General features: G+C 61.0%; 40 protein-coding genes and 1 tRNA gene (1 of these 41 only partly in view). 24 read left to right on the top strand and 17 right to left on the bottom strand.

Annotation, left to right across the window (positions count from 1 at the left end; genetic code table 11):
• Positions 1-143: 143 nt before the first annotated feature.
• Together folK and folB are read right to left on the bottom strand one after the other, a co-directional pair.
• Positions 144-653: a 2-amino-4-hydroxy-6-hydroxymethyldihydropteridine diphosphokinase gene (gene folK / locus C6382_RS16105; protein ID WP_107025391.1), complete on the bottom strand. Its 510-nt coding sequence runs from the start codon at positions 651-653 to the stop codon at positions 144-146.
• Positions 644-997, bottom strand: a complete 354-nt coding sequence (folB, locus tag C6382_RS16100) for a dihydroneopterin aldolase (RefSeq protein ID WP_038606019.1) — start codon at positions 995-997, stop codon at positions 644-646. The genes folK and folB overlap by 10 nt, the downstream gene beginning before the upstream one ends.
• A 74-nt stretch (positions 998-1,071) precedes the next feature.
• Here folB and plsY point away from each other — a divergent pair, with 74 nt between their 5' ends.
• Positions 1,072-1,641 (top strand): glycerol-3-phosphate 1-O-acyltransferase PlsY, encoded by a 570-nt coding sequence (gene plsY / locus C6382_RS16095; protein ID WP_107025390.1) that lies wholly within the window; start codon positions 1,072-1,074, stop codon positions 1,639-1,641.
• 23 nt (positions 1,642-1,664) lie between these two features.
• Here plsY and tsaD read toward each other — a convergent pair whose 3' ends face one another.
• Positions 1,665-2,690, bottom strand: coding sequence for a tRNA (adenosine(37)-N6)-threonylcarbamoyltransferase complex transferase subunit TsaD (gene tsaD, locus C6382_RS16090; protein WP_107025389.1), 1,026 nt, complete (start codon positions 2,688-2,690; stop codon positions 1,665-1,667).
• Positions 2,691-2,892: 202 nt separating this feature from the next.
• Here tsaD and rpsU point away from each other — a divergent pair, with 202 nt between their 5' ends.
• The 5 genes from rpsU (at position 2,893) to C6382_RS16065 (ending at position 11,263) form a co-directional block, all read left to right on the top strand.
• A complete protein-coding gene (gene rpsU / locus C6382_RS16085) occupies positions 2,893-3,108 on the top strand; it encodes a 30S ribosomal protein S21 (RefSeq protein WP_002551877.1) in 216 nt (71 codons plus the stop codon).
• A 304-nt stretch (positions 3,109-3,412) separates the two neighbouring features.
• The gene (dnaG, locus tag C6382_RS16080) at positions 3,413-5,383 is read left to right on the top strand and encodes a DNA primase (RefSeq protein WP_107025388.1); all 1,971 of its coding nucleotides are present in this window, start codon (positions 3,413-3,415) and stop codon (positions 5,381-5,383) included.
• 68 nt (positions 5,384-5,451) lie between these two features.
• Complete coding sequence (gene rpoD / locus C6382_RS16075) at positions 5,452-7,302, top strand: RNA polymerase sigma factor RpoD (protein ID WP_107025387.1); 1,851 nt, start codon at positions 5,452-5,454, stop codon at positions 7,300-7,302.
• A gap of 127 nt (positions 7,303-7,429) precedes the next feature.
• Positions 7,430-11,173, top strand: coding sequence for a bifunctional diguanylate cyclase/phosphodiesterase (locus C6382_RS16070; protein ID WP_107025386.1), 3,744 nt, complete (start codon positions 7,430-7,432; stop codon positions 11,171-11,173).
• A gap of 13 nt (positions 11,174-11,186) precedes the next feature.
• Positions 11,187-11,263, top strand: a tRNA-Ile gene (locus C6382_RS16065).
• 89 nt (positions 11,264-11,352) lie between these two features.
• Here the strand turns inward: C6382_RS16065 and C6382_RS16060 are convergent.
• A complete protein-coding gene (locus tag C6382_RS16060; RefSeq protein ID WP_107025385.1) occupies positions 11,353-12,006 on the bottom strand; it encodes a hypothetical protein in 654 nt (217 codons plus the stop codon).
• A gap of 252 nt (positions 12,007-12,258) precedes the next feature.
• Between C6382_RS16060 and C6382_RS16055 the strand changes: the two genes are divergently transcribed.
• From C6382_RS16055 to C6382_RS16010, 10 genes are all read left to right on the top strand, one after another.
• The gene (locus C6382_RS16055) at positions 12,259-12,711 is read left to right on the top strand and encodes an Lrp/AsnC family transcriptional regulator (RefSeq protein WP_107025384.1); all 453 of its coding nucleotides are present in this window, start codon (positions 12,259-12,261) and stop codon (positions 12,709-12,711) included.
• A gap of 163 nt (positions 12,712-12,874) precedes the next feature.
• Positions 12,875-14,557 carry an NAD(P)/FAD-dependent oxidoreductase gene (locus C6382_RS16050; protein ID WP_107025383.1) on the top strand — a complete coding sequence of 561 codons (1,683 nt, stop codon included), beginning with the start codon at positions 12,875-12,877 and terminating at the stop codon, positions 14,555-14,557.
• A 13-nt stretch (positions 14,558-14,570) separates the two neighbouring features.
• Entirely contained in the window at positions 14,571-15,374 is an 804-nt protein-coding gene (locus C6382_RS16045) for a carbon-nitrogen hydrolase family protein (protein ID WP_107025382.1), read from the top strand.
• A gap of 38 nt (positions 15,375-15,412) precedes the next feature.
• Complete coding sequence (pqqF, locus tag C6382_RS16040) at positions 15,413-17,779, top strand: pyrroloquinoline quinone biosynthesis protein PqqF (RefSeq protein WP_107025381.1); 2,367 nt, start codon at positions 15,413-15,415, stop codon at positions 17,777-17,779.
• Between the two features lie 141 nt (positions 17,780-17,920).
• Complete coding sequence (gene pqqA, locus C6382_RS16035; protein WP_008365141.1) at positions 17,921-17,992, top strand: pyrroloquinoline quinone precursor peptide PqqA; 72 nt, start codon at positions 17,921-17,923, stop codon at positions 17,990-17,992.
• Positions 17,993-18,059: 67 nt separating this feature from the next.
• Positions 18,060-18,971 (top strand): pyrroloquinoline quinone biosynthesis protein PqqB, encoded by a 912-nt coding sequence (gene pqqB / locus C6382_RS16030; protein ID WP_107025380.1) that lies wholly within the window; start codon positions 18,060-18,062, stop codon positions 18,969-18,971.
• An 11-nt stretch (positions 18,972-18,982) separates the two neighbouring features.
• A complete protein-coding gene (gene pqqC, locus C6382_RS16025) occupies positions 18,983-19,738 on the top strand; it encodes a pyrroloquinoline-quinone synthase PqqC (protein WP_107025379.1) in 756 nt (251 codons plus the stop codon).
• Entirely contained in the window at positions 19,735-20,010 is a 276-nt protein-coding gene (pqqD, locus tag C6382_RS16020) for a pyrroloquinoline quinone biosynthesis peptide chaperone PqqD (protein ID WP_107025378.1), read from the top strand. The genes pqqC and pqqD overlap by 4 nt, the downstream gene beginning before the upstream one ends.
• Positions 19,982-21,142 (top strand): pyrroloquinoline quinone biosynthesis protein PqqE, encoded by a 1,161-nt coding sequence (pqqE, locus tag C6382_RS16015; RefSeq protein ID WP_107025377.1) that lies wholly within the window; start codon positions 19,982-19,984, stop codon positions 21,140-21,142. The genes pqqD and pqqE overlap by 29 nt, the downstream gene beginning before the upstream one ends.
• A complete protein-coding gene (locus tag C6382_RS16010) occupies positions 21,108-22,946 on the top strand; it encodes a S9 family peptidase (RefSeq protein WP_107025376.1) in 1,839 nt (612 codons plus the stop codon). Before pqqE ends, C6382_RS16010 begins: the two co-directional genes overlap by 35 nt.
• A 64-nt stretch (positions 22,947-23,010) precedes the next feature.
• Here the strand turns inward: C6382_RS16010 and C6382_RS16005 are convergent, their stop codons facing one another.
• Together C6382_RS16005 and C6382_RS16000 are read right to left on the bottom strand one after the other, a co-directional pair.
• Entirely contained in the window at positions 23,011-23,169 is a 159-nt protein-coding gene (locus C6382_RS16005) for a YqaE/Pmp3 family membrane protein (protein ID WP_003177654.1), read from the bottom strand.
• Between the two features lie 162 nt (positions 23,170-23,331).
• Complete coding sequence (locus C6382_RS16000; protein WP_107025375.1) at positions 23,332-24,612, bottom strand: aspartate aminotransferase family protein; 1,281 nt, start codon at positions 24,610-24,612, stop codon at positions 23,332-23,334.
• 158 nt (positions 24,613-24,770) lie between these two features.
• Here C6382_RS16000 and C6382_RS15995 point away from each other — a divergent pair, with 158 nt between their 5' ends.
• Positions 24,771-25,694, top strand: coding sequence for a LysR family transcriptional regulator (locus tag C6382_RS15995; RefSeq protein WP_107025374.1), 924 nt, complete (start codon positions 24,771-24,773; stop codon positions 25,692-25,694).
• A 228-nt stretch (positions 25,695-25,922) separates the two neighbouring features.
• Here C6382_RS15995 and C6382_RS15990 read toward each other — a convergent pair whose 3' ends face one another.
• The 9 genes from C6382_RS15990 to bioB all read right to left on the bottom strand — a co-directional run bounded on the left by C6382_RS15990 (position 25,923) and on the right by bioB (position 36,207).
• Positions 25,923-27,701 (bottom strand): acyl-CoA dehydrogenase C-terminal domain-containing protein, encoded by a 1,779-nt coding sequence (locus tag C6382_RS15990; protein WP_107025373.1) that lies wholly within the window; start codon positions 27,699-27,701, stop codon positions 25,923-25,925.
• Between the two features lie 123 nt (positions 27,702-27,824).
• A complete protein-coding gene (locus C6382_RS15985) occupies positions 27,825-29,108 on the bottom strand; it encodes a diguanylate cyclase (RefSeq protein WP_107025372.1) in 1,284 nt (427 codons plus the stop codon).
• A 162-nt stretch (positions 29,109-29,270) separates the two neighbouring features.
• Positions 29,271-31,076: a phenylacyl-CoA dehydrogenase gene (locus C6382_RS15980; protein WP_107025371.1), complete on the bottom strand. Its 1,806-nt coding sequence runs from the start codon at positions 31,074-31,076 to the stop codon at positions 29,271-29,273.
• A gap of 264 nt (positions 31,077-31,340) precedes the next feature.
• Positions 31,341-31,637 (bottom strand): hypothetical protein, encoded by a 297-nt coding sequence (locus C6382_RS15975; protein ID WP_038605964.1) that lies wholly within the window; start codon positions 31,635-31,637, stop codon positions 31,341-31,343.
• Positions 31,638-31,745: 108 nt separating this feature from the next.
• On the bottom strand, positions 31,746-32,426 hold the full coding sequence (gene bioD / locus C6382_RS15970; protein ID WP_107025370.1) for a dethiobiotin synthase: 681 nt from the start codon (positions 32,424-32,426) through the stop codon (positions 31,746-31,748).
• 1 nt (position 32,427) lies between these two features.
• The gene (gene bioC, locus C6382_RS15965; protein WP_107025369.1) at positions 32,428-33,252 is read right to left on the bottom strand and encodes a malonyl-ACP O-methyltransferase BioC; all 825 of its coding nucleotides are present in this window, start codon (positions 33,250-33,252) and stop codon (positions 32,428-32,430) included.
• Complete coding sequence (locus C6382_RS15960) at positions 33,245-33,976, bottom strand: alpha/beta fold hydrolase (RefSeq protein WP_107025368.1); 732 nt, start codon at positions 33,974-33,976, stop codon at positions 33,245-33,247. Before C6382_RS15960 ends, bioC begins: the two co-directional genes overlap by 8 nt.
• Entirely contained in the window at positions 33,969-35,141 is a 1,173-nt protein-coding gene (gene bioF / locus C6382_RS15955; RefSeq protein WP_107025367.1) for an 8-amino-7-oxononanoate synthase, read from the bottom strand. Before bioF ends, C6382_RS15960 begins: the two co-directional genes overlap by 8 nt.
• 7 nt (positions 35,142-35,148) lie before the next feature.
• The gene (bioB, locus tag C6382_RS15950) at positions 35,149-36,207 is read right to left on the bottom strand and encodes a biotin synthase BioB (protein ID WP_107025366.1); all 1,059 of its coding nucleotides are present in this window, start codon (positions 36,205-36,207) and stop codon (positions 35,149-35,151) included.
• Positions 36,208-36,296: 89 nt separating this feature from the next.
• Here bioB and C6382_RS15945 point away from each other — a divergent pair, with 89 nt between their 5' ends.
• From C6382_RS15945 to rarD, 5 genes are all read left to right on the top strand, one after another.
• Positions 36,297-37,034 (top strand): ComF family protein, encoded by a 738-nt coding sequence (locus C6382_RS15945; RefSeq protein WP_107025365.1) that lies wholly within the window; start codon positions 36,297-36,299, stop codon positions 37,032-37,034.
• 60 nt (positions 37,035-37,094) lie between these two features.
• Positions 37,095-37,859: a TOBE domain-containing protein gene (locus C6382_RS15940; RefSeq protein WP_107025364.1), complete on the top strand. Its 765-nt coding sequence runs from the start codon at positions 37,095-37,097 to the stop codon at positions 37,857-37,859.
• A 63-nt stretch (positions 37,860-37,922) separates the two neighbouring features.
• Complete coding sequence (locus C6382_RS15935) at positions 37,923-39,824, top strand: PhoX family phosphatase (RefSeq protein ID WP_107025363.1); 1,902 nt, start codon at positions 37,923-37,925, stop codon at positions 39,822-39,824.
• A gap of 134 nt (positions 39,825-39,958) precedes the next feature.
• The gene (locus C6382_RS15930; protein ID WP_107025362.1) at positions 39,959-40,933 is read left to right on the top strand and encodes a serine/threonine protein kinase; all 975 of its coding nucleotides are present in this window, start codon (positions 39,959-39,961) and stop codon (positions 40,931-40,933) included.
• 63 nt (positions 40,934-40,996) lie between these two features.
• Positions 40,997-41,884, top strand: coding sequence for an EamA family transporter RarD (gene rarD / locus C6382_RS15925; protein WP_107025361.1), 888 nt, complete (start codon positions 40,997-40,999; stop codon positions 41,882-41,884).
• 211 nt (positions 41,885-42,095) lie between these two features.
• On the opposite strand, the gene C6382_RS15920 is transcribed toward rarD, so the two are convergent.
• Positions 42,096-42,614 (bottom strand): glycine cleavage system protein R, encoded by a 519-nt coding sequence (locus C6382_RS15920; protein ID WP_107025360.1) that lies wholly within the window; start codon positions 42,612-42,614, stop codon positions 42,096-42,098.
• A 433-nt stretch (positions 42,615-43,047) separates the two neighbouring features.
• Here C6382_RS15920 and C6382_RS15915 point away from each other — a divergent pair, with 433 nt between their 5' ends.
• Complete coding sequence (locus C6382_RS15915) at positions 43,048-45,225, top strand: malate synthase G (protein WP_107025359.1); 2,178 nt, start codon at positions 43,048-43,050, stop codon at positions 45,223-45,225.
• 77 nt (positions 45,226-45,302) lie between these two features.
• On the opposite strand, the gene C6382_RS15910 is transcribed toward C6382_RS15915, so the two are convergent.
• Complete coding sequence (locus C6382_RS15910) at positions 45,303-45,746, bottom strand: response regulator (protein WP_107025358.1); 444 nt, start codon at positions 45,744-45,746, stop codon at positions 45,303-45,305.
• A 236-nt stretch (positions 45,747-45,982) separates the two neighbouring features.
• Here C6382_RS15910 and C6382_RS15905 point away from each other — a divergent pair, with 236 nt between their 5' ends.
• On the top strand, positions 45,983-46,721 hold the start of the coding sequence (locus C6382_RS15905) for a DUF294 nucleotidyltransferase-like domain-containing protein (protein ID WP_107025396.1). Its footprint extends 1,199 nt past the window's final position; 739 of the gene's 1,938 nt are visible here — the first part of the coding sequence; its start codon is at positions 45,983-45,985; its stop codon lies beyond the right edge, outside the window.

The raw sequence follows: 46,721 nt of genomic DNA, 5'->3' as shown, positions 1-46,721 counted from the left end.
TGGAAAGGTGGATGGCAGCTTTGCTCCCACTCGTGCTTTAAGCACCGCGGACTCACAGCTTGCCATCCACCTCTCTCACCCTAGAGTTTACTTCCGGCCATAGACACAAGCGGGCTTGCCCCGCGATAGGGATCAAAACAATCTCAGAGACAGGTCAACTGCTGCCCACGCCACTCAAAGGGTACTGGCGCAAGCACTTGCTCGATCTGCGCCTCTTCCCACAACTGGCTCATGGTTTTTCCGACCCCCGGATGCACCAACCCAGGGGCAATCAACGAAAGCGGCCACAGCACGAAGGCATTCTTGAGAATCTCGGCGCGGGGCAGCACCAACCCGTCAAAACTGCCGTGCAGATCGCTGTACATCAGCACATCGATATCCAGCGGCAGGCCTTTGCGCTCTGGCGCATAGCGGCCGTTATCAGCCTCGATGAACTTGAGCCGACGGTCCAGCTCCATCAACGGCATATCGGTCAGCCCGGTCACCACCAGATTGAAGAACGGGCCGCTTTTGATTCCCACAGCCTGGCTCTCGAACACTGCCGAACACTGCATGCCCTGAAGAAAAACAGCCAGCGCCTCCAGGCCCGCAGTCAAATGCCGCTCACGCTCGACATTGCTGCCAAGGCCAAGGTAAACCCGGTTCAGAGACATCCGCGCTCAATCTCCACGCCCACTCCAGTGGCGGCCGATACGGCACCGGGCTTGGTCAGTTTGAGCTGCAGCCAGGGAATCTGAAACTCACTCATCAGCACCGCAGCCAGGCGCTCGGCGAAGGTCTCGACCAACTGGAACTCGGATTGTTCGGCGAACGCCTGGATACGCGCAGTCACACTGGCGTAGTCCAGGGCCAGGGTCAGGTCATCGCCCGCCGCTGCCGGCCGGTTGTCCCAGGCAAAACGCAGGTCCAGGCGCAGGCACTGGCGAATCCCGCGCTCCCAGTCATAGGCACCGATGACGGTATCGACTTCCAGACCTTCGATGAACACTCTGTCCAAGCACTTCTCTCCACTGCACGACAAGGGCGACTGGCGCCGTTAGAATCAGGGCGTCCTCGCCCGGAATAGTTAGCATGTTTTGGTTACTGGCGCTGCTCGCCTACCTGCTTGGCTCGCTGTCCTTTGCCATTCTCCTCAGCCGCCTCAATGGCAGCCCGGACCCGCGCATGAGCGGTTCTGGCAATGCCGGTGCAACCAACATGCTGCGCCTGGCCGGCCGCAAACTGGCGGTCCTGACCCTGCTTGGCGACCTGTGCAAGGGCTTGTTGCCGGTGCTGATCGCCAGTCTTGCCGGCCTTGATCTGCAGCAACAGGCCTGGATCGGCGTGTGTGCGGTCATCGGCCACCTGTTCCCGGTGTACTTCTGCTTTCGCGGCGGCAAAGGTGTCGCCACCGCCGCCGGCCTGTTACTGGGGCTCTACCCGCCAGCAGCACTCCTGGCCATCTGCGCCTGGCTGCTGACTTTCTACCTGACCCGTACCAGCTCCCTCGCGGCACTGATCGCCACACCCCTGACCCTGCCGCTGCTGGCCTGGCGCGAGCCGCAAGCGCTGCTGCCAATCAGCGTGCTGACCGTGCTGATCGTCTGGCGTCACCGCGGCAATCTACGCGACCTTTTGGCCGGCCGCGAACGGCATTTCTGAATCATCTGCATGAGCGCCGCTAATCACAGCGGGGCCAACTGCTCCATCGGCCAGCGCGCCTGCACGCTGATCGCCAGGCTTTCCTGCTGCCCCGCAGCCAGTCGCTGGCAACCGGCATAGGCGATCATGGCGCCGTTATCGGTGCAAAACTGTGGCCGGGCGTAGTAGACATTGCCCTTGATGCCCGAGAGCATCTCTTCCAACGAAGTCCGCAACGCCTTGTTGGCACTGACGCCTCCAGCAATCACTAAGCGCTTCAGGCCGGTCTGCTTCAAGGCACGCTTGCACTTGATGGTCAAAGTCTCCACCACCGCCTGCTGGAAGGCCAGCGACACGTCGCAACGAGTTTGCTCGCCGTCGTCTCCAGCTTTCTGGCACTGCTGCCAGGTGTTCAGGGCGAAGGTCTTGAGGCCGCTGAAGCTGAAATCCAGGCCTGGGCGATCGGTCATCGGCCGCGGGAAAACGAAACGACCGGGGACGCCCTGGGTCGCTAGACGGGCGATTTCCGGGCCACCTGGATAATTCAGCCCCATCAGCTTGGCAGTCTTGTCGAACGCCTCGCCCGCTGCATCATCAAGGGTTTCACCCAGCAGCTCATAACGACCGATGCCATCCACGCGCACCAACTGGGTATGTCCACCGGACACCAGCAAGGCGACGAACGGGAACTCAGGCGGCTGTTCCTCGAGCATCGGCGCGAGCAAATGACCTTCCATGTGATGCACGCCCAACGCCGGAATACCCCAGGCAAACGCCAGGGCCTGGGCGCAGGACGCCCCCACCAACAGTGCGCCGACCAGCCCGGGGCCGGCGGTATAGGCAATGGCATCGATTTCGGTAGCGACACAGTCGGCCTCGTCCAGCACCTGGCGGATCAACGGCAGCATGCGCTTGACGTGATCACGTGAGGCCAGCTCCGGCACCACGCCGCCATAGGCACGGTGCAGGTCGATCTGACTGAACAATGCATCGGCCAAAAGACCGCGTTCACTGTCGTATAATGCGACGCCGGTTTCGTCGCAGGATGTTTCTAATCCCAGTACTAGCATGGGTCTGCGCCTTGTGGAGGCTGAATTCGAAGGCGCGCATGATAGTCCCCACTCCCGGTGCCGACCAGCGGTTTTCGATCAGAGGCTTTGCATTCCGGCTGGCTAAGGGTTAACATCCGCAACCCTTAAAAACCGACGTTCTCCAGTGCACAGTTTTGCCACGAGTTCGTTGACCCCCGGTAATGAATGAAGGTAGCTCTGGATGCCAGCCGTCAAAGTTAAAGAGAATGAACCCTTCGACGTAGCTCTGCGTCGTTTCAAGCGCTCCTGCGAAAAAGCCGGTGTTCTGGCTGAAGTTCGTAGCCGCGAATTTTACGAGAAGCCGACTTCTGAGCGTAAGCGCAAAGCAGCAGCCGCTGTTAAACGTCACGCCAAGAAAGTTCAGCGCGAACAGCGCCGCGCCGTTCGTCTGTACTAATACAGGCGCTCGTCGCAAGCTTCTGCCTCGCCCGGCCCAAAGCCGGGCTGCCGGCAGTAGCTGCTCCACCCTCAGGCCTTTGTGCCCGAGGCGTCCCATTGCCCTGCAGTGCGGACAACCTGCCTGAAACGTCAGAACTGGCCTCAACGCCAGCTGTGCACGTCATTACTGACGAGCCTTCACCGGCTACAGACGAGCACGTCTTTCCGAATTTTGTGTTACGCCATTCGACATCGCTCGAACGCGCAGCCGTTCCCGCAGCATTAGCGATTACACTTGCTTATCGCCTGATGATGAGAGTGCCATGGCCGGGCTGATTCCCCAAAGCTTCATCGACGACCTCCTCAACCGTACCGACATCGTCGATGTGGTGAGTTCGCGCGTGCAGCTGAAAAAGGCCGGCAAGAACCTCACCGCCTGCTGCCCGTTCCACAAGGAAAAAACCCCGTCTTTCAGCGTCAGTCCCGACAAGCAGTTCTACTACTGCTTCGGCTGCGGCGCGGGCGGTAACGCCCTTGGCTTCATCATGGACCACGACAACCTGGACTTTCCCCAGGCCGTCGAGGAACTGGCCAAGGCTGCCGGCATGGAGATCCCCCGCGAGGAAGGCGGACGCGGGCAAAAGCCCCGGCAACCCACCGACTCGCCGCTGTACCCCCTGCTGGAAGCGGCTGCCGAGTTTTATCGTCAAGCCCTGAAGAGCCACCCGACCCGCCGGTCAGCCGTGGAATACCTCAAGGGCCGTGGCCTGTCCGGAGAAATCGCTCGCGACTTCGGCCTCGGCTACGCCCCGCCCGGCTGGGACAACCTGTTCAAACACTTGAGCAGCGATACCCTGCAACAAAAGGCCATGATCGATGCCGGCCTGCTGATCGAGAACGCCGAGTCCGGCAAGCGCTACGATCGCTTCCGTGACCGGGTCATGTTTCCGATCCGCGACAGCCGCGGCCGGGTTATCGCCTTTGGCGGCCGGGTACTGGGCGACGACAAGCCCAAGTACCTGAACTCCCCGGAAACCCCGGTGTTCCACAAGGGCCAGGAGCTGTACGGCCTCTACGAAGCGCGCAAGTTCAACCGCAATCTCGATGAAATCATCGTCGTTGAAGGCTACATGGATGTCATCGCCCTGGCCCAGCAAGGCCTGCGCAATGCGGTGGCGACCCTGGGCACCGCCACCAGCGAAGAACACCTCAAGCGCCTGTTTCGCGTAGTACCCAGCGTACTGTTCTGCTTCGACGGCGACCAGGCCGGCCGCAATGCCGCCTGGCGCGCCTTGGAGGCCACCCTTTCGAGCCTGCAGGACGGCCGTAAAGCGCGCTTCCTGTTCCTGCCCGAAGGCGAAGACCCGGACACCCTGATCCGCGCCGAAGGCACTGACGCGTTTCGCGCCCGCGTCAACCAGCATGCCCAGCCTCTGGCCGACTACTTTTTCCAGCAGTTGACCGAAGAAGCCGACCCGCGCTCGCTTGAGGGCAAGGCGCACATGGCCACCCTGGCAGCACCGTTGATCGAAAAAGTACCCGGTGCCAACCTGCGCGCCCTGATGCGCAATCGCCTCAAGGAAATCACCGGGCTCGACAACCAGCAGGTCGAGCAACTGAGCCATAGCGCACCCACCGAAGCGCCGCCCAGCTACGACCCAGGCATCGATTACGACGCCATTCCCGACTACACCCCGGATTACGGCGACTTCCACCAACCCGAGTACGCGCCGCCGCAACAGCAGTGGACGCCGAACAAGGGCGGCAAGAAGAAATGGGAAGGCAAGCCGTGGGACAAGAAGGGCAAACCCTGGGAACGCAATGGTCAACGCCAGGATGCACCACCACGAGTGCCAACCTCGGTGGAACCCCCGACTTTGAGCGCCCTGCGCACCCTGCTGCACCATCCGCAGCTGGCCAAGAAGGTCGAAGACGCCGGCCATTTCGCGGCCGAAGAACACGTCTACGCCCAGCTGCTGGTGGCGCTGCTCGAGGCATTGCAAAAGAATCCTGAGCTACGCTCACTACAGCTGATCGCCCGCTGGCATGGCACCGAACAAGGTCGTTTATTGCGGGCATTAGCGGAAAAGGAATGGCTGATCGATGCCGACAACCTTGAACAACAGTTTTTCGACACTATAACTAGCTTGTCCGCTCGCCAACGCGAGCGAAGCCTGGAACATCTGCTCAGGAAAGCACGTCAAAGTGAACTGAGCGCAGAGGAAAAAAATCAGCTGCGCGACCTGTTAAGCCGGAATGTTCCCGCACAAACCCCGACCTCAACTGGCGCGTGAGGTCCTAGCTCGGGTATAATCCTCGGCTTGTTTTTTTGCCCGCCAAGACCTTCAGTGGATAGGGTGTTATGTCCGGAAAAGCGCAACAGCAGTCTCGCATCAAAGAGTTGATCACCCGCGGTCGTGAGCAGGGCTACCTGACTTACGCGGAGGTCAACGACCACCTGCCAGAGGATATTTCAGATCCGGAGCAGGTGGAAGACATCATCCGCATGATTAACGACATGGGGATCAACGTATTCGAGAGTGCTCCGGATGCGGATGCCCTTTTGTTGGCCGAAGCCGATACCGACGAAGCTGCAGCTGAAGAAGCCGCCGCTGCGTTGGCGGCTGTCGAAACCGATATCGGTCGCACGACTGACCCAGTGCGCATGTACATGCGTGAAATGGGTACCGTCGAGCTGCTGACCCGCGAAGGCGAGATCGAAATCGCCAAGCGTATCGAAGAAGGTATTCGCGAAGTCATGGGCGCTATTGCCCACTTCCCGGGTACTGTCGACTACATTCTCAGCGAATACGACCGGGTAACCGCCGAAGGCGGCCGCCTGTCGGATGTTCTCAGCGGCTACATCGACCCGGACGACGGCATCGCCCCGCCGGCCGAAGTACCACCGCCAGTCGATCCGAAAGCACCGGCCAAGGCCGAAGCCGACGACGATGAAGACGAAGAGAAAGAAGGCAGTGACGATGAGGAAGAGACCGAAAGCGGTCCCGACCCAGTCGTCGCTCAGCAGCGCTTTGGTGCCGTCCAGGAACAACTGAACGCCACCCTCAAAGTGCTGAAAAAGAACGGCCGCCAGCACAAGGACAGCCTCAAGGCGATGCTTGAACTGGCAGAACTGTTCATGCCGATCAAGCTGGTGCCAAAGCAGTTCGAAGTACTGGTCGAACGCGTTCGCAGTGCCCTGGATCGTCTGCGTCAGCAAGAACGCGCCATCATGCAACTGTGTGTCCGTGACGCACGCATGCCACGCGCCGACTTCCTGCGCCTGTTCCCGAGCAACGAGACCGACCAGACCTGGAGCGGTGATCTTTCCAAGCGCAGCACCAAGTGGGCCGCCGCGCTGGGCGAGAAGAACGACGCCATCGTCGCCTGCCAGCAGAAGCTGATCGACCTGGAAAGCGAAACCGGTCTGACCATCGCCGAGATCAAGGACATCAACCGTCGCATGTCGATCGGTGAAGCCAAGGCTCGCCGGGCGAAGAAAGAGATGGTTGAGGCCAACCTGCGTCTGGTTATCTCGATCGCCAAAAAGTACACCAACCGCGGCCTGCAGTTCCTCGACCTGATCCAGGAAGGCAACATCGGCCTGATGAAGGCGGTGGACAAGTTCGAATACCGTCGCGGTTACAAGTTCTCGACCTATGCCACCTGGTGGATTCGCCAGGCGATCACCCGCTCGATCGCCGACCAGGCCCGCACCATCCGTATTCCGGTGCACATGATCGAGACGATCAACAAGCTCAACCGAATTTCCCGGCAGATGCTGCAGGAAATGGGTCGTGAACCGACCCCGGAAGAGCTGGGTGAGCGCATGGAAATGCCTGAGGACAAAATCCGTAAGGTATTGAAGATCGCCAAAGAGCCGATCTCCATGGAAACCCCGATCGGCGATGACGAAGATTCGCACCTGGGTGATTTCATCGAAGACTCGACCATGCAGTCGCCAATCGATGTCGCCACGGTCGAAAGCCTCAAGGAAGCGACCCGTGATGTGCTCTCCGGTCTGACTGCACGTGAAGCCAAAGTGCTGCGCATGCGTTTCGGTATCGACATGAACACCGATCACACCCTCGAAGAGGTCGGCAAGCAGTTCGACGTGACCCGTGAACGGATCCGTCAGATTGAAGCCAAGGCGCTGCGCAAGCTGCGCCACCCGACGCGAAGCGAGCATTTGCGCTCCTTCCTCGACGAGTGATGACGAACCCCGGCCCAGGCCGGGGTTTTTCTTTTCTGCGATCACACACTTTAAGACTTTCGCCACTACCCTGGCACAGAAATGCCCGTCTACACTCGAATCAGTCCACCTGTGTGACGAGGCCGTTATGCCCAAAATGCCGGCCCTCCTGTTGTTCCTCCAGATGCTCTGGAGCGCAACGGCCGGCGCCTTGACCCTGACCGACGAAGAACAAGCCTGGCTCAGCGCTCACCCGCAGCTGCGCCTCGGCGTCGACGCATCCTGGCCACCGTTTGAATACCGTGACCAGGACGGTCGCTACCAGGGATTGGCTGCCGACTACATTGCCCTTATCCAGGAACGACTGGGCGTGGTGTTCAAACCGGTCGAGCCGTCCAGCTGGACAGCCGTGCTTGAACAGGCACGACAAAACAAGCTGGATTTGCTTCCAGGCATCATGTCGATACCGGAGCGCCAGGGGTTCCTGGCCTTCACCCGCCCCTACCTGGATTTCCCGATCGTCATCCTGGCCCATGAAGGCGGGGCACAGCCGCGCAACCTGAAGGAGCTCTACGGGCTAAAGATTGCCGTGGTAGAGAACTATGCTCCCCATGAACTACTGCGCACCCATCACCCCGACCTGAACCTGGTCGCCCTGCCCAATGTCAGCTCGACCCTGCAGGCACTGGCCACCGATGAAGTCGACGCAGTGGTCGGCGATCTCGCATCCAGTATCTGGAGCCTGCGCCAGCTCAAGCTCGACGGCCTGTATGTAAGCGGCGAAACCACCTACCGCTATCAACTGGCCATGGCCGTACCGCAGGAGCAAAAGATCCTGGCCGGCATCCTCGACAAGGTCATGGCCGACATGAGCGCCAGTGAAGTCAGCAAGATTCAGGAGCGCTGGGTCGGCAATGTCCTGGATCATCGAGCCTTGTGGAACGATCTGTTGATCTACGGACTGCCCGGCATCCTGCTGTTGGTGGCGATACTGGCGGCAATGATGCGGGTCAACAGGCGGCTGAGCTCGGAGATCTCCCGGCGCATCGCCCTGGAACAGGAACTGCGCAGCAGCGAATACCACTACCGTGGCCTGATCGAAAGCCTCTCGGCAATCGCCTGGGAAGCCGATGCCAATGACTTCACCTACAGCTACGTCTCGCCGCATGCCGAAGACCTGCTCGGCTACCCGCTAGGTCATTGGCTGCGCCCGGGCTTCTGGCGCAGCATCATTCACCCCGACGACGCCCTTTGGGCCCAAGCCTACTGCGACAGCGAGACCGCTGCCGGGCGCGACCACAGCCTCGATTACCGGGTAATTCGCGCCGATGGCCGCAGCCTTTGGGTACGCGATATCGTCAGCCTGATCGAACACGGACATAAACCCGTGATGCGCGGCCTGATGATCGATATCAGCGAAACCAAGAATGCCGAGGATGCCCTGCGTCTGTCGGAGCAGAAATTCGCCTCGGTATTCCAGCAATGCCCGGACATCCTGCTGATCGCCCGCCTCAGCGACGGCTGCCTGCTGGAGGTCAACGAGGCCTTCGAAGAGCAGATCGGCCTGAGCTCGGCACAGGTCATTGGCCGCACCGCTACAGAGTTGAGCATCTGGGGAGTCGACGGGATCGGCCCAGGATTACTCCTGCGCCTGCAATCAGGCAACATACGCAACCTGGAAACGCTGTTCCGACGCAGCAACGGCCAGTTGTTCACCGGTTTGATCTCGGCGCAAACCTTTGAGCTCGACAACACGCCAGCGCTGGTTGTGGCCGTGCGCGATATCAGCCAGCTCAAGGAAACCCAGGAGCAACTGCAAACCTCTGAAGAGAAATTCGCCAAAGCCTTCCACGCCTCCCCTGACGGCCTGCTGCTGTCACGCCAGAGCGATGGCTTGCTGCTTGAGGTCAATGAAGGCTTCTGCCGCCTGACAGGCTTCGACAGTCAAGTATCGCTGGATCATACCTCCCTGGACCTGGGCATCTGGGTGGACCTCAACGAACGTCGACGCCTGCTGGAAATGCTGAAAAAAGACGGCTTCGTCCGTGACTTCAGCTGCCACATCCGTCGCAGCGACGGCCAGATACGCCTGTGCGAACTCTCTGCCCGGCCATTACCGATAGCCGGTGTCGACTGCATGCTGACCATCGCCCGCGACATCACCGAACGCCACCTGATGCAGGAAAAACTGCAACTGGCCGCCACTGTGTTTGAAAATACCGCCGAAGGCGTGTTGATCACTGACACCGAGCAGCGCATCAGTGCCGTCAACCGGGCGTTCAGCGAAATCACCGGCTACAGCGAATTCGAAGCCTTGGGGCAGACACCGCGCCTGCTCGCCTCGGGCCAGCACGACAGCGCTTTTTATGCCGCCATGTGGCACCAGTTGACCGCCGAAGGGCATTGGCAGGGCGAAATCCACAACCGGCGCAAAAATGGCGAGCTGTATCCCAGCTGGCTGACCATCAGTGCCGTGCGCAACAGCGAGCGGGCCATCACCCACTTTGTCGCGGTGTTCGCCGATATTTCCAGCCTCAAGCATGCCCAGGCGAAACTCGACTACCAGGCCCACCACGACCCACTCACAGGCTTGCCCAACCGCACGCTGTTCGAAAACCGCCTGCAAGCGGCCCTCACCTGTGCCCACAGCTCCAAGCGCCAGGGGGCCGTGCTGTTTCTGGACCTCGACCGCTTCAAGCACATCAACGACAGCCTTGGCCATCCGGTCGGCGACCTGCTGCTCAAGGGCATCGCCCAACGCCTGAAAGAACAGGTGCGCGATATCGACACCGTGGCGCGCCTGGGTGGCGATGAGTTCATCATCCTGCTGCCCGGTCTGCACCAGCCCAGCGACGCCAGCCTTATCGCCAACAAACTGCTGGCCTGCTTCAGCGCACCTTTCCAGGCCGGTGAACACGAGTTCTTCACCAGCGCCAGCATTGGCACCAGCCTGTACCCACAGGATGGCACCGATGTCGCTTCACTGATCCGCAATGCCGACGCGGCGATGTACCGCTCCAAGGCCAAAGGCCGCAACCGAATCGAATGCTACACCCGCGACCTCACGGCCCAGGCCAGCGAGCGCATTGCCCTGGAGCACGAATTGCGCCGGGCCATAGAGCGCAATGAGCTGAGCTTGAGCTACCAGCCCAAACTCAGCCTGAAAACCCACAGCCTGGTGGGCGCCGAGGCCCTGATTCGCTGGACCCACCCGCTGCTTGGCGACGTTCCTCCAGAACATTTCATCGGCCTGGCTGAAGAGAACGGCATGATTCTGCAATTGGGTGACTGGGTCCTGGAGCAGGCTTGCCGGCAAATGCAGGCCTGGAAGAAAAGCTACCAGGCCTTTGGCCCGCTGTCGGTCAACCTGGCCGGCGCCCAGCTGCGTCAAACCAGCCTGATCAAACGCATTGAGCAGTTGCTCAAGACCCACCAGCTCAAAGCCGGTGACCTGCAACTGGAAATCACCGAGAACTTCATCATGAGCCAGGCCGAAGAAGCCCTGGCCATTCTCCACCAGCTCAAGCGTCTGGGAGTGCAACTGGCAATCGACGACTTTGGCACCGGCTACTCGTCACTGAGTTACCTCAAGCGCCTGCCGCTGGACATCCTCAAGATCGACCAATCGTTCATTCGCGGCCTGCCGGATGACCCCCACGATGCGGCCATCGCCCGGGCAATCATTGCCCTGGGGCGCAGCATGCAATTGACCATCATTGCCGAAGGCGTCGAGAACCAGGCCCAACAGCAATTTCTTGCCGCCGAAGGCTGCGAACAGATCCAGGGTTACATCGTCAGCCTGCCGCTACCTGCGGAGGAATTCGCCGCATCATTCCTTCGTATAGCAGTTTCGGATCTTTCGGATGGCACAGCCTGGAAACCCTCGTTATAATCCGCGACCACTGGGGCCTATAGCTCAGTTGGTTAGAGCAGAGGACTCATAATCCTTTGGTCCACGGTTCGAGTCCGTGTGGGCCCACCAGTTTGAAAGCCGCGCATTGCGCGGTTTTTACTTATCTGAGGTAAACCTACAGTCTCATTGCCTCCAGCCCCTCCCCTGATGCTCCAGCCTCAGAAACGCACTCGGAACAGGGTGCGCCAGAAGTTTTTCAGGGGAGAAAGCCGGTGTTTGTGCCAGTTACGCTCCCAGAACTCATCCTCGTTCTTGATCACTGATTCAATATCGCTGCCTGTTGCTGACGCCGCATATTGACGAAACAACATCGGGAATACGCAGTGCTGTTTGATCCGCTGCTTGAACATCACATCGACCGGCGTACCGTCATAAGGCGTTTCTGCCAGAATCCGGCAACCCTCAGGCGAAAGGATATAGGCATGGAGGGCCACCACCCTTCCGCGGGCGATGTAAGGAAACCAAGTCAGCCAAATTCTGCCCATACTGTAGCCCAAGTGCAGCACTTCAAATTTGCGCGTACGGATAAAGCGGTTTACCCAACGGATCGGCGTCGCCTTCAGCGGATAGGCCTGGACGTCATCCTCGAAGATCAATACTCGCTGCAAACCTTCAGTCAGCGCCAGCTGTGCCAATGCCTGGTGTGATTCGTAGCAACCTCTGACAGGGTCGTCGCTACGCTCGACCAAGTGGAAATGCACCGGGTTTTGAATCAAACTACCAACCGTCTGATTAAACAACTCGCGTCGGTCGCTACGCTCTTTGATCGAAATGCAATAAACAGCATCTACGTCGAAATTGATCTTGCTCACCACGCGGTTCCTTCGTGCATCAAATTACTCACGTATAGCGCCTCTGATAATCTGGCGAGTCTACTGTCTACAGGGCGCTGGCACAAAGGCCCCATACTTAACCCTCTGCGTCCAGCCATATGGGAACCGGGCACTCTCTTGAGTCGAACAATGCCACTGTAATCAAGCGCCTTGCCGGAAGGCTCAAGGGCTAGATAGGCTATCGTGTTTATGCCATGAACCGCGCTGCTCAGCGTACACCCGAGAGCCCCCATGCCCGACAACCGTCCCGTCGCCCTCGACGAAATCGACCGCCAGCTGATTTCGCTACTGCAGATCAATGCCCGCGAAAGCGTTGCCATGCTTGCCCGGCAGCTGGGCATCGCGCGCACCACGGTGACCTCGCGTCTGGCGCGCCTGGAAAAGACCAAGGTCATCAGCGGCTATGGCGTGCGCCTGGGCCAGCGCCTGATCGACGGCGGCCTTCAGGCCTATGTCGGGATCAAAGTGCAACCACGCTCGGGCAAGGATGTGGTGCGCCGCCTCAGTGCCATGGGACAAGTCCAGCAACTGTGCACGGTAAGTGGCGAGTTCGACTACGTGGCATGGCTGCGCAGTGATTCGCCGGAGCAGCTGGACCAGCTACTCGACCAGATCGGCAGTGTCGAGGGTGTGGAAAAGACCACTACCTCGATCATCCTCAGCAGCAAGGTTGATCGTGGGTAAGCTGACCTGACGATATGACGAAACAACCATGCATACTGACAACAAACGCCACAAATAGACGACACTCTGCATCTTAATTACGTAACTCCCACCCTCTAAACTGACCGCCAGCGTTTCCCTATACTCAAGCTCCGCATCCTGCGCAGCCCTGGCAAGGTCATCTATGAACAAGAACAATCGCCACCCCGCCGACGGCAAGAAACCTGTCACCATCTTCGGCCCGGATTTTCCGTTCGCCTTCGACGACTGGATCGAGCACCCCGCAGGCCTGGGCAGTATCCCGACCGAACGCCACGGTGAAGAAGTGGCGATTGTCGGTGCCGGTATCGCCGGCCTGGTGGCGGCGTACGAGCTGATGAAGCTGGGACTCAAACCGGTCGTCTACGAAGCGTCGAAGATGGGCGGGCGCTTGCGCTCGCAAACCTTCGAAGGCACCGACGGGATCATCGCCGAATTGGGCGGCATGCGTTTCCCGGTATCGTCCACGGCGTTCTATCACTATGTGGACAAGCTGGGCCTTGAGACCAAACCCTTTCCCAACCCGCTGACTCCGGCATCCGGCAGTACGGTCATCGACCTGGAAGGCCAGACCCACTACGCCGAAAAGCTCTCCGACCTGCCAAAGCTGTTCCAGGAGGTCGCCGATGCCTGGGCCGATGCCCTGGAAGATGGCGCCCGCTTCGGCGATATCCAGCAGGCGATCCGCGATCGTGATGTGCCGCGCCTGAAAGCGCTGTGGAACACCCTGGTGCCGCAGTGGGACGACCGCACCTTCTACGACTTCGTCGCCACCTCCAAAGCCTTCGCCAAGCTCAGCTTCCTGCACCGGGAAGTGTTCGGCCAGGTCGGCTTCGGCACCGGCGGCTGGGACTCGGACTTCCCCAACTCGATGCTGGAAATCTTCCGTGTGGTGATGACCAATTGCGACGATCACCAACACCTGGTGGTCGGTGGTGTCGAGCAGGTGCCGCTGGGCATCTGGCGCCATGTCCCCGAGCGTTGCGCGCACTGGCCGGAGGGCACCAGCCTCAGCTCGCTGCACCGTGGCGCACCGCGCCCGGGGGTCAAGAGCATTGCTCGCGACGCCGACGGGCGCCTGGCGGTGACCGACAACTGGGGCGACACCCGCCACTATGCCGCCGTGCTCACCACCTGCCAGAGCTGGCTGCTGACCACCCAGATCGAATGCGAAGAATCGCTGTTCTCGCAGAAGATGTGGATGGCCCTGGACCGCACCCGCTACATGCAGTCGTCGAAAACCTTCGTCATGGTCGACCGGCCATTCTGGAAAGACAAGGACCCAGAGACCGGCCGCGACCTGATGAGCATGACCCTGACCGACCGCCTGACCCGTGGCACGTACCTGTTCGACAACGGTGACGACAAGCCGGGGGTCATCTGCCTGTCCTACTCGTGGATGAGCGATGCCCTGAAGATGCTCCCGCACCCGGTGGAAAAACGCGTGAAACTGGCGCTCGACGCGCTGAAGAAGATCTACCCGAAAGTCGACATCGCCGGCCACATCATTGGCGATCCGATCACCGTGTCCTGGGAAGCCGACCCGCATTTCCTCGGGGCCTTCAAAGGCGCCCTGCCTGGGCACTACCGCTACAACCAGCGTATGTACGCGCACTTCATGCAGCAGGACATGCCCGCCGAACAGCGCGGTATTTTCATCGCCGGTGACGACGTGTCGTGGACCCCAGCCTGGGTCGAAGGCGCGGTGCAGACCTCGCTCAACGCGGTGTGGGGTATCATGAATCACTTCGGTGGGCATACCCATCCGGATAACCCAGGCCCGGGCGATGTATTCCACGAAATCGGACCGATCGCCCTGGCCGACTAACGGGAGTAACGCCATGCGCATCGCGCTGTATCAAGGTGCTCCGCAGCCACTGGACGTACCCGGCAACCTCGAGCGCCTGCACCAGCAAGCGCAACTGGCTGCCGCCCGTGGTGTCGAGTTGCTGGTGTGCCCGGAGATGTTCCTGACCGGCTACAACATTGGTAGCGAAGCGGTGGCACGCCTGGCCGAAGCCGAAGACGGGCCTTCGGCCATGGCCGTGGTGGAGATCGCCCAGAGCAATCGTATCGCCATTGCCTACGGCTATCCGGAGCTGTCCGAGGACGGCCGGGTGTACAACGCTGTGCAGTTGATCGACGCCCATGGCAGCAGCCTGTGCAACTACCGCAAGACCCACCTGTTCGGCGGTCTGGACCGGGCGATGTTCAGCCCGGGCCCCGATCATTTCCCGGTGGTGGAATTGAACGGATGGCGCCTGGGTTTGTTGATCTGCTACGACATCGAGTTTCCGGAAAACGCCCGACGCCTGGCCCTGGCCGGTGCCGAGCTGATTCTGGTGCCAACCGCCAACATGGTGCCCTACGACTTCATTGCCCAGGTCACCGTGCGCGCCCGTGCCTACGAAAACCAGTGCTACCTGGTCTACGCCAACTACTGCGGTAGCGAAGACGAGATCCACTACTGCGGGCAAAGCAGCATTGTCGGCCCGGACGGCAGTATTCTGGCCATGGCCGGTCGCGACAGCACCCTGCTGCAAGCAGACCTGGAACTGCAACGGGTCCACGAAGGACGTGCCAGCACGCCCTACCTGCACGACCTGCGCCCTGAGCTGTATGGCGATCCGCGCGATCGTGGATAATCCGCTAGCATGACGGTTCGCGCTGCAACGGAACCGTCATGCCCAGCACTGTGCAACACCTCACCCTCGACAATGGCCTGCAGGTCATCCTGCGCCATGCCCCGCAGCTGAAACGCTGTGCCGCTGCCGTACGGGTCATGGCCGGCAGTCATGACGCCCCGCATACTTATGCGGGACTCGCGCACTTTCTCGAGCACCTGTTGTTTCTCGGCACTGAGCGTTTTCCCCTCGGCGACGGCCTGATGCGCTATGTGCAGCGCCATGGCGGCCAGGTCAACGCCAGCACCCGCGAGCGCAGCACCGACTACTTTTTCGAAGTCCCGCAAGCGGCGTTTGCCGGCGGCCTCGAGCGCTTGTGCGACATGCTCGCCCGCCCGGATTTTGACCAACAACGCCAACTGCGCGAACGCGACGTGATCCATGCCGAATTCATCGCCTGGTCACGCAACCCTCAGGCCCAGGCGCAGTTCGCCCTGTTGCAGAAGGTTTCCAAACAACATCCGCTGAGTGGCTTTCAGGCGGGCAATCGCTACAGCCTGCCGGTGCACAGCCGTGACTTTCAGGTCACCTTGCAGGGTTATCACCAACGTTACTACCAGGCCGGGCAAATGCTCCTGAGCCTGAGCGGACCGCAAAGCTTCGAGGTACTTCAAGCGCTGGCACGCAGCGCCGCAAGCTGTATCGCCACAGGTGCAAAAATCGAGCAGGCGGTGCCGGTAAGACTCGCCGACGCCAGTCTCGCTGCGCAACTGAGTGGCCAGCATCTGGACGTGCTGCAGGCCGTCGAGCAGCAGCCTGCAGGAATGGAACAGGCCATCGACTTTCTCCGCACCTGGTTGACCGACGCGCGGCCAGGCGGGCCGCTGGCGACGCTGCGGCAGCGCGGCTGGTTGCGATCCCTCGAATTCTCGCCGCTGTACAGCTTTGCCGGTCAGGCATTGCTGCACACTCGCCTGCAGCTCAATGATACTGCCGTCGCCGACCAGGCACAGGGGCTGCTGCAGGGCTGGTTGAGGTTTTTCCGCGATGTGGACCGCTCGGCGCTGTACCAGGAATACGCTCGCTTGCAACAGTGCCGCGCTCAGGCGGCGACAGCGTTGGACCTGGCATGCCGTGACAGTGCCGGTCGACCGTATGAAGCGCTGAGCAACGAAGCCCGGCACGCGCTGAACAGCCTGCTCGACAGTCTGCTGCAGGACACCTCGCTGTCGTGCGCACAACCGTGGCACCTGCCGGCCCCGGAATCCTTGCTCAATGTGACTGTCGCCGATGACACCTCCGTCCCGGCTCCCACGGGCTTGATTTGCAACCCGATACTGCCGCCAGTACGCCAGCAGGGTGTGGTCTACCTGCGCTGGCAGCTGAACGCAGCCGCACACGATCGACTCTGGCAGGTCCTCGACCGGGCATTGCAGCCACTGCGTGAACGCGCCACCAGGGTTGGCGTTGCGCTGCAATTCGAGTGCTGTAACGAGTTCTGGCAAATGCGCTGCGCCGGTGTACCTGAAACAGTGGTCTCGGTAACCCGTGAGGCGCTGGAAATACTGCAACACCCGGGTGCATCCAGCTGGGCCGAGAAACCTGCGGATGAAGCCGACAACATGCCGATTCGCGCCTTGCTCCGGCAACTGCCCGAACAACTTGTCGGCCGCACAGACACGCCCTTATCCGACCACGCCCCAAACCAGGCTGACCTGCAGGCTTTGTGGGAACAGGCCCGCTGGCAAGCCATGGCCACGGGATTCGGCGAGTGTTCGCAATCCGCGCTCAATCGCACCTTGCAACAAGTTCCCGGGCTTGCAGGCAAGCATCGCCCGGTGGCTGCGCAGGCTGTTTGTCGCTGGCAGACGCTGCCGCCAGTGGCCAGCGAACAGGCGCTGCTGCTGTTCTGTCCGGTCGCCAACACGGACGAGGCTAGCGCCCGCTTGCTGGCACAGCAGATTCAGGGACCGTTCTACCAGCGCCTGCGCGTCGAGCTGCAACTGGGTTATGCCGTCTTTAGTGCCTTCCGTCAGCTACAGGGCTGTAGCGGTCTGCTGTTCGGCATACAGTCACCAAACGCCAGCCATGAGCAGATCCTCAGCCATATCCATGAGTTTCTCGCGCACTTGCCGTCTACCCTGAGCTGTAGCCTCGAGGTTCGCCAGGCCCTTGCCGAACAGCTCAGCGAAGCTAGCATGAGCAATAGCGACGTCGCCGAGTGGGCCTGGCAGGCGCAGCTGGCGGAGCGCAGCCAGGCACGTCTGGACGACCTGCAAGCCGCGATTCTACGCGTAGATGACGCAATGCTGCGTCAGTGCGCCGCCGATCTGCTGCACGCCAGACAAGGCTGGCTGTGCCTGGCCAATGGCCCTGCGCCGCAAGGCGGCAGTTGGACAACAGGACGATCTTTACCAGATATGTAACGACGTTTATCGTAGATTTAACCATTCAGCACAGCATTTTTTAGTAAGATAGCGCAATCTCGGCTATTGAAAGCCTTCGTCTCGAGGGTGGATTAAACAAGTAGCTGTGCAACCCCAGACCTATCCGGAAGGAGCAATCCCATGTGGACCAAACCTGCTTACACTGATCTGCGTATCGGCTTTGAAGTGACCATGTATTTCGCAAGCCGCTGAGTTTGCTTGCGTTACAACGCCTCGGTCAGCCGGGGCGTTTTTATTTCAAGACGCGGCAGGAGTGGCCATGTACATCCAGATTCTAGGTTCCGCCGCCGGTGGCGGATTCCCGCAGTGGAACTGCAACTGCGAGAATTGCAAAGGCTTTCGCGACGGTACCTTGCGCGCTTCGGCGCGTACCCAGTCGTCGATTGCCCTGTCTGACGACGGTGTCCACTGGGTGCTGTGCAATGCTTCGCCGGATATCCGCACGCAGCTGCAAGCCTTCGCGCCCATGCAGCCTGCGCGCGCGCTGCGCGACAGCGGTATCAGCGCAATCGTGCTGCTCGACAGCCAGATCGATCACACCACCGGCCTGCTGAGTCTGCGTGAAGGCTGCCCGCATCAGGTCTGGTGCACTGACATGGTCCACCAGGACCTGAGCAGCGGCTTCCCGCTGTTCACCATGCTCAGCCACTGGAACGGCGGCTTGCAGTGGAACCGCATTGCGCTGGAAGGCAGCTTCGTCATCGACGCCTGCCCGAACCTGCGCTTCACCCCTTTCCCGCTGCGCAGTGCGGCCCCGCCCTACTCGCCACACCGTTTCGACCCACACCCGGGCGACAACCTTGGGCTGATGGTCGAAGACCTGCGCAGCGGCGGCAAACTGTTCTATGCCCCGGGTCTGGGCCAGGTGGATGAGCAGCTGCTGCAAATGATGCGTGAAGCCGATTGCCTGCTGGTCGACGGCACCCTGTGGGAGGATGATGAAATGCAGCGCCGTGGTGTCGGCACGCGCACCGGCCGGGAAATGGGGCACCTGGCGCAGAATGGCCCCGGTGGAATGCTTGAGGTACTGGACGGCGTCCCTGCGCAACGCAAGGTGCTTATCCACATAAACAACACCAACCCAATTCTCGATGAAGACTCGGCCGAACGCGCCGAACTGAATCGCCGTGGCGTCGAAGTTGCCTTCGACGGCATGAGTATCAGCCTCTAGCAGGAGCCGAGATGAGCGACGCCAAAGCACTGTCCCCCGCCGAATTCGAGCAGGCCCTGCGCGCCAAGGGTGCCTACTACCACATCCATCACCCCTACCATGTAGCGATGTATGAAGGCCGCGCCAGCCGCGCACAGATCCAGGGCTGGGTTGCCAACCGTTTCTATTACCAGGTCAACATCCCGCTCAAGGATGCCGCGATCCTCGCCAATTGCCCGGACCGCGATATCCGTCGCGAGTGGATTCAGCGCCTGCTTGACCATGACGGTGCGCCCGGTGAAGACGGCGGTATCGAAGCCTGGTTGCGCCTGGGCCAGGCGGTCGGTCTCGACCCCGACCAGCTGCGCTCCCAGGAGCTGGTGCTGCCCGGTGTGCGCTTTGCCGTGGATGCCTATGTCAACTTCGCCCGCCGCGCCAGCTGGCAAGAAGCGGCCAGCAGCTCGCTGACCGAACTGTTCGCCCCGCAGATCCACCAATCGCGCCTGGACAGCTGGCCGCAGCACTACCCCTGGATCGACGCGGCCGGCTACGAATACTTCCGCACCCGCCTGGGCCAAGCCCGCCGCGATGTCGAGCATGGGCTGGCAATCACCCTGCAGCACTACACTACAGTAGAGGGCCAGCAGCGCATGCTGGAGATCTTGCAGTTCAAGCTTGACATTCTCTGGAGCATGCTCGATGCCATGAGCATGGCCTATGAGTTGAATCGTCCGCCCTATCACAGTGTCACCAGCGAAAGGGTCTGGCACAAAGGAATCGCCTTATGAGTTTCAATCGCGAACTCACCCCGAAATGGCGTCCGGGTTATCGTTTCCAGTACGAGCCGGCGCAAAAGGGGCATGTCCTGCTGTACCCGGAGGGCATGATCAAGCTCAACGAGAGCGCGGCACTGATCGGCGGGCTGATCGATGGCCAACGCGATGTAGCCGCGATCATTACCGAGCTGGAGCAGCAATTCCCTGGTGTGCCCGAGCTTGCTGACGACATTGAGCAATTCATGGAGGTCGCCCGTGCCGAACACTGGCTCATCCTTGAGTGAGGTGCCGGCAAAGCCTGACATTGGCCTGCCGCTGTGGCTGCTCGCCGAGCTGACCTACCGCTGCCCGCTGCAATGCCCGTATTGCTCCAACCCGCTGGACTTCGCCGCCCAGGGCCAGGAGCTGACGACCGAGCAGTGGTACAAGGTCATGGCCGAGGCCCGCGAAATGGGCGCGGCGCAACTGGGCTTTTCCGGTGGCGAACCCTTGGTGCGTCAGGATCTGGCCGAACTGATCGGTGAAGGCCGGCGCCTGGGTTACTACACCAACCTGATCACCTCCGGTATCGGCCTGAGCGAGCAGAAAATCGCGGCCTTCAAAGAGGCCGGACTTGACCATATCCAGATCAGTTTTCAGGCCAGCGACGAGCAGGTCAACAACCTGCTGGCCGGCTCGAAAAAAGCCTTTGCGCAAAAGCTCGAAATGGCCCGGGCGGTCAAAGCCCACGGCTATCCGATGGTGCTGAACTTCGTCACCCACCGGCACAACATCGACAAGATCGACCGCATCATCGAGCTGTGTATCGCCCTTGAGGCCGACTTCGTTGAATTGGCCACCTGTCAGTTCTACGGCTGGGCTTACCTGAACCGCGTAGGTTTGTTGCCGACCCGTGCGCAATTGGAACGCGCCGAACGCATTACCAATGAGTACCGGGAACGACTCAAGGCTGCCGGTAACCCATGCAAGCTGATTTTCGTCACCCCGGATTACTACGAAGAGCGTCCCAAAGGCTGCATGAACGGCTGGGGCAGCGTGTTCCTCACGGTGACCCCGGATGGCACCGCGCTGCCGTGCCACGGCGCACGGCAGTTACCGGTGCAATTCCCCAACGTGCGCGAGCACAGCATGCAGCACATCTGGTACGACTCGTTCGGCTTCAACCGTTTCCGCGGTTATGACTGGATGCCCGAGCCGTGCCGCTCCTGCGACGAAAAGGCAAAGGACTTCGGCGGCTGCCGCTGTCAGGCCTTCATGCTTACCGGCGACGCCAGCAATGCCGACCCGGTGTGCGCCAAGTCAGCACACCACGGCATGATCCTCAAAGCCCGCGAAGAAGCCGAGCATGCCCAGTTGAACATTGATCAGTTGACCTTCCGCAATGAGCGAAATGCCCATGTCATTGCCCGCGGCTGAGCGTTTCAGCGCCGAACAGGCGGTGGCCGCAGGCACCGACTTCGCTGAGTTGCGGGCGAGTCCGCGGGGCTTGTTCTGGAACGAGTTTCGCCCGCACGACGGCGCCTGCCGGATCTGGCACTGGCATCATGGCCAGGCCCACTGCCTGACCCCGGACGGGTTCAGCGTGCGCAGCCGGGTCTACGAGTACGGCGGTGGCAGCTTCTGTCTGAGCGATAATGGTCTGGTGTTCGTCAACGAGTCTGACCAGCAGCTTTACACCCAGAATCTCTCAGGTGGCGCGCCGCAGCCGCTGACCTTCGGCGAATGCCGTTACGGCGATCTGCGCTGGGCCGCAGGCCAAGTCCTGGCTGTGGAAGAAACCCATACCGCAGACCAGGTCGAACACCGCCTGGTGGCAATCGCTGCGCAGCAGCGAGAGGTAATCGCCGAAGGTGCGGATTTCTATGCCGCGCCAACCCTGAGCGCCGATGGCTCGCGCCTGGCATGGATCGAGTGGAGCCGGCCCGAACAGCCCTGGACCGCTACCCGCCTGCGGTGTTGCGAACGTATGAATGACGGGCGCTGGGGTGCACCTCGCTGCATCGCCGGCGACCAGGGCCCGGCGCAATCCCTGCAACAACCACGCTTCGATGACCGTGGCCGCCTGTACTGTCTCTCTGATCTCAACGGTTTCTGGCAACCGTGGGGGGAAACGGCCCAGGGCTGGAATGCGCTCCCCGCCGCAAACGCCGATCACGCTGCAGCCCCTTGGCAACTGGGCGCCTGTACCTGGCTGCCGTTGGGCGAAAATCACTACCTGGCCACCTGGCTTGAGGACGGCTTCAGTCGTCTCGGCCTATGTCATGCCGATGGCTCGCAGCAGCCGGTGGAAACCGCCTACAGCCGTTTACGCTGCCTGGACCTGGATCAGCATCATCTCTACGCCATCGCTGCGTCGCCCACCAGTCCACCGGCAGTCATCGCCATCGACCGTAAGGATCATCGCGTCAAGGTCCTGGCTGGAGGCGCGTCGCCCTTGCCTACCGAACGTATCAGCCACCCGCAATCCTTGTGCTACCCCAGCGGCGATGGCATCGCCCACGGTTTCTTCTACCCGGCCATCAACGGCAACCAGCCACCGGCGCTGATCGTTTTCGTCCATGGCGGGCCGACCTCGGCCTGCTATCCGGCGCTCGACCCGCGTATCCAGTACTGGACCCAGCGGGGCTTCGCCGTGGCTGACCTCAATTACCGCGGCAGCAGTGGCTACGGCCGGGCGTATCGCCAGGCCCTGCACCTGCGCTGGGGTGAAATCGATGTCGAAGATGCCTGCGCAGTGGTCGAGCATCTGGCCGCTCGTCATCTGATCGACCCGACCCAGGCCTTTATCCGCGGCGGTAGTGCCGGCGGCTTTACCACCCTATGCGCCCTGGCCTTTCACGATGTCTTCCGCGCTGGCGCCAGCCTGTATGGCGTCAGTGATCCTCAGGCGCTGGCCCGGGCCACGCACAAGTTCGAAGGTGACTACCTGGACTGGCTGATCGGGGATCCGCTCAAAGATGCCGAGCGCTACCGGCAGCGCACGCCGTTGCTGCATGCCGGGAACATCAAGGTCCCGGTAATTTTCTTTCAGGGCGAGCTGGATGCGGTGGTGGTGCCTGAACAAACCCGCTCGATGCTGGCAGCGCTCAAGGCCAACGGTATCCGTGCCGAAGGGTATTTCTACCCATCGGAGCGTCACGGCTTTCGCACGGCGGCCAACCTGGCTCATGCGCTGGAAGAAGAGTGGCGTTTTTATCGCCGGGTGCTGGAAGGTATTTAGATCGCTATCGCGGGGCAAGCCCGCACAGCAGCGGTATAACCCTGCGGGCTTGCCCCGCGATGACTCAGCGTTTGGCGATGATATACACCGCATGCACGATCCCCGGAATGTACCCCAGCAAGGTCAACAGAATGTTGAGCCAGAAGGCGCCGCCGAAGCCGACCTGCAGGAAAACGCCAAGCGGCGGCAGAAGTATGGCGATGATGATGCGGATAAAGTCCATGGCGCAGCTCCCTTCAGTGATGTACTAGAACTGACTGTAGCGCCGTGCCAGGGTTCAACCGGCAATCCACAGATAAAAAAACGCCCCAGGCCAAAAACTACAGGCCCGGGGCGATGCGCAGGAACGCTAGACGGTTCGGATAATTCGTGGATTCGCGGGCGATCAGGCCGTGGCTTCCCGCCGCTGGTGCTGTTGTGCTGAATGCACTCGGGCAAAGGCCCGGGCCAGGCGCAAGAGCATTTCATCGATGTTGCCCTTGCTCACCGTCAACGCCGGCGACAGGCGCAGCACATCCGGCTGTGGCGCATTGAGCAACAGGCCTTCATGGAGGGCGGCCGTGACCAATTCGGCGGCGTTGTCTTCGCTCAGTTGCAGGGCCCAGAGCAGGCCCTGGCCACGGACCTCGCTCTGGCCGTAACGGCCAGCCAGGCGGCTCAGGCCATCGCGCAGGTGCTTTCCGGACTCCTGAACGTGCTCAAAGAAGCCCGGCTCCAGCACGGTTTCCAGCACCGCCAGACCCGCGGCGCTCATCAGCGCATTGCCGTGGTGGCTGCCTTCAAGCTCACCGGCTTCGGCACAGCAGGCGCTGCCACGGGCCAGCAACGCAGCCAGCGGTACACCGCCGCCCAGGCCCTTGCCCAAGCTAATGATGTCGGCGCGTACGTCGTAGGTTTGCTCGGCAAGCAGGGCGCCGCAGCGGCCGACACCTGTCTGCACTTCATCAAGAATCAGCAGGATGCCCAGCTCACGGCACAGACGCTCAACGCCCTTGAGGTAAGCGGCAGTCGCCGGAATCACTCCGGCTTCACCCTGAATAGGTTCGAGCATGATCGCCACAGTGCGCGAATCGACAGCGGCGTGCAGCGCCTCCAGGTCGTTGAACGGCACTTTGCTGAAGCCTGGCAGGCCTGGCTCGCAACGATTGCAAGGCGACGGATCGGACGCCGACAACGCCCCCAGACTGCGTCCATGGCAGCTCTGACTGGCGGTGATGATGTGATAGGCGCCGTTACGATGCAGCTGCCCCCACTTGCGCGCCAGTTTGATCGCCCCTTCGCAGGCCTCGGCTCCACTATTGAGCAGATAAGCCTGGTCACTGCCGGTGCTCTGGCAGAGAAGGTTGACCAACTTCAGCAAACCACGGTTATGAAAACCGGCGCCCGGATTGATCAGCGCCTGGGCCTGGCTGCCCAGCGCCTTGACCAGCACGCTTGGGCTATGCCCGAGGCTGTTGACCGCGCAGCCCTGAGTGAAGTCGAGATAGGCGTGACCTTCGCTGTCCCACAGCCACGAGCCCTGACCGCGAACGAAGACTTGCGAAGCACGCTCAGTGGCGGACATCAGGCAATCGCGAGGCAGTGCTTCAGCGGCCGCGGCAGCAACCGACACAGGCTTGCGCTCGGCCACAATCGGCGTCGGGCGGCGAAAACTGAACAGATTCATGCTTTCAACCCTTTTGACAATCCTATGTAAACAACATCAAGATACACAGTGTTCATCGCACCTTTTGGCCCTGCAAGCCTTGTGAATATTGGGTAGACTAGGCGTATTGCCGGTTAACAGCCATTTGGTTTTTCGAGTATTTTTGATAAGTATTTCTTATGGATTTTCGCCAGCTGCGTTATTTCGTCGCGGTCTACGAAGAAGGCCATGTGGGCCGGGCCGCCGAGCGCCTGTCGTTGTCACAACCGGCGCTTTCGCAACAGATCCGCCAGCTCGAACACAGCCTGGATGTCAGCCTGTTCGAGCGAGGCAACAAGCGCCTGTTGCCAACCCTCGCCGCACACACCTTGTACAACCATGCCCTGCCCCTGCTCGACGGTTTGCAACGCGCCCGAGAGGCCCTGCGCAACTTCAAAGGCCAATCTCTGCGGACCCTGGCCATTGGTGTCCTGCAAACCGTACGTCCAAGCCTCATCCCGCAACTGCTCGACCGGGTACGTAAGGCCCAGCCGCACCTGGTAGTGCAGATCTACGAGTTGTCGGGCCTGGAGATCGAACGACGTCTGCTCAATGGCAGCCTGGACATCGGCATCAGCTACCTGCCTCCACGCCAGCCAGGTCTGCACGGCCTGCTGCTGTACGAAGATGAACTGCAACTTGTAATCCCCAACACTCACCCGCTGCGGGAATTCAAGAAAGTCTCGCTCAAACAGGCTGCGGAGCTGCCGATGCTGCTGCTCGGCGAAGAGTTCCAGGTGCGACAGATCTGGCAAACGCAGCTAGCCAACCTAGGACGGCGGCCACAGGTGCAGGCAGAAATGAACAATATGGGCGGGATCCTCGACAGTCTCAGCCACACCTCGCTGGCCACCGTGCTGCCGGGCCGCGCCAAGGAAGTGGTCGAGGATGATCAGGAGCTGCTGTGGAAACCGCTGAGCGAACCACGGGTGCCGCTGAAGATCGGCCTGGTGTTTCGCGATGCACAGCGCCAGCAAGCGTCGGTCGAGCTGCTGCGCACACTGCTGGAAGAGGAAGCCGACCCAAGGCAGATCGGGGTGTCGCCGCTGGATGTGCTGGGCTGAAACTTTTCTTCAGGCAAAAGAAAACCCCGCCGAAGCGGGGCTTTGCAGACTGTTTCCCTGACATCCATTTCGCCCCGCCACCCTGGCAGGAATCCTACGTATCCGTGTTCTGTACTTTGCGCTTCCTGCGCTACGTCCATGTGAGAAGATTAACTGTGGATCCAATCTTTCGATAGAGGCGAAAAGTCACCACGTCGTGTAAGACATTGCTTACACGACGCATTATTGTCAGAACTGCGCCGCATCCAGCAGGTACAGCGACTCGCTACCGGCTTTCACTGAAGCGCTGAGTGAGTGGATACGCGGCAGCAAACGGGCGAAGTAGAAGCGAGCGGTGCCGAGTTTGCTGGCATAGAAATCGTCTTCACCTTGCTTTGCCAACGCCGTACGCGCCATAAGCGCCCACATGTAGGCATAGGCGGTGTAGCCGAATACCTGCAGATACTCCACCGAGGCAGCGCCAATCTCGTTCGGATTATTCTTGGCCCGATCCAGTACCCAGGCGGTCAGGTCGTCAAGGTTATCCAGGGCAGCGTTCAGCGGTTTGACGAACTCGCCCAGCTCACTGTCGGCAGTGCCGGTGAAATGGCGGATCTCGTCGGCGAACAGCTTGTACAGCGCACCGCCGCTGCCCACTACCTTGCGGCCCATCAGGTCCAGCGCCTGAATACCGTTGGTGCCTTCGTAGATCTGGGTGATGCGCACATCGCGCACCAGTTGCTCCTGGCCCCACTCACGAATGTAGCCATGGCCACCGAACACTTGCTGGCCATGCACCGCAGACTCCAGGCCGAGGTCGGTGAGGAAAGCCTTGGATACCGGAGTGAGCAAGGCAACGAGATCTTCGGCGCGTTTACGGGTGGTTGCCTCTTCGCTGAACTTGGCGGTGTCCAGCTGCATGGCGACGTAGGTAGAGAAGGCGCGACCGCCCTCGTTCAAGGCCTTCATGGTCAACAGCATGCGCCGTACGTCGGGGTGCACGATGATCGGGTCAGCGACCTTGTCCTTGGCTTGCGGGCCAGTAGGTGCACGGCTCTGCAGACGATCACGGGCGTACTCGATGGCATTCTGGTAGGAACGCTCCGCCGACGCCAGACCCTGGATACCCACGCCCAGACGCTCGTAGTTCATCATGGTGAACATCGCCGCCAGGCCCTTGTTCGGCTCGCCGACCAGATAACCCACGGCTTCGTCGAAGTTCATCACGCAGGTGGCCGAGGCCTGGATACCCATCTTGTGTTCGATCGAGCCGCAGTTGGCCGGGTTGCGCGCACCCAGGCTGCCATCAGCGTTAACCATGAACTTGGGCACCAGGAATAGGGAAATGCCCTTCGGCCCGGCAGGCGCATCCGGCAGCTTGGCCAGCACCAGGTGGATGATGTTCTCGGTCAGGTCGTGCTCACCACCGGTGATGAAAATCTTGGTGCCACTGACTTTGTAGCTGCCGTCAGCCTGAGGGTCGGCCTTGGTGCGGATGATGCCCAGGTCGGTCCCCGCGTGCGGCTCGGTCAGGCACATGGAGCCGGCCCAGACACCGGCGTACATGTTCGGCAGGTACTTTTCCTTGAGCTCGTCGCTGGCGTGGGCGTTGATCGACAGACAGGCACCAGCGGTCAGCATCGGATAAAGACCGAACGCCAGGCTCGACGAGTTGACCATTTCCTCGACCTGGGCTGAGATCACCTTGGGCATGCCCATGCCGCCGTAGGCAGGATCACCACCGACGCCGACCCAGCCACCTTCAGCATAAGTCGTGTAGGCCTCGATGAAACCGGCCGGGGTGCGCACCGCACCGTTATCCCAATGGCAGCCTTCTTCGTCACCGCTACGGCTCAGCGGCGCGATGCTTTTGCCTGTGACCTTGCCGGCCTCCTCCAGCACCGCCAGCGCGGTCTCTTCATCGACAGCTTCGGCCAGGCCTGGCAATTGAGCCCAGAGCTTGGAAACTTCGAAGACTTCATTGAGGACGAAGCGCATATCGCGCAGGGGCGCTTTATAGTCAGCCATGGCAACCTCTCACACTTGAGTCGGGGACGGTCCTGCAGGACCGCTTCACTGTTATGCAGGCAGTGTAACCGAACAACTTTTGCGAGACATAGGGCCATCTTATGACCAATCAGTCATTTACAGTCACGCCGTACGCACTGCGCCCCGTTTAACCTGATGACCGTAGGCCATGACGCAGTTACGCCCCGCGCCCTTGGCGCTGTAGAGCGCCTGGTCCGCCGACTTGAGCACTTCGTCGGGAGAGCGGTGATCGATCAAGCGTTCGCTGGCGCCGATACTGATGGTCACGGAAACACTGGACGCTGCAGACGCTCCGCGGCGCTGGCGCCCCTGTTGATCGTCCTGGGGGCGGTTGTCCTGGTTGCGCAACTGGATGTTGTAGTTGGCGATCACCTCGCGCACCGCTTCCAGGTGCGGCATGCACTCCTCGATGCTCTTACCGGCGAACACCAGTGCGAACTCCTCACCACCGTAGCGATAGGCCCGGCCGCCACCGGTTACCTTGGACAGCTTGCTAGCCACCAGGCGCAGCACCTGGTCACCGACATCGTGGCCATGGGTGTCGTTGAATTTCTTGAAGTGATCGACATCGGTCATCGCCAGCACATAGTTGCGCCCCAGGCGCTGCATGCGCTCGTTGAGGGCCCGGCGTCCGGGCAAGCCGGTGAGTTCGTCACGAAAAGCCATCTGATAGGCCTCGTGGGAAACCGCCGCAGCGATCATCAGCATCACCTGACTGCACATGATGTTCAGAGTGAAGGGCAGGATGAAGGTCTTGGGCAGCATCCAGAAAATCCCGATCAGACCGATCACCTGCGCGGCATGCAAAGGCCTGGGCTCACGCAGGTACTGCACCACGAGCAGCACGAAAGCGATGATGAACACCGGATACGCCAGCTGGATAAGGCTCATCCACTGCCCGTGCAGCGACGGCCAGCGAATTTCTGCCAACCAGCTCAGCACTGCTTGCGGGAAGCTTTGCTCCAGCCCCAGGGCGACACTACCGACCGCCAGCAATACGGCAAATCGCGCGACCATGTCCTGGAACAGATGCGTGCGCTCCTGCCAGGCGGCGTACAAGGCGAACATCAGCGGCAACAGCAGACAGACAAGATGGAATACCACCGCCGCATCCTCGCGAACCCGGCCATTGTCACGGTAGAAATCGGTCTGGGTATCGAGCAGAAAATAGGCGATGTACACCGTGACCATCAGAAACAGTTCGCGCTGTCGGCGATACACGGCGCAGTAGGCGCCGCCCAGCAACAGGACCAAGGTAGGCAAGACATTGAACAGTGACGTGAAGAAGACGTTGAGGTCTCTCACATAAGCGGCGGCGAGCCCTGATACCAGCAAACAGACTGACGGCAGAAAGTGGCTCGGACGTACAGCGGATAAACGAAACAAGGGTAATCTCCGACCCGGCAGATCAATAATGGCATTGTGCCTTTAAGGTATCGGCAGCGCACATGAATAAATGAATGCGTTTGGTCGGGAACGGTGGGAGCGGGACACCACAGACAAAAAAGCCTGCCGGTAAGGGCAGGCTCTTCCGTTACTGCAGATAACTCAGTACGAGAGACCGAAGTGCTCTTCGTTCATGTCCATCAGGTTGTTAGCGCCCGACAGCATGGTGGCAACGTGGGTGCGGGTACGCGGCAGGATGCGCTGGAAGTAGAAGCGCGCGGTCTGCAGCTTGGCGGTGTAGAAGGCTTCTTCGCTAGTGCCGGCAGCCAGCTTTTCGGCAGCCAGACGCGCCATGTCAGCCCAGAAGTAAGCCAGGCAGGCGTAACCGGAGTACATCAGGTAGTCCACCGAGGCGGCACCGACTTCTTCGCGGTCTTTCATCGCCGCCATACCGACCTTCATGGTCAGCTCGCCCCACTCTTTGTTCAGCTGGGCCAGCGGCGCGACGAACTCGCTGATCGCTTCGTTGCCTTCGTTACCTTGGCAGAACTTGTGCACGATCTTGGTGAAGCCCTTGAGCGCTTCGCCCTGGGTCATCAGCACTTTACGGCCGAGCAGGTCCAGCGCCTGGATGCCAGTGGTGCCTTCGTACAGCATCGAGATACGGCTGTCGCGAACGTTCTGCTCCATGCCCCACTCGGCGATGAAGCCGTGGCCGCCATAGATCTGCACACCGTGGTTGGCTGCTTCGAAGCCGACTTCGGTCATGAACGCCTTGGCGATCGGGGTCATGAACGCCAGCAGTGCGTCGGCTTTCTTCTTCTCTTCTTCGTCCTGGCTGTACTTGACGATGTCAACCTGCTTGGCAGTGAAGTAAACCATCGCACGATTACCTTCGGCGAAGGCTTTCATGGTCAGCAGCATGCGACGTACATCAGGGTGAACGATGATCGGGTCAGCGGCTTTGTCCGGCGCTTTCGGGCCAGTCAGCGAGCGCATTTGCAGGCGGTCGCGAGCGTATTTCAGGCCGCCCTGGAACGCCACTTCAGCATGGGCCAGGCCTTGCAGCGCGGTACCCAGTCGAGCGGTGTTCATAAAGGTGAACATGCAGTTCAGGCCTTTGTTGGCCGGGCCGATCAGGTAGCCGGTAGCAGCGTCGAAGTTCATCACGCAGGTGGCGTTGCCGTGGATGCCCATCTTGTGTTCGATGGAACCACAGGACACAGCGTTGCGCTCACCGACAGTGCCTTCGGCGGTCGGCAGGAACTTCGGCACGATGAACAGCGAGATACCTTTGGTACCAGCCGGTGCATCCGGCAGACGCGCCAGAACGATGTGGACGATGTTGCCGGCCATGTCGTGTTCGCCGGCCGAGATGAAGATCTTGGTGCCGGTCACTTTGTAGGAGCCATCAGCCTGAGGTTCGGCCTTGGTGCGCAGCATGCCCAGGTCGGTACCGCAGTGTGGCTCGGTCAGGCACATGGTGCCGGTCCACTCGCCGGACACCAGCTTGGTCAGGTAGGTCTCTTGCTGCTCAGGGGTACCGTGCTCGGAGATGGTGTTCATCGCACCATGCGACAGGCCAGGATACATACCCCACGACCAGTTCGACTCACCGACCATTTCGCTGATCGCCAGGCCCAGCGACTCAGGCAGACCCTGACCGCCGTGCTCGACGTCATGGGCCAGGCTCGGCCAGCCGCCTTCGACAAACTGGTTGTAGGCTTCCTTGAAACCGGTTGGGGTTTTAACGCCCGACTCGCTCCAGGTGCAACCTTCCAGGTCACCGACACGGTTCAGCGGGGCCAGCACCTGTTCACAAAACTTGGCGCCTTCCTCGAGGATGGCATTCACCATGTCTGGAGTGGCGTCCTGGCAAGCCGGCAGGCTCTGATAATGCGCTTCGTAACCCAGCAGCTCGTCACGAACGAAGCGAATATCACGCAAGGGGGCTTTGTATTCAGGCATAGCGATGAACCTCTGCTGATGAATCCTGGAGAGAGAAACCACGACCGATCCGTTGTTGTTGGCATCCGGTCAAACAGTTGTTTGAAACATACGTTTACGCCGAAAACTTGTCAAGCATCAACCAGAGGGCAGTTCGGTCATGCAAAACTGCATGGTTTCGCGGGTAAAAAAACCCACGCACGCGCAGCCGAGCACCTGCCAACAAGGCCAAGGTGCTGATACTCAAAGAATAGTTGAAGACGCGCAGCGAGCGCGGCGCGAGGGTCAGGCGTAGGTGTCGATCAGCGTGCCGAGCATTTCGTCCGATGCTTTGGCCACTTTGACACCCAGTTCGACCTGATGCTTGCCCAGGGCCATTTCCACACTGCTGGTGGCCAGGTCCATCTGCTGGCTGCGATCGACCGCACGCAGACGCTCGGCCTGATAGTCACTGGACTGGCTGGTGGCTGCGCGTTCGACGGTGGTGTTGGCGATCTGGCTGGCGGCCTGATCGACGCGGTTCTGCCCGGCCTGGATCGCACCGAGCCCGGCGTAGAATGCTGAGTTGCCTGAGATTTCCATGTCGAAACTCCAATGAAGCTGAAGGCGAACAGCGCCTATTGAAGCAGACCTGCTGGCAAAAGGCCCGTTGAAATCGCTAATAGCATATTGCCACGCAATAGATTCAGGCTAGTCCAGCAGGTCCAGTTGCAAGTGATCAGCCACCGCTTCAGCCGTTACCTGCTTGAGCTTGGGTACCCGCCCCAGACACGGGGCTGGCAATCGTTCGGCAAGGCTCGCGAGGTTCTCTTCAAGACGCGAAGTGCGCGGATCGACAATGTTCGCAACCCAGCCGGCCAGTTGCAGTCCATCGCGGGCAATGGCTTCGGCGCTGAGCAAGGCATGGTTGATACAGCCCAGGCGCACGCCGACCACCAGAATCACCGGTAGCTTCAAAGCGATGGCCAGATCCGACAAGTTGGCCTGATCAGACAGCGGCACCCGCCAGCCACCGGCGCCTTCGACCAGAGTGAAATCAGCGCCCTGGGCCAGCACTGCGCGCATGGGTTCCAGCAAAGCCTGCACGCTCAGCACAATACCGGCTTCGCGGGCGGCCAGATGCGGGGCAATGGCGGGTTCGAAAGCGAAGGGATTGACCTGCTCGTAAGCCAGCTTGATCGAACTCTGGGCAATCAGCGCCAGGGCATCGTCATTGCGCAGCCCTTTGGCGCTGGCGCTGCATCCGGAGGCTACCGGTTTGGCGCCCAGCGTGCTCAGGCCCGCCAGCTGTGCCGCATGCAACAGCCCAGCGGCCACGGTGGTCTTGCCGACATCGGTGTCGGTTCCGGCAATGAAATAGGCTGGGCTCATCTCATTTCCCTTCAATCAGCGGCTTTTGCAGTACACCGTAGACCACTTGATAGGTGGCTGGCAGTCCTTGCGTTTGCCGAAATTGCTCATAGGCCTGCAACAGCCCCTGCATCCGCGCCCGTCCGGTCAGCCCGGCAGGACGGCCCGGGTTGAGATTGTGTGCGCCGAGGGCCTTGAGTTCATGGGTCAGGCTGCGCACATCAGGGTAGTACAGCACATGCGGGCGAGTTTCCAGCCCAAGAACCCGCAACTTACTCCCGGCACACAAACGCTGGTAGTCCTGCAGATGACGGAAGCGATTGACATGCGCCAGGCCATCGACCGCCTGCCAGCTCTCGCGCAGCTCATGCAATGTGCCAGCGCAAAGGCTGGCAAAGGCCAGCACCCCGCCCGGTTGCAGGACCCGTCGAGCTTCACTGAGCACGGCGCGAAAATCGCCACACCATTGCACCGCCAGGCTGGTAAAGATCAGTTCGACGCTGGCGTCCTGCATTGGCAAACGCTCGGCATCGCCAGCCACATGGTAGTGCGCCCCACCTTGCTCGCGTGCATGCTGGAGCATGCCCTCGGCGATATCCACGGCAACACCAGCGGCCTGCGGGAAGCGCTTGTGCAAGGCGCGGCTGAAATAGCCGGTGCCACTGCCCAGATCCAGCCAGCGTTGTGGCTCAATGCTGGTGGGCAGCTGTTCAAGCAATGCGTTACCCACGGCGCGCTGTAGTTCTGCAACGCTGTCGTAACTGGCGGCAGCACGCGAGAACGAGGCTGCGACCTGACGTTTGTCGGGCAAGGCGCCGGGCAGACCCGGTTGGGAAAGATCAGTCATCGCCACTCTCATGTACAAAGGCCTTTATCGCAGCCGCCAACTCATGAGGTGCTTCCATCACAAAACCATGAGCACTGTCTTCCAGCAGCCCGACTTCCACGTCGGGCAGTCCTTCAAGCAACACCCCGGCGACTTCAGCCGGCACCAGCCCGTCACGGCCGGCAAACAGGTGCAGTTGCGGGCCGCCATAGGCCTGCAACGCTGCCCGGGTATCAAGCTGGCCAAGCACTTCGAGCCCGGCCACCAGTTGCTCGGGAGCAGGCTCGGGCAGCGCCGCACCAAGCAAGCGGGCCAGGCTGCGCGGTTCTTCAGCGCCCTGGCTGCACAGCGAAATGAAGCGTTTGAGCGTGACCTGGGTGTGATAGCGGCAGCCTTCGAGGAAGGTCTGAAACGTGTCCGCAGGCATACCGTGAGGCCAGTCCGGGCGGCTGACGAAACTGAGGTTGCTGCCCAGGGTAATCAACCCGTAACAGTCATCCCCACGCCGTGCAGCCAGTTCGGCGGCGAGCATGCCGCCCAGCGACCAGCCGCCGAGCCAGGCATTGCGTGGCAATTGCCGGTCGAGCTGGTCGAGCCAGTCTTGCGGGTCATTCGACACCAGAGCAGGCAGGTCGTGGATCTCGACCTGCAAGCCGTGATCGATGGCGCGCAACGCCGCCACCAATGGTTGCAATGCCGATCGCCCCAGGCCCCAGCCCGGCAGAAGGACCAGTCGGTTACGCATCGGCAGGCTCCAGCAGCGGATAACAGTCGGACAATGCATCCAACAATAGCTGCACCTGAGCCGCACTGTGCGCCGCACTCAAGGTTACCCGCAGGCGCGCGCTGCCAGCGGGTACCGTCGGCGGACGGATCGCAGTGACCAGCAAGCCGCGTTCGCGCAGCATCTGCGAAAGACGCAAGGCCCGTGCACTGTCGCCGATCAGGATCGGTTGAATCGGGGTGAAGCTGTCCATCAACTGCAGGCCGATCTGCTCGGCACCACTGCGAAACTGCTGGATCAGCGCCGCCAGATGCTCTCGGCGCCAGTGCTCGCTGCGCAGCAGTTGCAGGCTGCGCAAGGTGGCACACGCCAACGCCGGTGGCTGGCTGGTGGTATAGATGTAGGGGCGGGCGAACTGGATCAGGCACTCGATCAGCTCCTCGCTGCCGGCGACAAAAGCACCGGCAGTACCGCACGCCTTGCCCAGCGTGCCGATCAGCACCGGCACCTGCTCGGTACCCAAGCCGAAATGCTCGACAATCCCGCCGCCGTTGCGCCCCAGCGTACCGAAGCCATGGGCATCATCGACCATCAGCCAGGCATCGCGGGCCTTGGCTGTCGCTGCCAAGGCTGGCAGGTCGGCAATGTCGCCATCCATGCTGAACACCCCGTCAGTGACCACCAGGGTATTGCCCAGCGCCTTGTCCAGGCGGCTGGCCAGGCTGTTCGCATCGTTGTGCAGGTACCGTTTGAAGCGCGCACCGCTGAGCAGCCCGGCATCAAGCAGCGAGGCATGATTGAGGCGGTCTTGCAGCACCGTGTCGCCCTGCCCCACCAGCGCCGTCAAGGCGCCAAGATTGGCCATGTAGCCTGTGGAAAACAGCAATGCGCGCGGTCGGCCAGTGAGTTCGGCCAGCGCCTCTTCGACCTCATGGTGCGGCGTGCTGTGGCCGATCACCAGGTGCGAAGCGCCACCGCCAACCCCCCAGCGCTCGGCACCGGCACGCCAGGCAGCGATCACTTCAGGGTGATTGGCCAGGCCCAGGTAGTCGTTGCTGCAAAAGGCCAACAATGGCTGACCATCGACCACCACCTGCGGCCCCTGGGGGGTCTGCAGTAATGGCCGCTGACGGTACAGGTCGGCAGCGCGGCGCTGCTCCAGCCGCGCACGAAGATCAAAAGCCATGGCCGCCTCAGGCCGAGGCGGCGTTGTAGAACAGCTCGCTGCTCTTCTGTTCGATCAGGGCCTGCTCGATGGCCGCCTGGTGGACTTCGTCGGCGTGCTCTTCACCGGCTTCAGGCTGAATGCCCAGGCGGGCGAACAGCTGCATGTCCTTGTCGGCCTGCGGGTTGGCGGTGGTCAGCAGTTTCTCGCCGTAGAAAATCGAGTTGGCGCCAGCAAAGAATGCCAGGGCCTGCATTTGCTCGTTCATCGCCTCACGTCCGGCCGACAGCCGCACATGGGATTTGGGCATCAGGATCCGCGCCACGGCGAGCATGCGGATAAAGTCGAACGGGTCGACCTCTTCGGCGTTTTCCAGCGGCGTACCGGCGACTTTTACCAGCATGTTGATCGGTACCGACTCCGGGTGCTCCGGCAGGTTGGCCAGCTGGATCAACAGGCCGGCGCGGTCGTCCAGCGACTCGCCCATGCCAAGGATCCCGCCCGAGCAGATCTTCATCCCGGCGTCACGTACATAGGACAGGGTTTGCAAGCGATCGCTGTAAGTACGGGTGGTGATGATACTGCCGTAGAACTCTGGCGAAGTATCGAGGTTGTGGTTGTAGTAGTCCAGCCCGGCTTCGGCCAGCGCCTGGGTCTGTTCCTGGTCGAGCTTGCCCAGGGTCATGCAGGTTTCCAGGCCCATGGCCTTGACCCCTTTGACCATCTGCAGCACGTAAGGCATGTCTTTGGCCGACGGGTGCTTCCAGGCCGCGCCCATGCAGAAGCGGGTAGAGCCGATGGCCTTGGCGCGAGCGGCCTCTTCGAGGACCTTCTGCACTTCCATCAGCTTCTGCTTTTCCAGCCCGGTGTTGTAGTGACCGGACTGCGGACAATATTTGCAATCTTCCGGGCAGGCGCCGGTCTTGATCGACAGCAGGGTCGAGACCTGAACGCGGTTGGCGTCGAAGTGCGCGCGGTGCACGGTCTGCGCCTGGAACAGCAAGTCATTGAACGGTTGCTGGAACAGCGCCTTGACCTCGGCCAGGGTCCAGTCGTGACGTGTTGTTGCAGTTGTGCTGGCGCTCATCGGCGGTTCCTTGTTTAGGCTTTGACTGGCGCCGGAACAGGATTGCCCGCCAGCGCATCACGGATAGCTCGCATAGTTAAGGAAGCTCGATGCACTGTCAACCACAACTCAAAAGCATGGTTTACAAGTGGTTAAATAATAACCATACCTGCCTACTGTGCAATGAAACCGCCGAACAGCCCTACCCGCTTTGCGTCGCCTGCGAAGCCGAACTGCCCTGGCTGGAAGATGGCTGCCAGGTCTGCGCCCTGCCCCTGCCGATGCACGGCTTGACGTGCGGCCAATGCAGCCGCCGTGCACCGGCTTTCTACCGGGTTGAGGCACCCTGGCACTACGGCTTTCCGCTGGATGCGCTGATCAGTCGGTTCAAGTACCACAGCCAGTGGCCACTCGGGTACTTGCTGGCACAGCTGCTCGGCCGCTGGCTGATGCATCGCTTCAGCGAGGGCCTGCCGCGTCCGGCACTGCTCCTGCCGGTGCCCCTGAGCCGTCGCCGCTTGCGCCAACGCGGCTACAACCAGGCTGCCATGCTCGCCCGCTGGCTGGCCACGCACACCGGTATCGCCTGCGACGATCGGATACTCAAGCGCCTGGTCGACACACCGGCGCAGCAGGGCCTCAACGCGCGGCAGCGCAAACGCAATTTACGCCAGGCCTTTACCGTGGAAAACGTCGACCGGCTGGAAGGTCGGCACCTGGCCCTTATCGACGATGTGCTGACCACCGGCGCCACCGCCCAAGCCCTGGCCAGCCTGCTGCTCAAGGCCGGTGCCCGCCGGGTCGACGTCTATTGTCTGGCACGCACCGCCAAGCCCGGCAGCGCTTGACTTGCTGTCAGGGTGCGGGCACTTTCGTAGTTGATATTTCCTTCCTGCCCGTGCCCGCACATGTCCTTGCCAGCCCTGCTTACTCAACACATTGTTCGCCGCCCGCAGCGGATCGCCTTGCTGCAACACATCGCCGAACAAGGCTCGATCACCCGTGCGGCGAAGAGCGCTGGCATGAGTTACAAAGCGGCGTGGGATGCCATCGACGAACTCAATAACCTGGCGGCCAGCCCTCTGGTGGAACGCAGTGTCGGTGGCCGCGGCGGCGGTGGCGCCAAGCTGTCACAGGAAGGCCAACGGGTGCTGCGCCTGTACCAGCGCCTGCAAGCGCTGCAGGCACAGATCCTGGAAGCCGCCGAAGACGCCAGCGACCTCGACCTGCTCGGTCGCCTGATGTTGCGCACCAGTGCCCGTAACCAGCTGCACGGACGGGTCAGCGCGGTCCAGGCCGAAGGGCATTACGACCGCATCAGCCTGGCCTTGGCCAACGAATTGAGTATCGACGCGCTGATTACTCGCGACAGCACCCAACGCCTGGAACTGACCCCAGGGACCGCGGTGGTGGCCTTGATCAAGGCTGGCTGGTTGACGCTACTCAGCCCACAGGAACTTCCACTGCAAGGCTACAACTGCCTGCAAGCGAGGGTCGAGGCATTAATCGACGAACCTCAACGGCCGACTGAAGTACGCCTGACGTTGAGCAACGGGCAAACCCTCTGTACCTTCGCTGAACCTGCCTGGCTCAACGCCCATGCAGTGGTCGCGGGAAGCAACCTACGCGTTCAGTTTCAACCGTCCTACGTACTTATCGGAACGCCTTTGTAAAACCGACACAAAACCGTCATAAGTGCTGACTAAGGTGACTGCCAAACCCGCAGGAAGCCTGTCATGAACCTATTAGAAGAACACCAGTCCACCGACCTCGAACAGCTGGTCAGCCTGAGTCGCCGTCGTTTCATCGGAGCGGGTGCCCTGTGCGGCGCCGCCCTGTTTCTGGGTGGCAGTCTGCTCAGCCGTAGCGTCATGGCCGCCAGTGTCAGCGCAGCCAATAGCAGCCTGCTCGGCTTTACCAGCATCCCCAGTGCCACCGCCGACAGCATCAGCCTGCCCCCTGGCTACAAGGCCTCGGTACTGATCAGCTGGGGCCAGCCACTGCATGCCGACGCCCCGGCCTTCGATGCCTCCGGCCAGGGCACAGCCAGGGCCCAGGAACTGCAGTTCGGTGACAACAATGACGGCATGAGCCTGTTCCCCTTCCCGAACGATGACAATCGGGCGTTGATGGCCATCAACAACGAATACACCAACTACCGCTATCTGTTCGCTCACGGTGGGCAACCGGCCTCCGCCGAAGACGTGCACAAGGCCCAGGCTGCCGAAGGCGTATCGGTGATCGAGGTCAAACGCAGCAATGGCCAATGGCAGTTCGTCCAGGGTTCGCCCTACAACCGGCGCATCCACGGCAACTCGCCGATCCGCGTCAGCGGCCCGGCGGCGGGCGATGCCTGGATGAAGACCGCGGCCGACAACAGCGGTCGCAAGGTGCTCGGCACGTTCCAGAACTGCGCCAACGGCAAGACCCCCTGGGGCACTTACCTGACCTGTGAAGAGAACTTCACCGACTGCTTCGGCAGCAGCAATCCGGAGCAAGCGTTCGATGCGGGGCAGAAACGCTACGGGGCCACGATCGACAGCAAGGAAATCGGCTGGCACCCGCACGACCCGCGTTTCGACCTGGCAAAGAACCCCAATGAACTGAACCGTCATGGCTGGGTGGTGGAGATCGATCCGTTCGACCCGGATTCGACCCCGGTAAAACGCACTGCTCTGGGCCGCTTCAAACATGAAAACGCCGCCCTCGGCGAAACCCGCGATGGTCGGGCGGTGGTCTATATGGGCGACGATGAGCGCGGTGAGTTCATCTACAAATTCATCAGCCGCGACCGCATCGACCACAAGAACCCCAGCGCCAACCGCAGCCTGCTTGACCACGGCACCCTGTATGTCGCGCGTTTCGACGATGGCGACCAGAACGCCGACCATCCGCGAGGCAAAGGCCAGTGGCTGGAACTGACCCACGGCAAGAACGGCCTGATTGCCGCCAACGGTTTTGCCAGCCAGGCCCAGGTCCTGATCCACGCGCGCCTGGCCGCCAGCCAGCTCAAGGCAACACGCATGGACCGCCCGGAGTGGATTGTGCTCAGCCCCAAGGATGGCCAGGTCTATTGCACCCTGACCAACAACGTCAAACGCGGGGAAGAAGGCCAACCGGCAGGCGGCCCCAACCCACGTGAGAAAAATCTCTACGGGCAGATCCTGCGCTGGCGCGAAAGTGAAAATGACCACGGCGCCATGAGTTTCGACTGGGACCTGTTCGTGGTCGCCGGCAACCCTTCGGTACACCCTGATGATGCCAAGGGCGGCTCAAGCAACATTACCCCGCAGAACATGTTCAACAGCCCGGACGGGCTGGGCTTCGACCCGGATGGCCGGTTGTGGATCCTCACCGATGGCGACTACAGCAATAGCGGTGATTTTGCCGGCATGGGCAATAACCAGATGCTCTGTGCCGACCCGGTCAGCGGCGAGATTCGGCGCTTCATGGTCGGGCCGGTGGCTTGTGAGGTAACCGGTATCGCTTTTGCGCCAGACCAACGCACCTTGTTCGTGGGGATTCAGCATCCAGGTGAAACTGGCGGCTCGACCTTTCCCGAGCACTTGCCCAATGGCAAGCCGCGTTCGTCGGTAATGGCGATCAGCCGGGAAGATGGTGGCATCGTCGGGACCTGATTGCCGAGGCACTGCCTGTGGGAGCGGGCTTGCCCCGCGATGCGATGTGACTGACAAACCGCAATCGCGGGGCAAGCCCGCTCCCACCACTGAATGTGCGATACCATGCAGGGAACCGCACAGCAGGAGCTGACATGTCGCACCCCTTCGAAACCCTCACCCCCGACCTGGTCCTCGATGCTGTGGAGAGCATCGGCTTTCTCAGCGATGCCCGCGTTCTGGCACTCAACAGCTACGAGAACCGCGTCTACCAGGTAGGTATCGAAGAGTCTGAGCCGCTGATCGCCAAGTTCTATCGCCCGGACCGTTGGACCGACGCGGCGATTCTCGAGGAGCACAGCTTCACCGCCGAACTGGCCGAGTGCGAAGTCCCGGTCGTAGCGCCACTTATCCACAATGGCAAAACCCTGTTCGAACACAGCGGCTTTCGCTTCACTCTATTCCCCCGCCGTGGTGGCCGCGCCCCGGAACCTGGCAACCTCGACCAGCTCTATCGCCTGGGCCAGTTGCTCGGACGCCTGCATGCGGTCGGCGCCACCCGCCCGTTCGAGCACCGTGAAGCCCTGACAGTGGATAACTTCGGCCACGCCTCGCTGGCCACTTTGCTTGAAGGCAATTTCGTGCCCAAAAGCCTGCTGCCAGCCTTTGAGTCAGTCGCCCGCGACCTGCTCAAACGGGTCGAGGCCATTTATGCCAGCACCCCGCACAAGACGATCCGCCTGCACGGTGACTGCCATCCCGGCAACATGATGTGCCGCGACGAGGTCTTTCACATCGTCGACCTCGATGACTGCCGCATGGGCCCCGCCGTCCAGGACCTGTGGATGATGCTTGCCGGCGACCGTCATGAACGCCTGGGCCAGCTGGCCGAACTGATGGATGGCTACAACGAGTTCCACGATTTCGACCCGCGCGAGCTGGCCCTGATCGAGCCTCTGCGCGCCCTGCGTCTGTTGCACTACAGCGCCTGGCTGGCGCGGCGCTGGGACGACCCGGCATTTCCGCGCAGCTTCCCCTGGTTCGGCCAGGAGCGTTACTGGGGCGATCAGATTCTCGCCCTGCGCGAACAGATGGCGGCACTGGATGAAGAACCGCTGAAATTGTTCTGAAGCCCGCCCAAGTCTGTCTACAATAGCGGTGCTTTTAGATAGCTGCCTAAGCAAGGAATCTGCATGCACGCTGCCAACCCGCGCCGCGGGTACATTCTGGGCCTGAGTGCCTACATCATCTGGGGCTTGTTCCCGCTGTACTTCAAAGCGCTGCAAAGCGTTCCAGCGGTGGAAATCATTGTCCACCGCGTGCTCTGGTCGGCATTGTTCGGCTCGTTGCTGTTGCTGGTCTGGAAGCATCCGGGCTGGTGGCGCGAACTGCGCGAGAATCCCAAGCGCCTGGCGATCCTGGCCCTCAGTGGCTCTCTGATTGCCGGCAACTGGCTGACCTATGTCTGGTCGGTGAACAGCGGGCGCATGCTTGAAGCCAGCCTGGGCTACTACATCAACCCGCTGATCAACGTGCTGCTGGGCATGTTGCTGCTGGGTGAGCGCCTGCGGCGCCTGCAGTGGGTTGCCGTAGGCCTGGCGGCACTCGGGGTGGCCCAGCAGGTCTGGCAAGTCGGCAGCCTGCCCTGGGTTTCGCTGGTGCTGGCGCTGAGCTTCGGCTTCTATGGTCTGATCCGCAAGCAGGCACCGGTCGCAGCCTTACCGGGATTGGTGGTGGAAACCTGGATGCTGGTACCGCTGGCCATCGGCTGGCTGCTGCTCAATCCCATGGCCCACAGCGCTCAAGCTAGCTTCTACACCAGCAGCGAAGCACTCTGGCTGATCGCCGCCGGCCCGGTGACACTGGTACCACTGGTTTGTTTCAACGCTGCCGCTCGCCACCTGCCCTACACCACGCTGGGCTTCCTGCAGTACCTGGCGCCGACGCTGGTGTTGCTGCAAGCGGTACTGCTGTTTGGCGAACACCTGTCGAGCAGTACACTGGTTGCCTTCATGTTCATCTGGGCCGGTCTGGCCCTCTACAGCGTCGATGCCTGGCTGAGCTTGCGCCGGCGCAGCTGATCAAAAAACATACAAATCTCTGCAGGCCACGCAGTACGTGGCCTGCAGCAACCTCTCCCAAGGTTATCCACACCCTCATCCCCGTGCTTTGTGCACAAGCCACTGATAATTGGTGGTTTTTTGCTCAACTACAGCAAAGCCACGGCCCGCCTGGGCTGGCGCAGGCTTCCCCCAGCTTATCCACAGGCCGGTCCCCGACAAACCGGGATAACTATTCTTCCGGCCGCAGCTTGAGTTCCACCATCAGGTCATCCGCCAGCGCCTCAAGCTTGGCCTGAAGCACATCCAGAGAAAGGGTCAAAGGCATCGCTAACAAGGCATCGGCATGAAACAACGGCTCGCTGCTCATGGGCGCTGGACTCACCTCGGTGGTCAGACGCTCGACATTGACGCCCAGATCGGCCAGCAAACGGGTGATATCACGCACGATACCCGGACGATCATTACCGACCAGTTCCATGGCAATCGGCTTCCAGGTACAGGACGGCTCGATGCCGCTTTTGGCAATCAGCACGCGAATATCATATTTGCCCAAGGCTTCCAGGGCCCGGACCAGCTCTTCGTAGGACTCAGCCGGCACCGCTACCTTGAGGATCCCGGCAAACTGCCCGGCCATCCGCGACATGCGGCTCTCCAACCAGTTACCGTTATGCTCGGCAATGCATTCAGCGATACGTTCGACCTGGCCGGCTTTGTCGGGGGCGATCACTGTCAGTACGAGATGATCCACGCGGTAACCCTCTGCATTTAAAGGTTAGGCCCCTGAAATCAAAGGGCGCGGAGAAAGTATAGGCAAGGCGCGGCAACCTGCCGCAGCAGCCTTCAAAGACTAATCGTGTACTGTTTCAAGATTTATCTGGAACAATCTGCCACTTTTTTGAGAACATACTGACTCCCAGCGTGACCCTCTGCGACTAATTGGTCGCAGAACGACGTATTTAGTCTGATTTTCACAAGCGCAGCGCATCATGTAGTATGCCGCAGCGCGGACTACAAAACGTCGAATCGATGTCTGCCAAGGCGCCTGCGAAAATACGCAACCGCTCGCCAGCCTGTCTGGCTGGCCGCACCCAGCCGCCCATCGGGCATGTTCTGGTGCCGTGTTTAGAGAAGCGCGTAAGGCTTAAATAGAAGAGCAATAGCTGAGCAGAGTGAGGCAAGCAATGACTGAACACGTTCAAGTCGGTGGCCTTCAGGTCGCCAAAGTCCTGTTCGACTTCGTGAACAACGAAGCCATTCCCGGAACTGGCGTCAACGCCGAGCAGTTCTGGGTGGGGGCAGAAAAGATCATCAACGACCTCGCTCCAAAGAACAAAGCACTGCTGGCCAAACGTGACGCACTGCAGGCACAGATCGATGCCTGGCATCAGGCGCGCAAAGGCCAGGCTCACGATGCCGTGGCTTACAAAGCCTTCCTCCAGGACATCGGTTATCTGCTGCCAGAAGCTGCAGACTTCCAGGCCTCGACCCAGAACGTCGACGACGAAATTGCCCGCATGGCCGGCCCGCAACTGGTTGTACCCGTGATGAATGCGCGCTTCGCCCTGAACGCCTCCAACGCTCGCTGGGGCTCGCTGTACGATGCCCTGTACGGCACCGACGCGATCAGCGAAGCCGGTGGCGCGGAAAAAGGCAAAGGCTACAACAAGGTTCGCGGCGACAAGGTGATTGCTTTCGCCCGCGCCTTCCTCGACGAGTCCGTCCCCCTGGCTGCCGGCTCGCATGTCGACTCCACGGCCTACCGTATCGAAGGCGGCAAGCTGGTTGTTGCCCTCAAAGGTGGCAGCAACAGTGGCCTGCGCAATGACGCCCAGCTGATCGGCTACCAGGGCGACGCCACGGCACCGACCGCCATTCTGCTCAAGCACAATGGCCTGCATTTCGAAATCCAGGTCGATGCCAGCACCCCGGTCGGCCAGACCGACGCTGCCGGAGTCAAGGACGTGCTGATGGAAGCCGCCCTGACCACCATCATGGACTGCGAAGATTCGGTTGCCGCAGTCGATGCCGATGACAAGGTGCTGATCTACCGCAACTGGCTCGGCCTGATGAAGGGCGATCTGTCGGAAAGCGTCAGCAAAGGCGGCCAGACCTTTACCCGGACCATGAACCCGGACCGCGAGTACAGCGCACCGAACGGTGGCACTGTCACCCTGCACGGTCGCTCGCTGCTGTTCGTACGTAACGTCGGCCACCTGATGACCAGCGACGCCATCCTCGACAAGGACGGCAACGAGGTGCCTGAAGGCATTCTCGACGGCCTGGTCACCAACCTTGCCGCGATCCACAACCTCAACGGCAACACCAGCCGCAAGAACAGCCGTACCGGTTCGGTCTACATCGTTAAACCGAAGATGCACGGCCCTGAAGAAGCGGCATTCACCAACGAGCTGTTCGGTCGCATCGAAGACGTGCTGGGCATGAAGCGTAATACGCTGAAGGTCGGCATCATGGACGAGGAGCGCCGTACCACGGTCAACCTCAAGGCCTGTATCGAAGCGGCCAAGGAACGTGTGGTGTTCATCAACACCGGCTTCCTCGACCGGACCGGCGACGAAATCCACACCTCCATGGAAGCTGGCGCTGTAGTACGCAAGGGCGCCATGAAAACCCAGAAGTGGATCGCTGCCTACGAGAACTCCAACGTCGATATCGGCCTGGCCACCGGTCTGCAAGGCCGCGCCCAGATCGGTAAAGGCATGTGGGCCATGCCGGACCTGATGGCGGACATGCTCGAGCAGAAGATCGCCCACCCGCTGGCCGGTGCCAACACCGCCTGGGTACCGTCGCCGACCGCCGCCGCGCTGCATGCGCTGCACTACCACAAGGTCGATGTATTCGCCCGCCAGGCAGAACTGGCCAAGCGCGCACCGGCATCTGTGGATGACATCCTGACCATCCCGCTGGCGACTGACACCAACTGGTCGGACGAAGAGATCCGCAACGAGCTGGACAACAACGCCCAGGGCATCCTCGGCTACGTTGTACGCTGGATCGATCAGGGCGTGGGCTGCTCGAAAGTGCCGGATATCAATGACGTCGGCCTGATGGAAGACCGCGCCACCCTGCGCATTTCCGCGCAGTTGCTGGCCAACTGGCTGCGCCACGGTATCGTCAGCGAGGCACAGGTACTGGAAAGCCTCAAGCGCATGGCACCGGTGGTCGACAAGCAGAACGCCAACGACCCACTGTACCGCCCGCTGGCACCGAACTTCGACAACAACATCGCCTTCCAGGCGGCGGTCGAACTGGTGGTAGAAGGCACCAAGCAGCCGAACGGCTACACCGAACCGGTGCTGCATCGCCGTCGTCGTGAGTTCAAAGCCAAGAACGGTCTGTAAATAGCTCATCGCGGGGCAAGCCCGCTCCCACAGGTTTGTGATAACCCTGTGGGAGCGGGCTTGCCCCGCGATAAGCTTCAAAACACCCCCAACTCCTTGCGCACCAGCTCCAACAACTTGTCCAGATCGATTGGCTTGAGCAAAAAGTCGACGACACTCAAATGCATCGCCGCTATGGCGTCTGGCACGTCGGCATCACCGGACACGATGACGATCGGCAACGCCGCTTTGTCCGATTCGCGAATCTGCCGGATCAGCTCCAGGCCATCAAACGGCTGCATACGTAAGTCAGTAATCAACAGGCCGATACTCCGCTCGCGCTTCAGGCAAGCCAGTGCCTGCTCGGCATTTTCCGCTATTACGCACTTGATACCCTTGGCTTTCAGGTAACTGGCCAACGCCTCGCGAGCCTCCTGATTGTCATCGACGATCAATACCTTCTGTGGCGCGGCCCGCGGCGCCGTAACCGTTGCCAGCGCTTCACGCTCGGCATCACTCAGTATGTCTTCTTGGTCGGGCATGACTGTCTCATCATCAATGACTTGCAAAATATCCCTCGAATCAAGTTCAGACTGCTTTTGCTCGCCTTGCAACCCGCCTCTCGTCGACAATTTGACACCCGTCGCGTTTCTCACCCTGCCCGTCGCGCCTTTTAGACTTACGTCCAATGGGCACTGGGCACCCTGCAGCCGACCATGAGGGTCGAAAACAACAAGGTCGATGTATACAAGGTCGACACAAAGACGCGGTAATGCTCATGAGCAAAATGGACGCCTTCTCCCAAGCTGGCAAAACTGCAGTACTGCAGAACATTCAGGGGACCCTGCAATTCTTGCAGCGTTTCCCACCCTTCAACCAGATGGAGAACGCCCACCTGGCGTTTCTCGTCGAGCAGTGCCAACTGCGTTTCTATGCAGCCAATGACAGCATCATCAAGCCCAGCGACGGACCGGTCGAACACTTCTACATCGTCAAGCAGGGCCGGGTGGTCGGCGAACGCCAGCACGTCTCCCGCCCCGGCACCGAAACCACCTTCGAGATCACCACTGGCGAATGCTTTCCCATTGCCGCCCTGCTCGGCGAACGCGCTACCCGCACTGAACACCTGGCAGGTGAAGACACCTTCTGTCTGCAACTGAACAAAGCGGCATTCATTCGCCTGTTCGCCCTTTCCGACGTGTTTCGCGATTTTGCCCTGCGCGGCGTCAGCAGCCTGCTCGACCAGGTCAATCAACAGGTCCAGCGTCAAGCGGTGGAAACCCTCGGCACGCAGTACTCGCTCAATACCCGCCTGGGTGAGCTGGCCATGCGTCACCCGGTGGTCTGCGAACGGCACACACCGCTGCGCGAGGCCGTGACCCTGATGCACGAGCAGCAGGTCGGCAGCATCGTGATCGTCGATGAGCAGCGCTTTGCGGTTGGTATCTTCACCCTGCGCGACCTGCGCCAGGTGGTAGCCGACGCCAGCGTTGACTTTGCCCAGCCGATCGCCGGCC

This window comes from Pseudomonas sp. BBP2017, assembly GCF_003024385.1.
In the GTDB taxonomy this organism is placed as follows: domain Bacteria; phylum Pseudomonadota; class Gammaproteobacteria; order Pseudomonadales; family Pseudomonadaceae; genus Aquipseudomonas.
This window is presented reverse-complemented; position numbering and strand designations above follow the sequence as displayed.

What these genes read in the sequence shown, in the direction of transcription:
- C6382_RS15980 (WP_107025371.1), bottom strand. Translation starts at nt 31,076, where the DNA reads ATGCCTGAATACAAAGCCCCCTTGCGTGATATTCGCTTCGTTCGTGAC.
- bioB (WP_107025366.1), bottom strand. Translation starts at nt 36,207, where the DNA reads ATGAGCGCCAGCACAACTGCAACAACACGTCACGACTGGACCCTGGCC.
- pqqB (WP_107025380.1), top strand. Translation starts at nt 18,060, where the DNA reads ATGTACATCCAGATTCTAGGTTCCGCCGCCGGTGGCGGATTCCCGCAG.
- folK (WP_107025391.1), bottom strand. Translation starts at nt 653, where the DNA reads ATGTCTCTGAACCGGGTTTACCTTGGCCTTGGCAGCAATGTCGAGCGT.
- C6382_RS16005 (WP_003177654.1), bottom strand. Translation starts at nt 23,169, where the DNA reads ATGGACTTTATCCGCATCATCATCGCCATACTTCTGCCGCCGCTTGGC.
- bioC (WP_107025369.1), bottom strand. Translation starts at nt 33,252, where the DNA reads ATGACTGATCTTTCCCAACCGGGTCTGCCCGGCGCCTTGCCCGACAAA.
- rpoD (WP_107025387.1), top strand. Translation starts at nt 5,452, where the DNA reads ATGTCCGGAAAAGCGCAACAGCAGTCTCGCATCAAAGAGTTGATCACC.
- pqqC (WP_107025379.1), top strand. Translation starts at nt 18,983, where the DNA reads ATGAGCGACGCCAAAGCACTGTCCCCCGCCGAATTCGAGCAGGCCCTG.
- C6382_RS16000 (WP_107025375.1), bottom strand. Translation starts at nt 24,612, where the DNA reads ATGAATCTGTTCAGTTTTCGCCGCCCGACGCCGATTGTGGCCGAGCGC.
- pqqF (WP_107025381.1), top strand. Translation starts at nt 15,413, where the DNA reads ATGCCCAGCACTGTGCAACACCTCACCCTCGACAATGGCCTGCAGGTC.
- C6382_RS15995 (WP_107025374.1), top strand. Translation starts at nt 24,771, where the DNA reads ATGGATTTTCGCCAGCTGCGTTATTTCGTCGCGGTCTACGAAGAAGGC.
- bioF (WP_107025367.1), bottom strand. Translation starts at nt 35,141, where the DNA reads ATGGCTTTTGATCTTCGTGCGCGGCTGGAGCAGCGCCGCGCTGCCGAC.
- C6382_RS15975 (WP_038605964.1), bottom strand. Translation starts at nt 31,637, where the DNA reads ATGGAAATCTCAGGCAACTCAGCATTCTACGCCGGGCTCGGTGCGATC.
- tsaD (WP_107025389.1), bottom strand. Translation starts at nt 2,690, where the DNA reads ATGCTAGTACTGGGATTAGAAACATCCTGCGACGAAACCGGCGTCGCA.
- C6382_RS15940 (WP_107025364.1), top strand. Translation starts at nt 37,095, where the DNA reads ATGTCCTTGCCAGCCCTGCTTACTCAACACATTGTTCGCCGCCCGCAG.
- C6382_RS15960 (WP_107025368.1), bottom strand. Translation starts at nt 33,976, where the DNA reads ATGCGTAACCGACTGGTCCTTCTGCCGGGCTGGGGCCTGGGGCGATCG.
- C6382_RS15930 (WP_107025362.1), top strand. Translation starts at nt 39,959, where the DNA reads ATGTCGCACCCCTTCGAAACCCTCACCCCCGACCTGGTCCTCGATGCT.
- plsY (WP_107025390.1), top strand. Translation starts at nt 1,072, where the DNA reads ATGTTTTGGTTACTGGCGCTGCTCGCCTACCTGCTTGGCTCGCTGTCC.
- dnaG (WP_107025388.1), top strand. Translation starts at nt 3,413, where the DNA reads ATGGCCGGGCTGATTCCCCAAAGCTTCATCGACGACCTCCTCAACCGT.
- C6382_RS16045 (WP_107025382.1), top strand. Translation starts at nt 14,571, where the DNA reads ATGCGCATCGCGCTGTATCAAGGTGCTCCGCAGCCACTGGACGTACCC.
- rpsU (WP_002551877.1), top strand. Translation starts at nt 2,893, where the DNA reads ATGCCAGCCGTCAAAGTTAAAGAGAATGAACCCTTCGACGTAGCTCTG.
- rarD (WP_107025361.1), top strand. Translation starts at nt 40,997, where the DNA reads ATGCACGCTGCCAACCCGCGCCGCGGGTACATTCTGGGCCTGAGTGCC.
- pqqD (WP_107025378.1), top strand. Translation starts at nt 19,735, where the DNA reads ATGAGTTTCAATCGCGAACTCACCCCGAAATGGCGTCCGGGTTATCGT.
- C6382_RS15990 (WP_107025373.1), bottom strand. Translation starts at nt 27,701, where the DNA reads ATGGCTGACTATAAAGCGCCCCTGCGCGATATGCGCTTCGTCCTCAAT.
- C6382_RS15935 (WP_107025363.1), top strand. Translation starts at nt 37,923, where the DNA reads ATGAACCTATTAGAAGAACACCAGTCCACCGACCTCGAACAGCTGGTC.
- C6382_RS15915 (WP_107025359.1), top strand. Translation starts at nt 43,048, where the DNA reads ATGACTGAACACGTTCAAGTCGGTGGCCTTCAGGTCGCCAAAGTCCTG.
- C6382_RS16070 (WP_107025386.1), top strand. Translation starts at nt 7,430, where the DNA reads ATGCCCAAAATGCCGGCCCTCCTGTTGTTCCTCCAGATGCTCTGGAGC.
- bioD (WP_107025370.1), bottom strand. Translation starts at nt 32,426, where the DNA reads ATGAGCCCAGCCTATTTCATTGCCGGAACCGACACCGATGTCGGCAAG.
- C6382_RS16010 (WP_107025376.1), top strand. Translation starts at nt 21,108, where the DNA reads ATGAGCGAAATGCCCATGTCATTGCCCGCGGCTGAGCGTTTCAGCGCC.
- C6382_RS15910 (WP_107025358.1), bottom strand. Translation starts at nt 45,746, where the DNA reads ATGCCCGACCAAGAAGACATACTGAGTGATGCCGAGCGTGAAGCGCTG.
- C6382_RS16050 (WP_107025383.1), top strand. Translation starts at nt 12,875, where the DNA reads ATGAACAAGAACAATCGCCACCCCGCCGACGGCAAGAAACCTGTCACC.
- C6382_RS15945 (WP_107025365.1), top strand. Translation starts at nt 36,297, where the DNA reads ATGCACTGTCAACCACAACTCAAAAGCATGGTTTACAAGTGGTTAAAT.
- C6382_RS16055 (WP_107025384.1), top strand. Translation starts at nt 12,259, where the DNA reads ATGCCCGACAACCGTCCCGTCGCCCTCGACGAAATCGACCGCCAGCTG.